Annotated in this window: 43 protein-coding genes and 1 tRNA gene; 30 read left to right on the plus strand and 14 right to left on the minus strand. The window is 60.4% G+C overall.

All coding sequences use genetic code 11. The annotated features are described in order from the left end of the window. Positions 1 to 228: 228 nt before the first annotated feature. From ACH6CV_RS14070 to ACH6CV_RS14210, 29 genes are all read left to right on the plus strand, one after another. Complete coding sequence (locus tag ACH6CV_RS14070) at positions 229 to 1,794, plus strand: terminase large subunit (protein WP_456358880.1); 1,566 nt, start codon at positions 229 to 231, stop codon at positions 1,792 to 1,794. Between the two features lie 112 nt (positions 1,795 to 1,906). Continuing rightward, positions 1,907 to 2,689, plus strand: coding sequence for a hypothetical protein (locus ACH6CV_RS14075; protein WP_456358840.1), 783 nt, complete (start codon positions 1,907 to 1,909; stop codon positions 2,687 to 2,689). A 103-nt stretch (positions 2,690 to 2,792) separates the two neighbouring features. Then, the gene (locus tag ACH6CV_RS14080) at positions 2,793 to 4,085 is read left to right on the plus strand and encodes a phage portal protein (protein ID WP_456358841.1); all 1,293 of its coding nucleotides are present in this window, start codon (positions 2,793 to 2,795) and stop codon (positions 4,083 to 4,085) included. Then, a complete protein-coding gene (locus ACH6CV_RS14085; RefSeq protein WP_456358842.1) occupies positions 4,082 to 4,792 on the plus strand; it encodes a head maturation protease, ClpP-related in 711 nt (236 codons plus the stop codon). Before ACH6CV_RS14080 ends, ACH6CV_RS14085 begins: the two co-directional genes overlap by 4 nt. 14 nt (positions 4,793 to 4,806) lie before the next feature. Next, positions 4,807 to 6,006, plus strand: a complete 1,200-nt coding sequence (locus tag ACH6CV_RS14090; protein ID WP_456358843.1) for a phage major capsid protein — start codon at positions 4,807 to 4,809, stop codon at positions 6,004 to 6,006. A 1-nt stretch (position 6,007) separates the two neighbouring features. After that, the gene (locus tag ACH6CV_RS14095) at positions 6,008 to 6,286 is read left to right on the plus strand and encodes a head-tail connector protein (RefSeq protein ID WP_456358844.1); all 279 of its coding nucleotides are present in this window, start codon (positions 6,008 to 6,010) and stop codon (positions 6,284 to 6,286) included. A 12-nt stretch (positions 6,287 to 6,298) separates the two neighbouring features. After that, positions 6,299 to 6,640: a phage head closure protein gene (locus ACH6CV_RS14100; protein WP_456358845.1), complete on the plus strand. Its 342-nt coding sequence runs from the start codon at positions 6,299 to 6,301 to the stop codon at positions 6,638 to 6,640. Next, positions 6,637 to 7,044: an HK97-gp10 family putative phage morphogenesis protein gene (locus tag ACH6CV_RS14105; RefSeq protein WP_456358846.1), complete on the plus strand. Its 408-nt coding sequence runs from the start codon at positions 6,637 to 6,639 to the stop codon at positions 7,042 to 7,044. Before ACH6CV_RS14100 ends, ACH6CV_RS14105 begins: the two co-directional genes overlap by 4 nt. Before the next feature lie 18 nt (positions 7,045 to 7,062). Further along, positions 7,063 to 7,446, plus strand: a complete 384-nt coding sequence (locus tag ACH6CV_RS14110; RefSeq protein ID WP_456358847.1) for a hypothetical protein — start codon at positions 7,063 to 7,065, stop codon at positions 7,444 to 7,446. 3 nt (positions 7,447 to 7,449) lie between these two features. Further along, positions 7,450 to 8,019: a major tail protein gene (locus ACH6CV_RS14115; protein ID WP_456358848.1), complete on the plus strand. Its 570-nt coding sequence runs from the start codon at positions 7,450 to 7,452 to the stop codon at positions 8,017 to 8,019. Between the two features lie 18 nt (positions 8,020 to 8,037). Further along, positions 8,038 to 8,382, plus strand: coding sequence for a hypothetical protein (locus tag ACH6CV_RS14120; RefSeq protein WP_456358849.1), 345 nt, complete (start codon positions 8,038 to 8,040; stop codon positions 8,380 to 8,382). A gap of 59 nt (positions 8,383 to 8,441) precedes the next feature. Then, positions 8,442 to 8,609, plus strand: a complete 168-nt coding sequence (locus ACH6CV_RS14125; protein ID WP_456358850.1) for a hypothetical protein — start codon at positions 8,442 to 8,444, stop codon at positions 8,607 to 8,609. A gap of 16 nt (positions 8,610 to 8,625) precedes the next feature. After that, positions 8,626 to 12,255, plus strand: coding sequence for a phage tail tape measure protein (locus tag ACH6CV_RS14130; RefSeq protein WP_456358851.1), 3,630 nt, complete (start codon positions 8,626 to 8,628; stop codon positions 12,253 to 12,255). 59 nt (positions 12,256 to 12,314) lie between these two features. After that, positions 12,315 to 12,590 (plus strand): type II toxin-antitoxin system Phd/YefM family antitoxin, encoded by a 276-nt coding sequence (locus ACH6CV_RS14135; RefSeq protein ID WP_456358852.1) that lies wholly within the window; start codon positions 12,315 to 12,317, stop codon positions 12,588 to 12,590. After that, positions 12,587 to 12,898: a type II toxin-antitoxin system RelE/ParE family toxin gene (locus ACH6CV_RS14140; protein WP_456358853.1), complete on the plus strand. Its 312-nt coding sequence runs from the start codon at positions 12,587 to 12,589 to the stop codon at positions 12,896 to 12,898. The genes ACH6CV_RS14135 and ACH6CV_RS14140 overlap by 4 nt, the downstream gene beginning before the upstream one ends. 78 nt (positions 12,899 to 12,976) lie before the next feature. Then, the gene (locus ACH6CV_RS14145) at positions 12,977 to 13,861 is read left to right on the plus strand and encodes a phage tail family protein (RefSeq protein WP_456358854.1); all 885 of its coding nucleotides are present in this window, start codon (positions 12,977 to 12,979) and stop codon (positions 13,859 to 13,861) included. 2 nt (positions 13,862 to 13,863) lie between these two features. After that, a complete protein-coding gene (locus ACH6CV_RS14150; RefSeq protein ID WP_456358855.1) occupies positions 13,864 to 14,958 on the plus strand; it encodes a siphovirus ReqiPepy6 Gp37-like family protein in 1,095 nt (364 codons plus the stop codon). A 2-nt stretch (positions 14,959 to 14,960) separates the two neighbouring features. Next, positions 14,961 to 16,370 (plus strand): hypothetical protein, encoded by a 1,410-nt coding sequence (locus tag ACH6CV_RS14155; RefSeq protein ID WP_456358856.1) that lies wholly within the window; start codon positions 14,961 to 14,963, stop codon positions 16,368 to 16,370. A 13-nt stretch (positions 16,371 to 16,383) separates the two neighbouring features. Further along, positions 16,384 to 17,028 carry a hypothetical protein gene (locus ACH6CV_RS14160; protein WP_456358857.1) on the plus strand — a complete coding sequence of 215 codons (645 nt, stop codon included), beginning with the start codon at positions 16,384 to 16,386 and terminating at the stop codon, positions 17,026 to 17,028. Between the two features lie 16 nt (positions 17,029 to 17,044). Continuing rightward, positions 17,045 to 17,974: a hypothetical protein gene (locus ACH6CV_RS14165; protein WP_456358858.1), complete on the plus strand. Its 930-nt coding sequence runs from the start codon at positions 17,045 to 17,047 to the stop codon at positions 17,972 to 17,974. A gap of 3 nt (positions 17,975 to 17,977) precedes the next feature. Next, positions 17,978 to 18,565 carry a hypothetical protein gene (locus ACH6CV_RS14170; protein ID WP_456358859.1) on the plus strand — a complete coding sequence of 196 codons (588 nt, stop codon included), beginning with the start codon at positions 17,978 to 17,980 and terminating at the stop codon, positions 18,563 to 18,565. Between the two features lie 80 nt (positions 18,566 to 18,645). Beyond that, complete coding sequence (locus ACH6CV_RS14175; RefSeq protein WP_456358860.1) at positions 18,646 to 19,116, plus strand: phage holin family protein; 471 nt, start codon at positions 18,646 to 18,648, stop codon at positions 19,114 to 19,116. 319 nt (positions 19,117 to 19,435) lie between these two features. Continuing rightward, positions 19,436 to 20,683 carry a GIY-YIG nuclease family protein gene (locus ACH6CV_RS14180; RefSeq protein ID WP_456358861.1) on the plus strand — a complete coding sequence of 416 codons (1,248 nt, stop codon included), beginning with the start codon at positions 19,436 to 19,438 and terminating at the stop codon, positions 20,681 to 20,683. A gap of 327 nt (positions 20,684 to 21,010) precedes the next feature. Next, complete coding sequence (locus ACH6CV_RS14185) at positions 21,011 to 22,036, plus strand: peptidoglycan-binding protein (RefSeq protein WP_456358862.1); 1,026 nt, start codon at positions 21,011 to 21,013, stop codon at positions 22,034 to 22,036. Positions 22,037 to 22,173: 137 nt separating this feature from the next. After that, entirely contained in the window at positions 22,174 to 22,548 is a 375-nt protein-coding gene (locus ACH6CV_RS14190) for a hypothetical protein (protein WP_456358863.1), read from the plus strand. 15 nt (positions 22,549 to 22,563) lie between these two features. Then, positions 22,564 to 24,132 (plus strand): recombinase family protein, encoded by a 1,569-nt coding sequence (locus ACH6CV_RS14195; RefSeq protein WP_456358881.1) that lies wholly within the window; start codon positions 22,564 to 22,566, stop codon positions 24,130 to 24,132. A 390-nt stretch (positions 24,133 to 24,522) separates the two neighbouring features. Further along, complete coding sequence (locus ACH6CV_RS14200; protein WP_456358864.1) at positions 24,523 to 25,047, plus strand: AAA family ATPase; 525 nt, start codon at positions 24,523 to 24,525, stop codon at positions 25,045 to 25,047. A 21-nt stretch (positions 25,048 to 25,068) separates the two neighbouring features. Further along, the gene (locus ACH6CV_RS14205; RefSeq protein WP_456358865.1) at positions 25,069 to 25,239 is read left to right on the plus strand and encodes a hypothetical protein; all 171 of its coding nucleotides are present in this window, start codon (positions 25,069 to 25,071) and stop codon (positions 25,237 to 25,239) included. A gap of 95 nt (positions 25,240 to 25,334) precedes the next feature. Continuing rightward, a complete protein-coding gene (locus tag ACH6CV_RS14210; RefSeq protein WP_456358866.1) occupies positions 25,335 to 26,210 on the plus strand; it encodes a MerR family transcriptional regulator in 876 nt (291 codons plus the stop codon). 294 nt (positions 26,211 to 26,504) lie between these two features. Here ACH6CV_RS14210 and ACH6CV_RS14215 read toward each other — a convergent pair. The 12 genes from ACH6CV_RS14215 to ACH6CV_RS14270 form a co-directional block, all read right to left on the minus strand. After that, positions 26,505 to 26,580, minus strand: a tRNA-Val gene (locus tag ACH6CV_RS14215). Between the two features lie 456 nt (positions 26,581 to 27,036). Continuing rightward, positions 27,037 to 27,864 carry a bifunctional 4-hydroxy-2-oxoglutarate aldolase/2-dehydro-3-deoxy-phosphogluconate aldolase gene (locus ACH6CV_RS14220; protein WP_456358867.1) on the minus strand — a complete coding sequence of 276 codons (828 nt, stop codon included), beginning with the start codon at positions 27,862 to 27,864 and terminating at the stop codon, positions 27,037 to 27,039. Positions 27,865 to 27,890: 26 nt separating this feature from the next. Next, on the minus strand, positions 27,891 to 28,475 hold the full coding sequence (locus ACH6CV_RS14225; protein WP_456358868.1) for a glucose-6-phosphate isomerase family protein: 585 nt from the start codon (positions 28,473 to 28,475) through the stop codon (positions 27,891 to 27,893). Positions 28,476 to 28,504: 29 nt separating this feature from the next. Next, entirely contained in the window at positions 28,505 to 29,437 is a 933-nt protein-coding gene (locus ACH6CV_RS14230) for a shikimate dehydrogenase family protein (RefSeq protein WP_456358869.1), read from the minus strand. A gap of 5 nt (positions 29,438 to 29,442) precedes the next feature. Further along, complete coding sequence (locus tag ACH6CV_RS14235; RefSeq protein ID WP_456358870.1) at positions 29,443 to 30,474, minus strand: zinc-dependent alcohol dehydrogenase; 1,032 nt, start codon at positions 30,472 to 30,474, stop codon at positions 29,443 to 29,445. Between the two features lie 25 nt (positions 30,475 to 30,499). Then, a complete protein-coding gene (locus ACH6CV_RS14240) occupies positions 30,500 to 31,549 on the minus strand; it encodes an NAD(P)-dependent alcohol dehydrogenase (RefSeq protein ID WP_456358871.1) in 1,050 nt (349 codons plus the stop codon). 17 nt (positions 31,550 to 31,566) lie between these two features. Further along, positions 31,567 to 32,547: an ABC transporter permease gene (locus tag ACH6CV_RS14245; protein WP_456358872.1), complete on the minus strand. Its 981-nt coding sequence runs from the start codon at positions 32,545 to 32,547 to the stop codon at positions 31,567 to 31,569. A 12-nt stretch (positions 32,548 to 32,559) separates the two neighbouring features. After that, on the minus strand, positions 32,560 to 34,050 hold the full coding sequence (locus tag ACH6CV_RS14250; RefSeq protein ID WP_456358873.1) for a sugar ABC transporter ATP-binding protein: 1,491 nt from the start codon (positions 34,048 to 34,050) through the stop codon (positions 32,560 to 32,562). A gap of 106 nt (positions 34,051 to 34,156) precedes the next feature. Further along, the gene (locus ACH6CV_RS14255) at positions 34,157 to 35,242 is read right to left on the minus strand and encodes a sugar ABC transporter substrate-binding protein (RefSeq protein ID WP_456358874.1); all 1,086 of its coding nucleotides are present in this window, start codon (positions 35,240 to 35,242) and stop codon (positions 34,157 to 34,159) included. Between the two features lie 56 nt (positions 35,243 to 35,298). Further along, on the minus strand, positions 35,299 to 35,970 hold the full coding sequence (deoC, locus tag ACH6CV_RS14260) for a deoxyribose-phosphate aldolase (RefSeq protein ID WP_456358875.1): 672 nt from the start codon (positions 35,968 to 35,970) through the stop codon (positions 35,299 to 35,301). 23 nt (positions 35,971 to 35,993) lie between these two features. Further along, complete coding sequence (locus ACH6CV_RS14265) at positions 35,994 to 36,761, minus strand: GolD/DthD family dehydrogenase (RefSeq protein ID WP_456358876.1); 768 nt, start codon at positions 36,759 to 36,761, stop codon at positions 35,994 to 35,996. Next, positions 36,758 to 38,278 (minus strand): xylulokinase, encoded by a 1,521-nt coding sequence (locus tag ACH6CV_RS14270; protein WP_456358877.1) that lies wholly within the window; start codon positions 38,276 to 38,278, stop codon positions 36,758 to 36,760. The genes ACH6CV_RS14265 and ACH6CV_RS14270 overlap by 4 nt, the downstream gene beginning before the upstream one ends. A gap of 287 nt (positions 38,279 to 38,565) precedes the next feature. Between ACH6CV_RS14270 and ACH6CV_RS14275 the strand changes: the two genes are divergently transcribed. Then, on the plus strand, positions 38,566 to 39,291 hold the full coding sequence (locus ACH6CV_RS14275) for a GntR family transcriptional regulator (protein ID WP_456358878.1): 726 nt from the start codon (positions 38,566 to 38,568) through the stop codon (positions 39,289 to 39,291). A gap of 141 nt (positions 39,292 to 39,432) precedes the next feature. Here the strand turns inward: ACH6CV_RS14275 and ACH6CV_RS14280 are convergent, their stop codons facing one another. Both ACH6CV_RS14280 and ACH6CV_RS14285 read right to left on the minus strand, forming a co-directional pair. Further along, positions 39,433 to 39,594: a hypothetical protein gene (locus ACH6CV_RS14280; RefSeq protein ID WP_456358879.1), complete on the minus strand. Its 162-nt coding sequence runs from the start codon at positions 39,592 to 39,594 to the stop codon at positions 39,433 to 39,435. 21 nt (positions 39,595 to 39,615) lie between these two features. Then, the gene (locus tag ACH6CV_RS14285) at positions 39,616 to 41,136 is read right to left on the minus strand and encodes a xylulokinase (RefSeq protein ID WP_456358882.1); all 1,521 of its coding nucleotides are present in this window, start codon (positions 41,134 to 41,136) and stop codon (positions 39,616 to 39,618) included. Positions 41,137 to 41,147 lie beyond the last annotated feature (11 nt).

Raw genomic sequence — 41,147 nt, forward strand, 5'->3', positions numbered from 1 at the left:
TGACCTGCGGGTGATCACCCGGGAGCCGGGCGAGCCCTCCGAGGTGCGCTACACCATCCGGTGGGACGGCGAAACCCCGCACCCGGAACTGAAACCTTAAGATCAAACCGACCGGAACGCTCCCTTTCGGGGGCTGTTCCTCGTAGATCAGCAAGCAGGCCTTTGAAGCTTTTTATTTTGGAGGTGACGACCACGCGGAAGCTCAAAAAGTACACGCCCACGCCGTTCATGGCCAAGGATTCGGTGTACGACAAGGCCGCCGCGGACTACGCCGTCGCCTTCATCCAGGCGCTGCGCCACACCAAGGGCTCCTGGGCGGGCAAGCCCTTTGAGCTCATCGACTGGCAGGAGCGGATCATCCGCGATCTGTTCGGGGTCTTGAAGCCCAACGGCTACCGGCAGTTCAACACCGCGTATGTGGAGATCCCCAAGAAGATGGGCAAGAGCGAGCTCGCCGCGGCGGTGGCGCTGTTTCTCACCTGCGCGGATCACGAGGAACGGGCAGAGGTGTACGGCTGCGCCGCCGACCGTCAGCAGGCGTCCATCGTGTTCGAGGTTGCTGCGGACATGGTGCGCATGTGCCCGGCGCTGTCCAAGCGTGTGAAACTGCTCGCCTCCACCAAGCGGCTCATCTACCTGCCCACCAACAGTTTCTACCAGGTGCTCTCCGCCGAGGCCTACTCCAAGCATGGCTTCAATATCCACGGCGTGGTGTTTGATGAGCTGCATACCCAGCCCAACCGGAAGCTCTTCGATGTTATGACCAAGGGGTCCGGCGACGCGCGGATGCAGCCGCTGTACTTCCTCATCACCACGGCAGGCACGGACACCCAGTCCATCTGCTACGAAACCCACCAGAAGGCGCTGGATATCCTGGAAGGCCACAAGCACGACCCCACCTTCTATCCGGTCATCTACGGCGCGGCCGAGGAAGACGACTGGACCGACCCCAAGGTGTGGAAGAAGGCAAACCCGTCCCTCGGGATTACGGTGGGCCTCGACAAGGTGAAGGCCGCGTGTGAGAGCGCCAAGCAGAACCCCGCCGAGGAGAACAGCTTCCGGCAGCTGCGGCTCAACCAATGGGTGAAGCAGTCTGTGCGCTGGATGCCCATGATGAAGTGGGACGCCTGCGCGTTCCCGGTGGACGCAAAGCGACTGGAAGGGCGAACGTGCTACGGCGGGCTGGATTTGTCCTCGACCACCGACATCACCGCGTTCGTGCTGGTGTTCTCGCCGGACAGCGAGGACGATAAATACGAGATTCTGCCGTACTTCTGGATCCCGGAGGATAACATTGACCTGCGGGTGCGAAGGGATCATGTGAACTACGACCTGTGGGAGAAACAGGGGCATCTCATGACTACCGAGGGCAACGTGGTGCACTACGGCTTTATCGAGCGGTTCATCGACGAGCTGGGCACCAAGTACAACATCCGGGAGATTGCCTTCGACCGCTGGGGCGCGGTGCAGATGACGCAGAACCTGGAGGGGCTGGGCTTCACGGTGGTGCCCTTCGGCCAGGGGTTCAGGGATATGTCCCCGCCGACGAAGGAACTCATGAAACTGACGCTGGAAGGCCGGATTGCCCACGGCGGGCACCCGGTGCTGCGCTGGATGATGGACAACATCTTTATCCGCACCGACCCGGCGGGGAACATCAAGCCGGACAAGGAGAAGAGCACCGAGAAGATCGACGGCGCGGTGGCAACCATCATGGCGCTGGACCGGGCGCTTCGGCACGGCGGGGAGCCGGGCGGGAGCGTTTATGATACGCGAGGGTTACTTCAGATTTGATTGCAGATTCTCCATGTATATGTTATACTTATCATAATGAGAACAGCGAATTTATGGCAATGATTATCTGAAGATGCGTTATCAAATTTCTCAAAAGCATTGGAGCGTCGGTATGGATTTGAAAGACTTTTACTTCAAAAATATACAAGAGGATGAATATCATCATCGTTTTTATGCTTCAATTGAAAACGTCAATAAAGTATACAATGTGTTTAGTGGATATAAGGACGTTGAGGACTATGAATTTGAGGTGTATGATGCGGAGGAAGCGATAACGAAATTTCGGGAATTGTGCCAGCCAGAGTTAAGCTCTTTTAGCAAAGATAATAAATGTTGGTTTTATCTTGTGTCGTACTATTTGTATAAAATAGGATATGAGATAAAAGAATTTCCAAGATTGTTGGCAAGACCGCCCATTGATCCTATTGATTTTACTTATGGAGAAATCAGAAACAGGATTATTGCGCAAGGAGACGATGATAACGGAACTGTTCGATATGCTGTTAGAAGAAATTTTGTTGCAAGTTTAACCTTTGAACAAAGATCGTGCCATATTGGTATAGATGATTCAATTAACGGAAAATTTATAGAGATATCAAATCGTCAAGCATCTTTCAGTAATATGCCTACGGATGAAAAGCTCGCGGAGATAGCAAATTTAATAGAAAATTTGTTGAAGAAAAATGGGAAGTTTCTTACGCTTGATTATTCTGAAATTTGTTTTGACTACATATCTAACGATATAGTGACAAGCTATAGAAAGAAGATGCATTGTTTTAGACATGCTACTGAGGATGCCATAGTAGAAAGGAGTATCTATTCGGAAGAACAAAAAAACTTTTTTGTTGATTATGGACTGACTATTGTTAAAGTGATATATGCTTTGTTAAAATAGAAATCTGAGCAGACTCGTTGTGCGAGATAAACGTATTTCAATTTATCTTGCAAAGAGCAACCGATCGGCTGCTCTTTTTTCATGCCTGAGTGGAGGTGGCCAATTGAAAAATCCCTTGACAGGCCTGTTCCGGGCGCGGGACAAGCCCGGGCGGCGCGCGGCCCGCAACAGCTTAAGCGGCAGTTCCTACGCCTTCTTTTTCGGCGGCACCACTTCCGGCAAGGCGGTCAACGAAAGAAGTGCCATGCAGATGACCGCGGTGTACGCGTGTGTAAGAATCCTGGCGGAAGCCATCGCGTCGCTGCCGCTGCACGTGTACCGGTACAACGACACGGGTGACCCGAGCCGGGCCGGCAGCAAAGAGAAGGCGGTTCTGCACCCGCTATACCTATTACTCCATGACGAGCCCAACCCGGAAATGTCGTCCTTCTCCTTCCGGGAGACGCTCATGACCCACCTTTTATTGTGGGGCAACGCCTACGCCCAGGTGATCCGAAACGGCCGGGGCGAGGTGCTGGCGCTCTACCCCCTCATGCCGGACCGCATGACCGTGGACCGGGATGTCGCCGGGCGCATCTACTACGAGTACACACGCTCCGATGCGGACGCGCACACCTTCGGCGGTAAGAGCACCGTACTCCTGCACCCGCCGGACATCCTGCACATTCCGGGCTTGGGATTTGACGGGTTGGTCGGATACTCGCCCATCGCCATGGCCAAGAACGCCATCGGCATGGGCCTTGCCTGCGACGAGTACGGCGCGTCCTTCTACCAGAACGGCGCGCAGCCGGGCGGTGTTCTGGAGCACCCGGGCGTCGTGAAGGACCCCAAGCGCGTGCGCGACAGCTGGAACGCCATCTACCAGGGCAGCGGAAACGCCCACCGGGTCGCAGTTTTAGAGGAGGGGATGTCCTACAAACCCATCTCGGTATCCCCGGAGGAGGCGCAGTTTCTGGAAACGCGCAAGTTCCAGATCGACGAGATCGCGCGCATTTTCCGGGTGCCGCCCCACATGGTCGGCGATTTGGAAAAGTCCTCATTCAGCAACATCGAGCAGCAATCCCTGGAATTCGTCAAATACACCCTCTCGCCGTGGATCGCGCGGTGGGAGCAGGCCATGCAGCGGGCGCTCTTTTCGCCGGACGAAAAGAAGCGCTTTTTTGTGCGGTTCAACGTGGAGGGACTGCTCCGGGGCGACTACACCAGCCGGATGACCGGCTACTCCATCGCGCGGCAGAACGGCTGGATGAGCGCCAACGACATAAGGGAACTGGAGAACCTGGACCGCATCCCCGCGGAGGAGGGCGGGGATCTGTACCTCGTGAACGGAAACATGATCCGGCTGGACGGCATCCGCTCCGCGCCGGCCGGGCAGGAAACGGAGGAGGGCTTGTGAAGAAATTCTGGAACTGGATCAAAAATGAGGAGGACGCGCGCACGCTGTACCTGGAGGGCGTGATCGCGGAGGAGAGCTGGCTGGACGACGACATCACCCCGGCCGCGTTCAAGGCGGAGCTCACGGCGGGCACCGGGCCGGTGACCATTTGGCTGAACAGCCCGGGCGGCGACGTGTTCGCCGCGGCGCGGATCTACAACCTGCTCATGGACTATCCGGGGGACGTGACGGTCAAGATCGACGGCATCGCCGCCAGCGCCGCGTCGGTGATTGCCATGGCGGGCACGAAGGTGCTCATCTCTCCCGTGGGGATGATCATGGTCCATAACCCGATGACGCTGGCCATTGGGGACAGCGCGGAGATGGAGAAGGCCATCGCGATGCTTTCAGAAGTCAAAGAGAGCATCTTGAACGCCTATGAGATCAAGACCGGGCTTTCCCGGGCGAAGCTCTCCCACCTTATGGACGGGGAGACCTGGATCAACGCCCGAAAGGCTGTGGATCTGGGCTTCGCGGACGGCATCCTGTTCGAACGGCAAGAGGAAAACATCGAAGAAGGGCACACGCTGGTTGAAGATGGCTACGCCTTCTCCCGCCGCGCGGTGACCAACTGCCTGCTCACCAAGCTCCGGATGAGAAACCCCAAACCCACACAACCCGGCATCCGAGCGTCAGACCTCGAAAAGAGGCTGGCGCTTTTAAAATGATTGGAGGACATCCCATGGATCAGATTCTTTCCCTGCGCGAGAAGCGCGCCAAGGCCTGGGACGCGGCGAAAGCCTTCCTGGACGCCAAGCGAGGTTCAGACGGGCTCATCTCCGCCGAGGACGCCGCCACCTACGACCGGATGGAAGCTGAGGTGGTCAACCTCGGCAAGGAGATCGAACGGCTGGAGCGCCAGGCTTCCATCGACCGGGAACTGAGCGCGCCCGCTTCCGCGCCCATCACCGGCAAGCCCGGTTCGAGTGCTTCCGAAAAGACCGGCCGCGCCACCGACGAGTACGCCCGCGCCTTCTGGAAATCCATGCGCCAGAAGGGCGTGAACTTCGACGTCCAGAACGCGCTGCAGGTGGGCACGGACACTGAGGGCGGCTACCTCGTCCCGGATGAGTTCGAGCGCACGCTCGTGGACGCGCTGCAGGAGCAGAACATCTTCCGCCAGCTGGCGCACGTGATCACCACCAGCACCGGCGACCGCAAGATTCCCGTGGTCGCGACCCACGGCTCCGCGGCCTGGATTGACGAGGAGGGCGCGTACGTGGAGAGCGACGACACCTTCGGCCAGGTGTCCATCGGCGCGTACAAGCTGGGCACCATGATCCGCGTGTCGGAGGAACTGCTGAACGACTCCGTGTTCGATCTGCCTTCCTACATCGCCACCGAGTTCGCCCGCAGGATCGGCTCCGCGGAAGAGGAAGCCTTCTTCACCGGGAACGGCACCGGGCGGCCGACTGGCCTTCTCAATGCCACCGGCGGCGCGCAGGTGGGCGTCACGGCGGCAAGCGCCACCGCGGTCACGCTGGACGAGATCATGGATCTGTTCTACGCGCTCCGCTCCCCGTACCGCAAGCGCGCGGTGTTCCTCACCAACGACGCGACGGTGAAGGCCCTGCGCAAGCTCAAGGACACCACCGGCCAGTACCTCTGGGCGCCATCGGTCACCGCCGGTACCCCGGACACCATCCTGAACCGCCCCATCTACACCTCGGCCTACATGCCCGTCATGGCGGCGGGCGCGAAGTCCGTAGTGTTTGGGGACTTCTCCTACTACTGGGTGGCGGACCGCACCACCCGCAGCTTCAAGCGCCTGAACGAGCTCTACGCCGCCACCGGGCAGGTGGGGTTTCTGGCCGCCGAGCGCGTGGACGGAAAGCTGGTGCTGGCCGAGGCCGTGCAGGTGCTCCAGCAGAAGAGCGCCTGATATGGTGACCCTGGACGAGCTGAAGGCGCATCTGCGCATTGAGACGGACGAGGAGGACGGCTACCTTCAGAGCCTGCTCAGGATGGCGGAAACCGCGGCGGCGGACTTCTGCGGCCAGCCGCTCTCCGAGGCTCCGGAGCCCGCGCGGCTGGCGGTGCTGCTGTTCGCGGGCTATCACTACACCCACCGGGAGAGCGACGACACCGCCGCCTACGCCGCCATGAAGGCAGCGTTCCAGGCGCTGCTCTGGCCGTACCGGAACCCGGAGGCGCTGTTTTAGGGAGGGAGTCAAATGGCCAATCCCGCCATCCTGCCCGCCGGGGAACTCCGGCACAGGATTGCCTTTTTGGGGCGCACGGTGACGGTGAAAAGCGGCGTGACGACCGAAACCTTTGGCGAACTGTTTCAGGCCTGGGCGAAGGTGGAGACGGTGAGCGCCCGGGAGTACTTCGCCGCCGCGGCGGACAACCGGGCGGACACCGTGCGCTTCACCATCCGCTACCGGACGGACGTGACCGCGGAGATGACGATCCGGTACGAAGGCAGAACCTACAACATCGAGAGCGTGACCGACCCGGGCGGCCGGCACGTGAAGCTGGAGATCGCCGCCCGGAGCGAGGTAGCGGAAGCATGAAAACCGTGCTTAGTCTGGACTCCTTCGGGGAGGTGGGCGCAAAGGCGAAGGCGCTGGGTGACGCGGCCAACGTGGCGGCGGCAAACGCGCTTCTCAAGGGCGCGCAGGCCATCGTGCCGGCCGCGCAGGCGAAGGCCCCGCGCAGCCTCGTCCACCGGACGGGCAGGAAGCGCTCGCCGCTGCACCTGGCGGACCGGATCGTTGCGGTCAAAATGGACGGAACCGGCGTGGCCGGCGTCACGGTGGACGGCGGGTCGAACGGCACGTCCTTCTATTGGAAGTACCTGGAGTACGGCACGGTGAAGCTCGCCGCGCGCCCCTTCTTCCGGCCGGCCGCGCTGGAGAAGGCGGACGAGGTCTCCAAAATCGTGCAGGAATCCCTCAAGGACGAACTCGGGCTGTGATGGATTTGAGGTGATCAGATGGATTGCTCTCAGCTTGTGGACGGGCTGCTTCAGAACGAAGCGCTCGTCTCTCTGTTTCCTACGGATACGACCGGGCACCCGGCCATCTACCAGATGCTCTCCCCGCAGGCGGAGCTGTTCCCCCGCGTCGCGGTCTTTGAAACCACGCGGGCGTACACCGCCTGGGCGGACGACGCGCCCATCCGGGAGCGCAGCGAGTACCGGCTCGACCTCTATGCCCGGGAGAACGTGCTCCGGGAAATGAGCGCCGCGCTCCATGCCACCCTGCGCGCGCTGGGCTTTCGCCGGCTTTCCCAGGTGCAGGACGATTACCTGCCGGACGAGGGGATCTACGTCAAGTCCGTCAGCTACGAATATTACGACGACATCATGGAGGAATGACGCATGCAGGCGATCGGCCTTCGGAACATCCACTACGCGCTGCTCACCGAGGATTCGGACAGCGCGCTCACTTACGGAACGCCTCAACCCCTGGCGGGGGCCATCAGCGCGACCATCAGCCCCACGTCCAACCAGGAAAACCTCTACGCCGACGATGGCGTATTCGACACCCAGACCGCGCTGGGGGACATCTCTCTGGAGATGGAGCTGGCGACGCTGCCGCTCAAGACCCAGGCGGTGCTTCTGGGGCACACCTACGCGTCCGGCGTCATGGTGCAGAAGGACACGGACGTGCCGCCGTATGTGGCCATTGGGTTCATGGCCCGCACCACCAAGGGGAACTACCGGTTCGCGTGGCTGCTCAAGGGCAAGTTCGCGCTCAAAGAGGATGACTACGCCACCATGGAGGACGCGCCCAAGTGGAACAATCCCAAGCTTTCGGGCACTTTTGTCAAGCGCGTCTACGACGGCGAGTGGCAGCGGGTGGCCGACAGCGGAGACGAGGACTTCACCGGCGCGGAAACCTGGTTTGACAAGGTGCCCGGCGACCAGACGGCGGCGTCACAATCCTGATGACGGAGGAAGCAATACATGGCACTTCGAGACATCCGCGAGATCGCGGTCCCCATCACGTTGGACAAGCCCCGGACGCTGCGGTTTGACCTGAACGCCTTCGCGGAACTGGAGGAGAAGTTCGGCTCCATGGACGCGGCGTTTAAGGCCATGAAAAAGGGCAGCCTCAAGGCGGCGCGGGCGCTTCTGTGGGCGGGACTTCTGTACGAGGACGAGACGCTCACCGAAAAGGGCGTGGGCGCCATGGTGGGCCTTCAAAACATCGGCGGGATCATGGAGACCATCGCCGACGCCATGAACCGGGCCATGCCGGACAGCGATCCGTCTGAGACATCGGAAAGCGGCAAGGAAAACCCTACTTAGACGCGCTGTGGGAATCGTTCCAGCCCGCGTCGGGCGGCGAGAGATCCGGCATCGACTGGGTGGGGCTCTACTACATCGGCACGGTGGTGCTGGGCATGACCCGGGAGGAGTTCTGGCACACCACGCTCCGGAAGCTCAGCGCGCTGTACGCGCATCACGTGCGGCTGCGCGCGCCCCGGCGAGGACGGCGTTCCCGCGCGCAGACGCCCTTTGACGATCTGATTTAAGGGGAGGTGGCGGAGCATGGCGGTCAAGGACATCGGGGACCTGATTGTCAAGCTGTCGCTGGACAGCGCGCAGTTCGAGTCCGGCATGGAAAAGCTCGAGAAGCAGATGACGAAGCTTCAATCCCAGTACCGAAGCTCCGCCACCGGCGTCACGGACTTTGACAAGGTGGTCACCAAGCTCGAGGGCAGCGCGAAGACCCTCACCGACAAGCTCGCCGCCCAGCGGGAGAAAGTTTCCGAGCTCGAGGCCGCGTACCAGAAATCCGTCGAAACCAAGGGCGCGGACGCCGAGGAGACTCAGAAGCTCAAGGACAAGCTGGAGACCGCGCGGGCGGAGCTTACCAACACCGAAACGGCGCTCAAAAACGTCAATGAGCAGATCGCGACCAACCAGAACGGCTGGTACCAGCTCTCCGTCAACCTGGAGGGTGTGGGCGAACGGCTGGAGAAGGTCGGCGAAAAGATCTCGGACGTGGGCGAAGGCTTTTCCAAGAATATCACCGCGCCCATCGCGGCGGTGGGCACCGCGGCTGTGGCGTCGTTCTATGACCTGGATGAGGGACTCGACACCATCGCCAAGAAGACCGGCGCCACCGGGGACGCGCTCTCCGGCATGGAGGACGTGGCGGTCGATCTCTTCACCAACATGGCCGTCACCATGGACGACGCGGGAACCACCGTCGGGGAGGTCAACACCCGCTTCGGCGCCACGGGCGACGAACTCAAGAGCCTGTCGGCGCTGTTTTTGCGCTTCGCCGCCATCAACGACACCGACGTCAACGACGCGGTGGATTCCACGTCGCGCCTGCTCGCCCAGTTCGGGCTGGACGCGTCCGACGCGGCGGACTTTCTGGGCATGCTCTCCGCCAAGGGACAGGAGACAGGCCTTTCCATGGACGACCTCATGTCCACGCTGGAGGAGAACAGCGCGACGCTCAAGGAACTGGGTCTGAACGCGGAAGAGTCCATTAACCTCATCGGCCAGATGGAACTCGCGGGCGTGGATACCGGCACAGCCATGGCGGGCCTCAAGAAGGCGGTCACCAACCTCACCGACAGCGGCATGCCGCTGGAAGACGCGCTGAACAGCGTCATCTCGAGCATCCAAAACACGTCCACCGAGACGGAAGCGCTCGCCATCGCCCAGGAGGTATTCGGCACAAAAGGCGCGGCGGAGATGACCACCGCCATTCGGGAGGGCCGCTTCTCGGTGGACGATCTCGCGGACTCCATGGAGAATTACGGGGACGTGGTGGCGACCACCTACGACACCATTCTGGATTCCTCGGACGACGCCACGGTCGCGATGAACAAGATCAAGAACGCCGGGCGCGTGCTGGGCGAGAAGATCCTGGATACCCTGGTCCCGGTGCTGGAGACTGTCGCGGACAAGATCGAGGCGGTGGGCAATTGGTTTTCTTCTCTCAGCCCCAAGATGCAGGAGACCGTCGTCAAGATCGCGGCGATCGTCGCGGCCATCGGCCCGGTGCTCATCGTGGTCGGGAAAGTCGTGACCACCGTCGGCAAGGTGACCAAGGCGCTCTCGCCGGTGGCAAAGCTCATCAGCGGCGTGGGCGGGTCAACGAAGGTGCTCGGAACGGTCCTCGGCGCGCTGACCAGCCCCATTGGGCTCGTAATCGCAGCTGTCGCGGCGTTGGCGGCCGGATTCGTCATCCTCTACAACAAGAACGAGGATTTTCGGAACAAGGTCAACGAAATCTGGGCGTCCATCGTCGAGGCCCTCGAGCCGGTGAAGGAGATGTTCCTTGCCACGTTCGAGAACATCAAGGCGGCCATGGAGCCGGTGAAAGAAGCGCTGACCAGCCTCTGGAATACGGTGGTCGAGGTGTTCCAGAACATCTGGACCATCATCGAACCGGTGGTGACGGCCATTGGGGTGCTCATCGGCGCGGTGATTGCCAACGCCATCGCCGTCGGGAACGGGCTGCTGAACGCCCTCGGGCCGTTCGTTGAGGCGATTGTCTTGGCGGTCAACGTGGTGATGAACATCGTCGGCGCGATTATTTCCCTGCTCACCGGGGATTTCGACGGCGCGCTTACACATCTGAAGGCGGCGCTCACGTCCGTGGGCGAATTCTGGCAAAACATCTGGGAGGCGATCCAGGCGTTCTTCGCCGGCACGTGGGAAGCAATCCGGACCATTGCGGAATCCTTCGGCGTCGACATCGCGGGCAGGATTGCCGCCATCTGGAATGGGGTCAAGGACTTCTTCTCCGGGCTGTGGGATTCCATCTCCGCCACCGCGTCCACCGCTTGGACGGCCTTCTCGGACACCGTGAGCGGAATCTGGACGGCGATCAGCGGCGCGGCGACCACCGCCTGGAACACCATCGCAGATTTCCTCTCCGGGCTGTGGACGACGATAACCACCGCGGCGGGCGAAGGCTGGGCGCTGTTTTCCGACGCCGTGACGGGCGTGTGGACGGCGATCAGCGATACAGCGACCGCAACATGGAATGCTGTCGCAGACTTTTTCTCTGGGCTGTGGGATTCCATTTCGACAACCGCTTCCACGACATGGACGGCCTTCTCCGACACCGTGACCGGTATCTGGTCGGGCATCCACACTGCCGCCAGCGCCACCTGGAATGCCATCACCACGACCATCTCGGACGCGGTGGATTCCGCGAAGGCGTGGGCCGAGGACCAGTGGGACAAGGCCGAGACCGCGCTTTCGGATACCTGGGACGCCATCTCCTCCACCGCGTCCGACGTGTGGAATGACATCACCGCGGCGATCCGCACGGCAGTCGATACCGTCAAGACCGCGGTGGAGAGCAAGTGGACCGCCGTCAAGACGGCGCTATCGGACACCTGGGACGGAATCCAGACCGCCGCCTCCGACAAGTGGGACGCCATCACCTCGGCGATCACCGGCACCGTAGAGTCCGCGAAAACAACCATCTCGGAGAAGTGGACCGCCATTTCCACGGGCGCCAAGGACATCTGGGACACACTCAAGACCGACGCGGGCACGGCGTGGCTGGGAATCACGAACGCCGTCAAGGCCGCGGTTTCCCTGGGCAAAACCGGCATCACCGATGCCTGGGAGACGGTGAAAACCAGTGTGCAGGACGTGTGGGACAAGGTGGTGGACGTCATCAAGTCGCCCATCACCACGGCCTACAACTGGGTCGTGGACAAGGTTTCGGACTTCAAGGGCCTGTTCGACTTCGAGTGGAAGCTCCCCAGTTTCGATCTCCCGGAGATCAAGGTCACCTGGAAGGACATCGGCTGGGGCGTCTCCATCCCGAAACTCTCCGTCGTGTGGAACGCGCTGGGCGGCATTTTCGACGAGCCAACCATCTTCGGCACGCGCGCGGGGCTCCAGGGCGTGGGCGAAGCGGGACCCGAGGCGATCCTTCCCCTCGACACCCTCTGGGCGGAAATGTCCGACCGGCTGAAGGCCGGCATGCGAGAGATCCTGACCGAGTCCCAGGCCGAACGCGAGCAGCAGGCGGCGCAGATCATGAGTGCGTTTGTGTCTGCGCTCAAGGCCGCGGGCGGAAGTCAGCAGAGCGGGGTTTCTGTTACCCAGAACATCTACGCAGAGGAAACCTCCTACGTCGGCCAGCAGCGGGAGGCCGCCAGACAGTTCAAACAGATCGCGAGGGCGCTCACCTGACGGTTGACGAAATAGGCATATCGGGATATAATATGACTATGACGTCGGGAGGTGATCGCATGGAACGGATACGGCCGTCGGCTGATCTGCGCAACCACTACGCGGAGATCTCCAGGCTCTGCCGGGAAAGCCGGCAGCCTGTGTACATTACGGTAAACGGGCACGGGGACACGGTGCTCATAGGCCTTGCGGAATATGAGCAGATGCGCGCCGAACTGGAGCTTCTGCGCACACTGGCGGACGCGGAGGAAGACGTGCGGGCCAACCGCGTCGCGCCCGTGGAAGATACGTTCCGCGAGCTTCGCGCGGCACTGCGGGGGAATCCGGACGGATGAAGTACGAGATTTACCGGACCGACAAGGCCAACGACCAGCTTCACGCCATCATCCAATACATCGCGGCGGACTCGGGCAGCGCTGAGGTTGCGCTCCGGTATCTCGAGAAGTTGGAGAAGGCGATCCGCAGCCTGGAGACATCCCCGCATATGGGCGGGATTCCCCGATATGCCATTCTTAAGCGGCAGGGTTACCGCGTGCTGATCGTGGAAAGGAACCTGATCTTCTACAAGGTGGACGACGAGGCGAGGCGGGTCGTCCTTTACGCGGTGGTGGACGCGCGGCAGGAGTACGTGAACCTGATTTAGCGGCATTGCGCAGGCGCTCTTCCCAAGAGGAGGGGCGCCTTTTGTTTGCCCATTTTTGCGGGAAGGGGGGCGCACAGAATGAACGGAGGGAAGATCGAAATTCTGACCTACGAAAACGAAAACGGCGAATCGCTGGTGTTCTTCCACGCGGCGGCGTTCTGCCCACAGGAAGTCACGGGGCTCACCGACGTGCGCTCCACGATCTACTCCATCCACTCCATGGGCCAGGACGGCGACACCTATGTGGCCAGCCGGATCGAGAGCCGGGAGATCGACATCTCCGGCGCCATCCGGGAACGCGATCCCGAAAAGGCACGGGAATATCGGCGCAAGCTCGCCCGGGTGCTCAATCCAAAGCTCAAAGGCGTCCTTTCCTATCAATATGGGTCCTTTTCAAGGATCATCGGCTGCTACGCGTCCAGTTCCCCCGTGGTGACCAAAAAGCCGCAGGAGATTTACCCCAAGTTCGCAGTGACGCTCTCGTGTCTGGACCCCTTCTGGCGGGAGGCGTCCGAGCGGCGCACGGATGTGGCCGCGTGGGTGGGCGGGCTGGAATTCCCGGTGGCCCTCGCCGCGACGGGTACGATGATCGGATACCGCCAGCGGAGCGTCATCGTCAATGTTTTAAACGACGGCGATGTGGAGAGCGGCATTCGCGCGGAGATCACCGCCGTCAGCACGGTCGTCAATCCCAAGATCCTGAACGTCACCACAGGCGAGTTCCTCCGGTTCCAGCTGACGCTATCCGCTGAAGATACCCTCACCGTCTCCACGGGCTACGGCGGGAAGGCAGCGACATACACCCACGAAGGCACAACGGAGGACGCGCTCAAGTACCTGGACATCGACAGCACATTCCTGACGCTGGATCCGGGGGACAATCTCATCAAGTACGAGGCGGACGAAGGCGTGGACAATCTGCAGGTCGTGGTTTACCACAGCAACCGGTATCTGGGGGTGTAGGGTTGGAACTGTATATTTACGACACGTCCATGACGCTTCTGGGGATTCTGGAGGAGATCACTTCCCTCGTCTGGACGCGGCGGTACTGGGCGTGCGGGGAGTTTTCCTTGCTCGTACCCATGACGGAGAAGCACGCGAATCTTCTCAAGCTCGGGCGGATCCTCGTCCGCCGGGACGCCGACGAGGCCGGTCAGATCCTCTACCGGCACATCGATAAGGACGCGGACGGGCTGGAGAGCGTCGAGGTGCAGGGCAAGTTCCTGACCCACTGGATCGGGAACCGGCTCATCATTCCCATCCTCTCCGCGGAGATGGGCACGCACGAACTGCTCGCCAAGATTGTGAACGACAATCTCGTCAGCCCAACGGACACAAGAAGGGCGGTCCCGAATCTCGTGATCGGCGACCTCTCCGGCGTGACCACGGACACCTACGCCTACACCTCGGAGGAATTCGCCAACGCGCTGGACGTGTGCACCGCCCGGGCGCAGCTGGCGAAGATCGGGTTCAAGATCACGACCGACCCCAAAACCAGGCTCCACACATTCACCGTATACAAAGGTCTGGATCGGACATCAAGCCAGACAGAGAACGCCCTGTGCGTGTTCTCCCCGGACTTTGACAACATCCTGGAACAGGAGTTTTCCGAAAGCGCGGAAAACGTCGCCACCGCGGTGTATCTGCAGAGCAGCGCCACCATCAGCACCGGCGCGCGGGAGTCCGTGGAGGTTTCGGACGATACAAAGACTGGGCTTGACCGGATCGAGTATTTCTATGAAGCGTCGGATGTCTCCGATGATGGCGGCGACGAAACCGTCGATTACGCGGCTCTCCTGCGGGCGCAGGGCGCGTCCGTCCTGGCGGACAAGACAGAAAGTATCTCTTTCTCTAGCAAGATCAACACGGCGGCGAACCTCGCGTACAAAGAGGATTTCGACGTGGGCGACCGCGTCACCTGCCTGAACCGAAGATGGGGCGTCACCATCGACGCGCGGATTACGGAGATCGAGGAGGCCTACGAGAGCGGCAAGACCGAGATCACCGCAACGTTCGGTTCCTCGCTCCCCACCCTGAACGACAAACTCAAATGGAGGTAAGTATGGCGGAGGCTTCCCGATTTTTCAACGCGGTGGACGGCGACCGTGTGTATTCCGCCGCCGACTGGGCGGAGTACTTCGCGTCCTTCATCGGAAACGGCGTGTTTGGTTCCCCGAGCACCAACCTGCAAGTCTCTCCCGGCGACGGCATGAACGTGTCCGTGGCGGCGGGGCTCGCCTGGATCAACGGCTACTTCTACACGAACGACGCGGCGCTCACGCTGCCTCTCTCCACGGCGGATGGGACGCTCCCGCGGATTGACCGGGTGGTGATTCGGTGGAGTCTCGCCAATCGCGCGATCTGGGCGGCGGTGAAAACCGGCACCGCGGCGTCCTCGCCCGTTGCTCCCGCACTTCAGCGGGATACGAGCGTGTACGAGCTGGGCATCGCGGATGTGTACGTGGCCGCTGGCGCGACCTCCGTCTCTTCCGCCAACATCACCGACCGCAGAAGCGACAGTTCCCTGTGCGGCACGGTGTCCAGCATTGTGTCGGAGGCGCACACCCACGATCTGGCGGGAAGTTCTCTCACCGGCACGCTCCCCGTTTCCAAAGGCGGCACCGGCGGTGCGGACGCGGCGGCGGCGCGAACCAATCTCGGCATCACGCCCGCCAACATCGGTGCGTCCGGGACGGATCACACCCACGGGTTAGCGGCGGGTTCGCTCACCGGGACGCTGCCGGTATCCAAGGGCGGCACCGGCGCTACGGACGCGAGCGCCGCCCGCACCAATCTGGGCGTGACCCTTTCCAATCTCGGCGCGGCGGCTTCGGATCACTCCCACGCGCTGACGGACGCGGCGGTTACCGGGATCCTGCCCATCGCCAAAGGCGGCACGGGCCAGACCACCGTGGCCGCCGCGCGGGACGCGCTGGGCCTGGGCAATACCACCGGAGCCGTGCCCATTTCAAGCGGCGGCACCGGCGCGACGAGTGCGTCCGCCGCGCTGACGGCGTTGGGCGCGGCCGCGTCGGGGCACGCCCACGCGCTGACGGATGCGGCCATTACCGGTACGCTCCCCATCTCCAAGGGCGGCACGGGCCAGGCCTCCGCCGCCGCGGCCCGGAACGCGCTAGGCCTTGGGAACACCACCGATGCGCTACCCGTGGCAAACGGCGGCACCGGCGCGACCACCGTCGCCGCGGCCCGGAATGCGCTGGGGCTTGGCAATACCTCCGGCGCGCTGCCCATTGCCAACGGCGGCACCGGGCAAACGAGCGCCGCGGCGGCAAGAAACGCGTTGGGCCTTGGCAACACCACCGGCGCGCTGCCTGTGGCCAACGGGGGAACCGGCGCGGCTTCCGCCGCGGACGCCGTGGCGAATCTCGGCTACGCCGCGAACCTCGTGATCTATTCCTCCACCGAGCCCACCGTCGTGAACGGCAAACTCTGGCTCAAGCCCATCTCGTGACGGAGGTGGATGTATGGCGACGGCGACATATTCGGCCACCCTGTTCTCCCGGAAATACAACGCTTCCGGCAACTACCTAAGCGACCGCGCCGGCCAGGGCGCGTACGCTTCCACCGGCAACCTGGTGGGCATCTGCAACTTCAAGACCCTCGACATGACAAACAAGGTGATCACCGGCATCACCTTCATCACCACCTGTATCTCCGAGGCCGGCGCGGGCAACTGGGCCACCAAGACGCTGAAGTTCCGGGAATCCACTGTGGCAAACCCCACCACCGGCACGGGCGGCACGGGATCCTCTTTTGTGGGCGGGACGCTCGGCAATCTCTCCGGCACCAACTTCTACAGTGCCAGCAACATCTCCCGCCCGGTGGACGCGGCCTCCACGCTGTTTGCGCGGCTGAAGGCGTACCTCGAGGGCGGCGGGCACACGCTGGTGCTCTACGCCGGGGACAGCACGCCGTCCAGCGGCTATTCGGACAACTACCTGTACCTGGACGCGCTGAAGATCGTGGTGACTTACGAGGAGGGGCTGGTCTATTACGCCACGGACGGCGCGTTCCAGAAGTGCCAGATCTACTGGGCGTCAAACGGCGTGTGGGTACAGTGCGTCCCGTATTACGGCGCGGACGGGACATGGCATCAATGCGGCGGATAAAGGAGCGTGAGAAACCATGAGCGAACCTCTTGAGAAGGAAGTCCAGCTCCACGAGCGAAACGCCCAGGGGCAGGACGTCCTCATCTACCCGCTCCCGCCCGGCGGGTACCCGCTGGCCGTTTCCAAGGGCGGAACAGGAGCGGACTCCGCCGCGGAGGCGTGCGAAAGCCTCGGCGCGGTCAAAAAGTCCGGCGACACCATGACGGGAAACCTGTCCATTACCGGCTATCTGTACCCGTCCGTGTACCTCATGCCCACCTACAACGGCGTCGCCTGCCGGGGCGTGATCGAGGGCAGCTACGTCGGCGCGGCGTCCTTCAGCGTGTTCGAGGACGCCAGCGGTTCGAACCGCAGGATGATCGAGGTGCGTTCCGCGTCGTACGCGCCCAGCATGGACAACGCGGCGCTTTTGCGCACGGCAGTGAACGGAACCTACTACGCCCACCGCATCTTCCATACCGGCATGGAAACGCCCGTTCCCGTCGGAAACGGCGGAACCGGAGCGTCCGACGCGGCGGGTGCCCGGGGCAATCTTGGCATCACGCCCGGGAACATCGGCGCGGCAGCGTCAAGCCATACCCACGCGCTGACGGGTTCGGACATCACAGGCACCTTGCCTGTGTCCAAAGGCGGCACCGGCGCTGCCGACGCGGCGACGGCCCGGACCAACCTGGGCGCCGCGGCGTCGGGTCACGCCCACGCGCTGACGGGCTCGGACATCACGGGCACGCTGCCCCTCTCCAAGGGCGGCACCGGGCAGACGAGCGCCGCGGCTGTACGCAACGCACTGGGGCTTGGCAACACCACCGGGGCGCTGCCCGTCGCCAACGGCGGCACCGGCGCGAGCTCCGCGAAGGCGGCGCTTCAGAACCTTGGCATCTTCTACGTCGACACGCTCCCCGCCGATGGGACGGACGGGCAGATTTGCCTGGTGCCGGTGGGCTGAATTATGTCTGCGACCGTCACTTTCTACGCCAGCGAATGCGTCTGGGGTTCCTCGTCATTCAACTCCACCACGGACCTCAAGGTGGGCAAGACCGGCTCTTCGTCTTCCGACGGCACGAAGTACAAGGGCCGGCTGACCTTTGACGCGATTCCCTCCAACTGGATCATCCGGAGCGTGACGCTCAAGCTCAATCGCATCGACAGTTACAACGCCCACACGCTGCTGTTCGGCGGCTCAACCTCGGGCGGGTTCAGCGCGTCGCTGGCGTTTTCTTTCACTCAATCCATCTCGAAGGGCACCGGCTCAAAGTCCATTGATCTCACCGACTACGCGTCCGTCATTCAAGGGTTCGGCGGCACGTGGTATCTGCACATCCGCCACGGCTCCGGAACCAACTCCTACACAGAGTTCAACGGCGACGAGGACGCAAGCAGCAAGAAGCCGCAGATCGTGATCGTATATGATCTGGCGACGGTATGGTATCGGAATGGGGATTCCTGGGTCGAATGCGAAGTCTGGTACCGGAACGGGGACGCCTGGGTCAAGGTGATCCCGTACTACAACAGCGGGGGAACCTGGATCCAAGTATAGCGCGGAACGCGCGGAAAAACAAGGACGGCCGCTCCATCTCGGGGCGGCCTTTTCATAGCAACAGACGGGAGGAAACAAACATGCGGGATTTTTCCATTGACCTCATCTGGGCGAAGATTCAGATGGCGGCAGCCGCGGTGGGCGGCTGGCTGGGGTACTTTCTGGGCGGGTCGGACGGGCTGCTGATCGCCCTCATCGTGTTCGTGACGCTGGATTACGTGACCGGCGTGATGTGCGCGATCATCGACAAGAAGCTTTCCAGCGAAGTGGGCTTCAAGGGCCTGTTTCGCAAAATGCTGATCTTCGCGCTGGTGGGCGTGGGGCACATCGTGGACACCCATGTGGTGGGCGTCGGCAGCGCGCTGCGTGCGGCGGTGATCTGCTTCTACCTCTCCAACGAGGGGCTTTCGGTGCTGGAGAACGCGGCGCACATCGGCCTCCCCGTTCCGGACAAGCTCAAGGAGATCCTGGCGCAATTGCACGATCGGCAGGACGATACATCGGATGCAGATGACTCCGGGGACGCGGATTCCTCAGGCGACGGCAAGTAATGACCGCCTGTCCAGAAACGACAGGCTGATTCCTTCCTGGGAGGGCAAACAGTCGCGGAGGATCTCTATGCAATATATAATAAAGCGAAGGAGTGGACGTCATCTTACCCAATAAGACGTCATACCCGCGTGTTTCAGGACCTGGTCTGGAGCGCGAAAAAGTCGTGCAGGCGTGCGCGGGTGTAAGAAGTATTCATTCAAATTTTAGATGAAAATAAAAATGTGGATGGGCGTGTTAACAAAAAGGCGATAGAAAAAGTAGCTCAAATTTTGTTAAATAGTTACCGTACATCATGTATTAGTTTAATGGGTGAAAAGCATGTCTACGTACGGCAAAAACCTGAATTATTTCCTCATGGATGGATCCTCGTCAGGCCGGGTCAAAGTTTCTCTGGTTAACTGGTCCGGCGTCGCGTACCGGATTCCCCGGACGATGCTCGACGCATGCAAGGATCGGGATGATTTGGCATACAGCGGCGTCTACTTCCTGTTTGGTGTGATCGGTGATGCGGAGGAAGATGCGGTCTATATCGGCCAAGCTGGAGCAAGAAAGAATGGCGAGGGAATCCTCTATCGCCTGCAGGAGCACCGTCGGAATCAGGACAAGGACTATTGGCGTGAAGCGGTTGTTTTTACTACATCCAACAACACCCTTGGGCAAACCGAAATCAGCTATTTGGAGCATCGTTTCTATGGATTGGCGAAGTCTGCGGATCGATATAAGGTTATGAATGGGAATGACCCAATGTGCGGCCACTTGACCGAAGAAAAGGTCAGCGAAATGGAAGAGTACATTGATGTTGCCAAGGAAGTCATGGGAATTCTCGGGCATCGCGTTTTTGAACCATATGTCGAGAATTCTACGAATGCACTGTCTGTGGCGCAAAGCGCGCCAACCGTACCGGCAGCGACGCTGTTTTGTACTCGGAATGGGGCACAGGCGAGGGGAAAGGTAACATCTGAAGGGTTCGTTGTTCTGGCAGGCAGCAAACTTTCAGACCATCCGACGAATAGCTGTCCCGATAGCGCCAAGGCAGCGCGCGCCAGGTATGCCGATGATATTATCAGCAACACGCTCCAGCGCGATGTGTACTTCAAATCGCCTTCGGGGGCATCTAACTTTGTCCTTCTCGCATCCAGCAATGGGAATGTGGAGTGGCGCGAGGCGGGCGGAAAGACCCTGCGGGACTTGGAGTATAGCGACAGTGTGGAGAACGGGAGCCAACCGCCGGTCATCGAAGCAGAGCCAGAAGACAACCAGGTCGAAGTATTGTTTTTTTGTACAAGAAGGGGCGCAAAGGCCAAGGGAAGAGCCACAAAACATCGGTTCACCGTTTTAGCGGGTAGTTTATTAGCCGCCCAACCGACAGACAGTTGCCCTGACAGCGCGAGGTCTGCGCGCAATCGGTATAGTGACGCGATTCGCAATCTGGTTCTGCAGCGGGACATCGTCTTTTCATCCTTTTCCAGCGCATCCTGTTTTGTGCTGCTGGCATCCAGCAATGGAAGGGCGGATTGGAGGACTGCAGACGGCAAGACATATTCCCAAGTTTTCAATGAGAATTGAGAACGAATTCTTGACTATGGTGGTTGAAGACTCGAACATGTCGATAAGTAATATGGCTTGTACGATGCGGACTATGCGGGATTGTCCTATGTTCTGGTTCGAGCAGGTGCCTCTATCGAGGATAGATTATACCATACGACTGATTGATAGCCTTGACACCATAGAGTAATTGGATATCATACAAAGAAGCTGTCAGCCTTCCCGGCTCAGTTCCGGGATGGTTTTTCTAAAGCTTCCTCGGGGAACAACCCGTAATTCCAATACTGACCGTGCGCGCCGGGGGGCGCTATTGTTTTGCTCATTTTTGAGCGAAAGGGGGATTCTCTCATGGCGATTGTCAAAGTTCCCGTCTCCAAGTTCGTGGAGTACATTCAGTGGTGTCTGGAGCACAAGTGCGGCTACATCATGGGCGCCTACGGACAGGACCCGAAGAAGTGGGCCGCGGACAGCTGGTGGTTTACCCAATACAAGGGTGACCAGCGCAGAAAAGCGCTCTACTGGCGGGAAAACGCTCCGCTTGTCATGGACTGCAACGGACTGGCCGAGGGCTGTTACCTGAAGGAGACCGGCGTCAACATCAACGCACGAGCGCGGAACAACTATTCCTCGTGGTGCAGCCCCAAGGGCACCGGCAAAATCCCCGCGGCGCGGCGTGTGGCAGGCGCGGCGGTGTTCATCCACAACGGCTCGTATGTGAGCCACGTGGGGTTCCTCTGGAAGCCGGTGGACGCAGAAAAGCCCGAGGGCGATTGGTGGATCATTGAAGCGCGCGGCGTGATGTACGGCGTCGTGGCCACGAAACTCAGCGCGCGGGGCTGGAACCGCTGGGGGCTGATGACGAAGTACTTCGACTATGCGGAGGAAGCACAGACTGCCGATGCGGAATTGGAGTTCGGCCAGCGGGAGCTCTCCTATGGCGACACCGGTGCTGATGTAAAGGCACTCCAGGAGGCGCTGATCGCCCTCGGGTATTCCTGCGGGAAGTGGGGCGCGGACGGCGAGTTTGGAAAGGCGACCCGGAGCGCCGTTCTCGCGTTCCAGACCGCGAACAATCTGGACACAGATGGCATTGTCGGCGAAAAGACCGCGGCGGCGATCAACGTCCTGCTCCCCGAGAGCGGCGAGGAAGCAGAGACCACCGAAGAAGCCTCTGTCAAGGCGCAGGTCAAGGTCACGGGCGGCTCGGTCTACCTGCGCACGCTGCCATCCACGGAAGGGGCCATCCGCGGTGTTGCGCACAAGGGCGACCTTCTCGAAAGCGCCGGTGACGCCGTGAATGGCTGGTTCCCGGTGCTTCTGGACGGCGAGGTTTGCTACATCTCCGGGAAGTACGCGGAAATTCCAAGGGAATGATGGCGACATAAGAACCATCGGGCTTTGCCTTTTGCGGGCAAGGCCCTCTTTTTTGTTTTTGGTGGTTGCCATACAGGGCCTTTTTGTCCTGTGGGTACTGAAGAAGTCTACTGCTTCTTCAGAATGGAGTGCGCAGTATGACCCCGCAGCAGAAAGAAGCCGTTGCCCAGATGCGCAAGCAAAACCTGGGCTATGCCCATATTGCCAGAAAGTTGGATGTTTCCATCAACGCGGTCAAAGCGTTTTGCCGCAGAAACGGACTTGTCGGCCAGCACCATGACGCAGCCCCCCTGCCCGGAGAGTTATCCGAAACATCTCCGGAAACGGACTTGACACACGGCGCGAACAGAGGGATGTATAGCATGCCCGCGGATGCCCAAGACGGGAAAAGCAACGGGCGTCCGGGAAACCGGCCCGTCTGCCAGGTGACCGTTTCCTATTCGGCCGTGCCCGATGAAACGGCAGTGGATGACGTGCTGGGCATGTTGATCAATGCAAACTACGCGAGGTGACACGAGTTGAAACGGGTGATCTGCCTTTACCGCGTCTCCACCGTCGGCCAGGTGGACCATGACGACATCCCCATGCAGAAACTGGCCTGCCGGGAATACGCGGCAACGCACCCCGATTGGGAAATTGTCGATGAAATCTCCGAAAAGGGCGTCTCCGGCTACAAGGTCAGCACCAATGCCCGGGACGCCATTGTAGAGATCAAAAAGCGCGCCGTTCTGCATCAGTTTGATGTGCTGCTCGTCTTTATGTTTGACCGGTTGGGCCGGCGCGAGGACGAGACGCCGTTTGTGGTGCAGTGGTTCAGCCAGCAGGGCATCGAGGTGTGGAGCACCCGGGAGGGGGAGCAGCGGTTCGACACCCACGTGGATAAGCTGCTCAACTACATCCGCTTCTGGCAGGCTTCCGGCGAGAGCGAGAAAACCGCCATACGTGTAAAGACCAAGCATACACAGATGATTCAGGAGGGTCTGTACCGCGGCGGGCTGATTCCGTATGGTTACAAACTGGAGTACTGCGGACGAACCAACAAGCGGGGCCAAGCCGTGCGGGATCTGGTCATTGACGAGAACGAAGCGGTGATCGTCAAGCGCATCTTCCATCTGCTGACGGAGGAGGGCTACGGCACCAACCGCGTCGCCCAGTACCTGAATGACCGGGGGATCAAGACCAAGCGCGGCACCACGCTGTGGCGGGGCACGTCCATCCGCGCCCTGATCGACAACCCCATTTACAGGGGCGTCATGCACATGACCGGCGTGCAGTCCCAACCGTTTGCGCATTTAAGAATGATCGACGACGACTTGTTTGAGCGCTGCCAGCAGACGGTCAAGGGGCGCTCCACAAAGAATTTCGGCGCGGAAACCGAGACGCCGCTTCGGACCGACACGCGCAGTCTCCTGAGCGGGATCCTCTACTGCGGGCACTGCGGCAGCCGACTGTGCTACAACTACCAGCGCGACGTGCGCAAGCGGGCGGACGGCACCACCGCCGTGTACGAGTATGAGGTATACCGCTGCTATCGGAAGCTCTCATCGCGCTACACCTGCGACGGGCAGAGCGCCTACAAGGCCGCGGCGCTGAACGAGGCGGTGGAGCGGCAGGTCCGGCAGTTCCTTTCCCGCATTCGCTCCGAGCCGAAGGAGAACCTGCTCGCCCTGGCCGGCGCCCGGAACGAGGAGGCCAACCGGGTGGCGTTCCGTCAGGCGGAAAAGGAATTCGAGAACACACAAAAGCAGGTGACCGCCTTGGAAGAGGAAGCCGTCAAGGCGCTGACCGGCGAAAGCCAGTTGGATCTCGCCATCATCAACCAAATGCTGATCAAGCATCGGGCCAAGCTCGAAGCCGCCAAACGCGCCATGGACGACGCCAAGGCCCGGATGGAAACGGAGAAACAGAACAACAAGGAAACGATCGCCCAGGTTGATGAGCTGCGCTCCTGGGCCGCGTGCTTTGACGTCGCAAACATCGAAACCAAGCACATGATCGTGGCGCGGCTGATTGATCGGGTGGAGGTGAGCCGGGGCTACAAAGTCCACATCCGGTTCAAAATTTCCGTTGAGCAGTTCCTCGGGCAGAGCGCGTGAGGCAAGAGATCGTTCCCCATGGGGCGCTCGGTAGGGTCGAAGCAGGCCCGAGTTCAGTCTCTAGCAAATAGATGGATACTTCCATAGATTTTGGTGCTTCGTCAGGAACTGTCTGAAAAATCCCCCCATTATTCTGCCAATTAGCCTGGATCACGATTGACGAGGCGTCGCGGGAAGGATAGAATAAAAAGCAAGGTTTGCCCACTTTGACAGCGCGATTCGCGAGCGATTCAATGCGGGCGCGGATGAACTGATGAGCGTGCCGGTGAGCGAGTAAAGCCAGATACGGGAAAGGTGAGGGGTGCGCCCCGCGAGGGCCGCAGGTGGTAATTCCTGGCCGGGCGAAGCAGCCCTTCAACCAATGCGGGATGTGCATGGGCGTATGTGCAGATGAAGAATCTCTATATCGTTGGCGGTACGATGGGCGTTGGAAAAACGACGGTTTGTCAGATCATGAAAAGCAGGCTGTGCCATTCCGTTTTCCTCGACGGAGACTGGTGCTGGGACATGCATCCGTTTCAAGTAACGGAGGAGACGAAGCGGATGGTGGTGGAGAACATATGCTTTCTCCTGAACAACTTTCTCAGGTGCTCGGCCTATGAGAACATCATTTTTTGCTGGGTCTTGCATGAACAGGCGATTTGGGACGACATTCTGGCAAGGCTGTCACTGGGCGGCGTAAAGCTCCATGCTGTTTCCTTAACGTGCACGGAGGAGGCGCTGACGGCACGGCTGCAAAAGGATGTGGAGGCCGGGATCCGCACGGAAGACGTCATTGAACGGAGCGTCCGGCGGCTGCCGATGTATGGACGGCTGAACGCGCGCAAGGTAGATGTATCGGCGCTCTCCCCGGAACAGGTTGCGGAACGCATTTTGGACAGCCGGGGGTGCGCAGAGCTGCGGGGTTCCAATTAAACGGGTAGAGGAGGATTCCAAATGGCGTATCGGGCAATTGTGATCGAGTATTCGCCCAAGGCGGAGGACATGGCCGCCAGGATCGAAAAAACGGCCAATGAAATGGAGAAGGAAGGATACGAGCTGGTCACCTTCTCCGTTACGGGATCCGCCAAGGCGGTCGCCGTATTCGAAAAGGTGTCCAAGGCATAACGCCTGTTCCGGATTCCTTTTATCATAAAAACTTTCCGCAGCCCCCTTGACTGTCCCCTTGGGGGTGGGCTTATGCTACCGATGAGGTGATAAGAATGTTGATTGCGGAAGTTTGCAAGGCGACGGGGCTGACCAAAAAGGCTGTCGAATACTATACGGAGCAGGGGCTTATCGCGCCCGCCCTCCTTTCAAACGGATACCGGGATTTTTCTGAGAGCGATGCGGAAAAACTCCGGAAGATCCGCGTGCTGCGCCTATTGGATATGAATCTCCCCGAGATTCAGGAGGCGCTTTCGGATTCTTCTGGAGAAGTGTTTCATAAGATGGCGCTCAAGCGCAGCATGGAGATCCGGAGGGATGCCGCCAAGAGCAGGCTGCTTCAGCGGCTCGCCTCAGGTGAAGACGTGGAAGCCGTCGCCGGGGAAGCCCAGGCGCTGGAGGCGCAGGAAGTCGTTGCCGAGCGGCTGCTCAATCGGTTCCCCGGGTATTACGGCCGATTCCTTTGCTTGCACTTCGCCCGGTTTTTAACCGATCCGGTGAGCACACAGGCGCAACGCGCCGCCTTTGACCGGGTTGTGCGCTTCTTGGACGGGATGCCTGCCCTTACGTTTCCCGAGGATGTACAGGCGCTGCTTGCGGAGAGCACGGCCAAGATGGACAATCAACTGGCTGAATCGCAGCTGACACAGATGGGAGAGGCCTTCCGCGACATGGACGCCTTCTATGCCAAGAACAAGGAGGCGCTGGATGCATACGCGCAGTTTCGCGCTTCCGATGCGTATCGGAACTCCCCGGTGTACCGCTTGCGGCAGATAATGAAAGACTTTTTCTCGGGCAGCGGCTACTACGATGAATTCCTCCCCGCGATGGAGGCGCTGAGCCCCGCTTATGCCGCGTACCGCAGGCAGTTGGAGATGGCCAATGAGAAATTCCTGGCCGAGCATCTCGAATACAAAGACCTGGAGGGATGAGCAGGATCTCATGGCGCGGCGCGTCTCGGACGGGGTCGCTGACCACGCTGGGACTGCCCGCGCAACCGTCGCGAAATGACAACTATGAAGGGAAAAAGCGACCATAATGGAATAGGCCAACATGAAAACCCGGCATTGCGCCGGATTTTTCTATGTGAACGGTTTGCTTGCGAAAAGCAAAATTTCGTAAATATTAACACAAAAACGCCCGCAGGCACACCGTTCACATCGACGGCCAAAGAAGCAAATTTTATGAAATGTGTATAAGAAAACCGCCCTTATCGGGCGGAATTTTGGTGGTCTGTACTGGACTCGAACCAGTGACCCCATCGATGTGAACGATGTGCTCTACCAACTGAGCCAACAGACCAAACTTTTGATAAATCCTACCAGCTGGTTCTACCAACTGAGCCAACAGACCAAGGCGGGTTCGCAAACACCGGCGACGCAATCTATATTACCATGGGAGGAGAGACTTGTCAACCCTCAAATCGCATTAAATCAGCGCGATAGTTTGCGTTTGTCAATGGTGTGGCCCAAAGAGGGATGCGTGGCGCTGAAGGAGGCTAGGTCAGCCGAGCGTAGGCATGGCCTGGTTGCTCCATGCCAAATGGGTTCGCGGCTTCTCGTTGAGTTCATGAAACGCCTGCGGATTTCTGACCGCGCAATATAAACTGTGCAAACTTAGGGCGGCAAAATTGCACGCCTCTGTCGAGGGCGCGCCCATCGATGTGGTGAACTGAGCGACGAGGGGATAAAGTAGGCACGGACGCGGGGGAGACGGTCCCGACGTCCGGCCTTGGCGTCGATTTGCGATGGTCGGGCGTTACTTCTGCTCCAGGCGAAGCGAGAAGTGGGCGATGTCGTCTTGCAGGAAGTGGGCGACGGGCTTGCCGTTTTCGGCCGTCTCGGAGGCGCCGCCGAAGCGGTAACCGCGTCTCTCCAGGTGCCAGCGGGCGCGGCGCATGTCGTTGACGCCGATCGACAGGGGCCCGCGCTCGCCGCGCGGGGGGAGACCCAGCACCTCCATGCCCAGCATCTTTGAGATCGCGCTGCGCGTGAGATGCTCGATCCGCGCCCAGTCGCCCGCCACAACCGCGTCGTCCGGCACCATCCAGCTGCCGCCGACGGCGCGCACCTTGGGGAATGCCAGGTAGTCGAGGAAGTTCTTTTCGTTGACGCCGCCGGTGGGCACAAAGCGCACCTGCGTGTAGGGCGCGGCCAGCGCCTTGATCATGCCCAGGCCGCCCAGCGCCTCGGCCGGGAAGAACTTGATCGTCTCGATGCCCATCGACAGCGCCATCTCGATGTCGGAGGGGTTGGCGCAGCCGGGCAGCACCGCGATGCCGCGCCGCCCGCAGTGCTGAACGACCGCCGGGTTGAAGCCGGGCGATACGATGTAGCCCGCGCCCGCGTCGATCGCCCGATCGACCTGCTCGGTCGTCAGCACCGTGCCCGCGCCCAGCAGGATGTCCGGACGCTGCGCATGCACATTGCGGATCGCCTGCTCGGCGGCGGCGGTGCGGAAGGTGATTTCCGCCACTGGCAGCCCCCCGCGGTCGAGCGCCTCGCACAGCGGCACCGCGTCCTCGGCCTTTTCCACCTTGATGACCGGCACCAGCCCGGCCAGCGACAGCTTGTCCAGCATGTCCATCGGTTCGTCCTCCCTGCCAAATGTGCTCATTTCCACCGGGGATTGTCCTCAAGCACGGGCACGCCGTCCCGCTCTACCAGGATCTTTCGGAAGCCCTTTTGCTCGATCGTGCCGTAGTCGTGGCCGGCGTTGGCGGGAAACGCGAAGAAGGTGACCAATCGCTCGCGCCCGGTGTTGATCGAGCGGTGCGCCCAGCGGGGCGGGATGTACAGCCCCGCGCCCGGGCGCAGCCACTGGATATCCACGTCGCCCTCGGGCGTCTCCATCAGCATCGCGCCCTCGCCGCTCAGGCAGTAGTACACCTCGGCGGTCTCAATCACGGTGTGGAAGTGCCCCTTGGTCATGAAGTATTCGTCGCCCACCTTGCCCGGCATCACGATGCTGGTGCCGTAGCGCAGCTCGCCCGGTTGCTCGGGGATTTGCTCAAGCTCAAAGAACTCGTACAGCTGCGCATCGCCCGCGTCCACGATGGCCTGCGCGGCCGCGCGGTCAGCGAACTGTTCCAACAGGTTCGACACGTACCGCTTGGTCGGCTGCGCTTTACCGCTTGCGCATTGGCCGGTTTTGAGGTCAAAATCAATCACGAAAGGAAAAGCGTTCGCCCTGTTCATATCCAGTAAACCCCCTCTGAAGATTGGCATTATCCCTTGGCGAGCGTGCCGCACAGCTGTAGCCGCTCGCCGCTGATGTCGATGTCGAAGACCTCCGCGATTACCTGCGTCCAGCCGTGGATGAAGTAGATCCAGCCGTCCTCGATGACCAGGCTGCGCTCGGCCTTCTGCGCCTCGGCCTGACGCATGAACTCGAGCGTGCCGCGGTAGTTGAATTCCCACGCGATGCCGCCGGTTGGGAAGCGGCAGCCGTCGGTCAGCGGCGAGCCGGGCCGATCCTTGCCGAGGCCGGTGGCGTTGACCACCAGCGAGCCCGCGGGCAGCGATCCGACGATCCGATCGTTGAGCTCGGGCGACGGGCACAGGTGGAAGCTCAGCGGCACGCGCGAATCTTTCAGCACATTGACCGCCTCCGAAAGCCGGGGCGCGCTGCGGTTGGTCAGGTGGAGGCGCGCCGGGATGTTCTCCCCGTGCTTATGCTCGGATACGTACGCGCTGATCGACAGCGCGCTGCCGCCCGCGCCCAACACGCATACCTCGGCCTGCGGGTGGTCGAGCCAGTAGTTCTTCGGCAAAAACGCGTCGAGCGCCAGCCCCGCGGTGATCGGGTCCTTGGCATGGCCGCAGAGCCGGCCGTCGCGCTTTGAGATCGACGACAGCTCGCCGAACATCTCGGCATAGGGATCGAGGTAGTCGAACATGTCCCGGCAGGCGGCGTACAGGTCGATCTTGTGCGTCGTGACCAGCGCGCCCAGGCTCAGCGGATCGCCCTTAATGAAGGAGACCACCGCGCGATAGTCCTCGGCCGGGGCGTGGATCGCGATATCGATGCCCACGATGCGGGCGTCGAGCCCAAGCGCCTCGGCCCACTTGGGAAACACCCTCATGATCGAGGACTGGCCGGTGGTGACGCCGATAAAGTACATCGTGGGGTGCTCGGCCTTGGGGGGCAGTTTGCCCATGATAATCACTCCTCTGCAAGTTGGATGAGTACCTTCTGAACGCCGTCTTTTCCCGCATCGATGTACTCATAGGCTTCTTGGATCTGCTCAAGGCCAAACGTCCGGGAGATGAGCGGTGCTGTTTTTATGCGGCCATCCGCGAGGAACCGTAGGCTATCTTCATAATCATCCTGCACGTACATCAGCGTGCCGATCAGCGAATACTCCCGATCCTGTACATTCGCGATATTGATTGCGGGCAGCCCCGCATAGACACCGACGATGACAATGGGCGTCCCCTTGCCCACAATATCCAACACCTGGTTGAGCGCTCGCGGGCTGGCGCTGCATTCATAAACGGCGTCGGGGCCGTCCTCGCCGAATGCATCCCGTATCGCCTGCTCAAGCGAGGCATTCCCTACGTGGATGGGGTAGTCGATGCCCACCTCCTCGGCCAGCGTAAGCTTATGGTCGGATATGTCGGTGATCATGACCGAATCAGCGCCCATCGCCTTCGCAGCTTGAGCCAGCAGATTGCCGATGGTCCCCGCGCCGATTACGAGGATGTTCTTCCCCTCGACCTGTGCAAGACCGCGCTTTATCGCGTGCACACCCACGGCCAGCGGCTCGACGAGCGCGCCCTCGTCAAACGAGAGCTGCTCCGGCATCTTCGTGAAGAGATGCGCGTCCGCCGCGAAATACTCCGAATAAGCCCCCGTGCACTGACACCCGATGACCTTGAGCGTTTCGCAAACGTTGTAACGCCCCTCCCTGCACGGGCGGCAACGACCGCACACCTGCTGCGGTCTCAGCACGACCCGGTCGCCCACCCTGAGGTTTTTTACCGATTTCCCAAGCGCCACGACCTCTCCGCTCGCCTCATGCCCCATGACGATGGGTGCGTGCACAAACGGATGCTTGCCGTGAAAGGCGTGGATGTCCGATCCACAGACGCCGATGGTACGCACGGCGATCAGCGCTTGATCGTCGCCCGGCACGGGGACGGGCACATCGATCATTTGGAATCCCTGAGTGCGCACAAGCAATGCCTGTCTCATATTCTGCCCCTCCGTTCGCCTGCGTTTAGTCGAACACGACGACGATCTTCTCCGCGTCCTTTCGGTCATGCACCGCCTTGTGATAGGCTGCGTTTGCGTCCTTAAACGGGAATCTGTGCGTCATGACCGGAAGGATCGTCGAGCGGCGGTATTTGAGCAGCGTCATGGCTTCCTCGAACAGGTTGGTATAGCGGATCACCGGCACATAGGTAATCCCGTGCATGACGGAACTGGCCATAGGCATCGGCGTTCCGTCGTTGACCAACAGCCCGATCAGGCAGACGGTTCCGCCGTCGCGCACCAGGCGCTGGGCCTGGTCATAAGTCTCGTCGGTACCGGCGCATTCAAACGCGTACATCGCGCCGAGGCCCCCGGTCATTGCCCGAACGCGCGCCTCGGCATCCTCGCATTCCCGCACGTTGAAGACATGCGTCGCGCCCATCTGACGTGCCATATCCAGCTTCATCGGCGTGCGGCCCAGGCAGATGATCATCCCGGCTCCGATGGTCTTGAGCGCGTGAATGGTCATGAGCGCAATCGGGCCGTCCCCGATCACGACCGCATTGTCGCTAAATCCAATGCCCGTGTTGCGGACCGCCTGTAACCCGACGACAAACGGCTCGATCAGCGCACCTTCCTCAAATCTCATGCTGTCCGGCATTTCATAGACCAACTCCTGAGGCCAGGCGACATACTCGGCCATGCAGCCGTTTCCGGGCGGCGTGCCCATAAAAGACATATGGCGGCAGAAGTTGTAGCGACCCGCGCGGCACGCGTTGCAGCGCCAGCAGGGAATGCCCGGCTCGATCACGACGCGCTCGCCGACCCTGTGGCCTTGGACATCCGACCCCAGCTCGGCGATCACGCCCGAGCACTCGTGCCCCAGAATCAGCGGCTCCGTGAGCACGAACGGCCCAATCCGCCCGTCCTTGTAAAAATGCACGTCGGAGCCGCAGATGCCCGCGGCCTGAATCTTGACCAGCACCTCGCCCGCCTTGGGCTGCGGAATCGGCACCTCGCGCAACTCCATGCTCTCGCCGCCCTGCGCAAACCAAGCCTTCATCGTTCCGTTCACGGCGAAACCCCCTTCAATTACCCCTCGTATTCGTTCTTCCTGATCTTGTTCTGCCGGATGTTGTCGATGATTAGCGCCGTCAGGATGATGAGTCCTTTGACCACGTCGCGCAGATACGAGTTGACGTTTTGCAGCGTCATCCAGTTGCCGATGACCTCGATCATCAGCGCACCGGCCACGGTGCCAATGATCGACGCGCTGCCGCCGGCCAGGCTTGTGCCGCCGATGACAATCGCGGCAATGGCGTCCATCTCCATGCCCTGCCCGGTCGTCGCGGACGCCGACAGCAACTTCGAAGCGAGAATCAGCGAAGACATGGCGCAGGTGACACCCGTCATGACGTAGCCGGCAATCGTCGTCTTGACTACGCTGATGCCCGCATACCACGCGCCCTTGGCATTGCTGCCTACGGCCAATATCTTGCGACCGAGGGCAAATCGCTTGAGGATCATAAGCCCGGCCACAATGAACACCAAGAAGATCAAGATCGGAACCGGTATGCCGAACAGCGTACCGAGGCCCACATAATCAAAGTTTTCCCCCGCGATCGAAATCGTCCTGCCGTTGGTCAGGTAGAGCGATATTCCAAAAGTGATGAGTTGCAGCGAGAGCGTCACCATGATCGGCGGCAGCTTGAGCAGCGTGACGCCGATGCCGTTGAACAGCCCGAAAAATACCCCTAGTACAAACATCATAACGACCATCAGCCACGCCGGCAGACCGTTGTTCATGCCCATCGCGGCCAGCACGCCCATCAGCGTCACCTGCCCGCCGACCGACAGGTCGATGCCGCCCGTGCCGATGACGAAGGTCATGCCCACGGCGACGATGCCGGTGGAGGCCGTCCGGCGCAACACATTGATGATATTCCTCGTCGAGGCGAACATCGGCGTAACCGCTGCGATGACGGCGCACATCATCAGAAGAACCAAGATGATGGCAAACTCCGACTCCAGAATTCTCTTTCCGCGACTCTTTCCGACCATTCGCTTCTGCATAGTCCCGTCTCCTTACAGCAATTTAGAAATATCGCCGACCCCTTCATCCCGCGTGTCTATGACGCCCGAGATGCGCTTTTCCTTCAAGATCACCAGCGTATCGGACATGCTGTAAACCTCCTCAAGCTCGGAAGAAGTGATGATCACACCCACTCCCGCTTCGACGAGGTCATTCATCATGTTGTAAAAGGCCACCTTGGCTCCGACGTCTATGCCGCGCGTGGGCTCGTCGAAGATGATCACGCGTGAACCGGCAGCAATCCACTTCGCCAGAACCACCTTCTGTTGGTTGCCCCCGCTCAGATTACCCACGGTCTGGCGTTCGCCCGCACACTTGATCTCGAGATCGCAGATCATACGCTCGACGAGCCTGCGCTCCGCCCTGTCGTCCACGATACCGAGTTTCGACTGTCGGTCGATTACGGGAATCAATATGTTGTTGAAGATGGACATGTTGGTGACCAATCCCTCGCTGCCGCGATTCTCCGGAACCAAGCCAATATTCGCCGCGATGGCACCCCGCGGATCGCGGAAGTTCACCTCGCGCCCCTCATAAAATATCCGCCCGCTGATCTTGTGCCCGCCGGTTCCAAAGACGCCGAACAGCAGCTTCGCGACCTCCGACTTCCCGGCCCCGAGCAGCCCCGCAAAGCCAAGAATCTCCCCCTTGTAGAGGGTAAACGAAACATCCTCCAGCAGCCCGTCCACCGTCACATGCTCCGCGCGCAAAATCTCGTCACCGCGCGGGAACCGCTTCTTGGGGAACTTTACCGAAAGTTTCCGACCAGCGATCATCTCCGCCAGCGTATCAACCGTCAGCGCACCCGAATCATACTGCCCGATCTTTTCCCCATTTTTAAAGACGATCACTTCGTCGGTTACGCTCAGCATCTCGCCGAGCTTATGCGTCACGTAGACGACGATATATCCTAGCTCCTTCAGCTTGCGGACCGCTCGGTTGACGATTTCGCTATCCTTGTCGGTGAGCGCGGAGGTGGGTTCATCCAAGATGATCAGCTTGCAGTCGCGCGAGAGCGCGCGGACAATCGCGACCAGCTGCTGCTGCGCGACCTTTAGGTTGCCGAGCCGCACGCGCGGATCGATGTCCAAATCCAGCGAATCCAGCAGTGCTCGCGCCCGCTTGTGCAATTCGTTCCATTTGATGTAGCCGACCTTGCTGTCGGTCAGATGCGATATGAAGATGTTTTCCGTGACGCTGAGGTCGGGCAGCATGTTCAATTCCTGATAAACCATGCTGATGCCCAGACGTTGCGCGTCGAGTGGGGAGGCAATCGCCGTCTCCTTACCGTCAATCAGAATCGCGCCGCCGTCGGCGACGTAGGCGCCGTTGATGATCTTCATGGTCGTAGATTTGCCCGCCCCGTTCTCGCCCGCTAATCCGTAGATGGTGCCCGCATGCAAAGTGAAGCTGATGTCGCAGACAGCCTTAATGCCGCCAAAAACCTTACTGACATGTTTGAGTTCCAAGCTCTCCTTAATCACAGGCGTCTCTCCTTTGCCCTGCGCCTCGCACCGGGATACTCCGGGGCCTGGCGGCCCATTTGGTGTCGGCCGCCAGGCCCGCTTCCGTTTTGTCGGCGGATTGTAATTAGATGTTCATGTAGTGGTTCCAGGCTTCGACCGTGCCCGACCACCAGTCCGTGATGTTCTCGTAGTCGAAGTAGCCCCAAAGCGTACTGTCGCCGATGTCTTCCTTGGTGACCACGCGGGTCTCCATCGGGATCTTCACCTTGTTAAGCGCGTCAGCCTTGCCAGCCAGCACGTAATCCAGCACGCCCTTGACGGTGACGGTCGCCAGCGCCAGCGGGTTCTGCTCGATTTCCACATCGATCCAGCCGTCCTCCAGCGCCTTGATGCCGATGCTGTCGCTGTCAATGCCCGACCAATAGATGTGCTTCTCGCCACCGCGCGGGCCGTATCCGGCCTGCTTGAGCGCAGAGATGACGCCGCTGTCCATCGAGTCGCAATGGGTGATGATGCCGAAGATGTCGTCGGAGGCGGTGAGCACGTCGGACAACTGCTTCTCTGCCTCGTCAGCCGACCAATTGCTGGGGCATTGGATCAGCTCGAGGCCGTATTCCGCCGCCACCTTGTCGATGCCTTCCTGGCGGAGGTAGGCGTCGCTCTGGGTCATGGTGCCCTGGATGCAGGCGATCTTCGCGTTCTTCACGCCTTCCTCCTTGGCCTTCTCGGCGAGCCACAGTGCGGAAGAGTAGCCAGTAGCCACGTTGTCGCTCGAGGTGCAGGTGAACACCGCGCCGTTGCCGATTTCGATGTTGAAGCCGACGCAGGTCACGCCCTCCGCCACGGCCTTCTGGACCGTGGAGGCGATGCCCTCGGTGTTGGAGGTGTGGATCAGGATGATCTTGCATCCCATGGTCACGTAGTCATTGATCTGCTCGACCTGCTTGGCGAGGTCGCCCGCGCTGTTGGACATGAGCACCTCCGCGCCCGCGCCCTCGAGCAGCTTGGTCGTGTACGCAACGGCGGCACAGATCCAGGTCGATGAGAGGTCGCCGACGGTGATGCCGACCTTTATGCCTTGGGCCTTGTCGCCAAGCAGTGCCTTGATATCGGCGTCGAGGGAGCTTTCTGCGGACGCGACGCCGACAAACGCTGCCAGCGCCAACATTAAGGAGAGCAACAGGGATACGAGTCTCTTCGTTCTTGCCATGGGGAAACCACCTTTCGCATATTTTTTTTCCTCTATAAGAGGAAGTGGACCCATTTTCACCCCAGCGATTTGACGATTTGGATCGCCGATTGCGTGTTGATGCCCATGCGCTCCACGCCCATGTCAACGAGCGTTAGAAATTCTTCGCGCGTGCGGATGCCGCCCGCCGCCTTAACCTTTATGTTCGTGCCGCAATACTGCTTGATCTTGCGGATGCGCTCGATGTTGGCGTCGCCCGGCAACCAACCGGTGCCCGTCTTGACGAAAGTCGCGTCGCTATCCATGGCGAGCTTGCAGGCCGCGAGCATCTCATCGTCGGTGAGCGCGTTGATCTCGATGATCACCTTCTTAATGGCCTTGTCCCCAATTGCCTGGATGACGGTTCGGATATCGTCCAGCGCATAATCCATTTCCCCGGATTTGAGCTTTCCGACGTTCATCATGATGTCGATCTCTTCCGCCCCGTCCCTCACCAAGCGCAGGGCTTCGAGTACCTTGGTCTCGGTCGCATGACCGCCGGACGGAAAGCCCACCGGCGCGCCCACATAAACCCCTCCGATTTCCTTGACCATCGGGGCGATCGTCGAAACCCATGCCGGCAGCACGTGCACATTGATGAACCGATACTCGCGGGCGATTTCGACCAACTTCAGAATGTCGTTAAGCCCGTGACAGGTGCGGACCGCGCTGATGTCGATGAGCCGAGCCGCTTCAAAGGCTGTAATCAAGTTCCCTTACCTCTTTCCGCGCATTAGTGAATGGTATATCCGCCGTCGATGACGATGTTCGCGCCGGTGATCATGTTTGCGGCCTCGCTGGCTAGGAACACCGCGCAACACGCGACCTCCTCGGGCTTGCAGAACCGTCCGGCGGGCGTGTTCGCAATCGCTTTTTCGTGGACCTCGCCCACGTCCCAATAACCCATGATAAGCGGGGTTTCGGTCGCGGTGGGTGAGATGGCGTTGACCTGTATGCCATGCTTGCCCCACTCATAAGCCAGCGACTGGGTCATGGAAATGACGCCCGCCTTGCTGGCGCTGTAGGCGACGTGCTTGTCTATCGCGACGCTGCCCGCTTGAGACGCGAGGCTCAAGATCTTGCCGCCGTTTTGGGCGGCGATCATCTCCCGCCCAACGCGCTGGGACATGAAGAAGGTGCCCGTTAAATTGATCGCAATGACCCTTTCCCATATCTCAGGGCGCATCTGCTCCGCCCACTCGATGTCCCCCACGCCCGCGCTGTTGACCAACACGTCGATTCGCCCTTCGTTTTTCATGATCGCGCGCACGGCGGCATCAACCGATTGCACGTCGGCGATGTTTGCTGCGTAAGCTGAGGCGTTGTCGATTGTGAGCGCGGCCTTAAGCACCTTATCTAGGTTTAGGTCCACCATGCACACCCGCGCGCCCTTTTTCGAAAACAGTTTGGCCGTCTCCAGCCCGATTCCGGAAGCCGCGCCGGTGATCACGGCTACCTTCTGGTCCAGCCGGAAATCCGTCGAAAACGCTTTGGCAATCATCCCTCAATCTCCTTCCCCGTCGAGACAAAGTCCCCCAAGTCCGAAAGCAACTCCGAGGCGCGATTGAACGCCCGATAGACCGGTTCATACTTGGCGTGGCATGCCGCGTCGGGGGTGAAGCGGTCCACGATCCGATGCAGCGAAAGCACCTTTTCGTAATCCGGCCAATGCCCAACCGCGCGCGCGCAGATGGCGGCGGCACCCACCGAGGCGGCGTCCTGCTCGATGTTGGTCTTGATGATGTCCATGCCGAACACATCCGCGAAGATCTGCATCCACAGCCGCATCTGGCTGCCCCCACCGCAGAACAGAATTTGATCGGTCAGCCGGGCTTTCTGCTTCAAATACTCCAGCGAACAGCGCAGGTTGAGCGCCACTCCTTCGAGCACTGCGCGGAGCATGTCGGCGCGGGTGCTTCCCAGGTTCAGGCCGACGAAGCCGCCGCGAATGTTCACACTCTTGTCCTGCGATGTGCCGCCCGCGAGGCTGGGGTTGAACAGGATGCCGTTCGCGCCAACCGCCGAGTTTGCGGCAAGCTCCTCGATCTTTACATAGGCGTCCTCGCCCCATTCGGAGCAGAGGTTTTCCTTCGCCCAACGCAGGGAACTGCCGCCGGCGAAGATGGAGAACGCGGAGGTGAACATGCCCTCTTGAATATGCGCGAACACGTAAGGGCGCTTGACAGCGTCCAAGATGGGATCGCGGGAATTGACGGGAATCCAACTGGAGGAGCCGAGCGAAGCGTAGACCTGACCGCTTTGGGGCCCCACGGCTCCCAACGCCATGCAGGCGTTGTCAACGCCGCCGCAGGCCACCGCCGTTCCCGGCGCGAGGCCGATCTCTCGTGCCGCTTCCTCGGTAACGTAGCCAACGATGCTGTGTGAGGGCACGATCTCTGGGAAAAAGGAAGAAGGTATCCCGGCGGCCTCGAAGAAATCCTCGCACATCTTACCCTGTTTGAGATCGTACGCCCCGGTTCCGGATGCATAGGAATGGTCGATGGCGATTTTTCCGGTGAGCCTTAGGTTGATATAGTCCTTCGAGCCTACGACCTGGCGGATTTGACCAAACATCCGGGGCATGTGCTGCTTGTACCACATAAGCTTGAACAGGCAATAGCAGGGCGCGGGAAATCCATTGCCGGTGGTCATATACCACAGGTCGCCGTCGACCTGTTCGAAAAAACGCTTCGCTTGCTCCGCCGCGCGCGTATCCGACCAGATGGGCACGTACTCGACGAGCGACCGACCTTGTTCATCGAGCGGCACGGCCACGCAACTATGCCCGGATAGCGCGACGCAGCGTATCTCCTGCGGCGAAACCTTCGCTTCTGCCAGCAACTGCCTCGTGCTCTTGATAACGCCTCGCCACCAATCCTCGGGGCGCTGCTCGTGGAAATTGTGCTCAGGATAATACGTCTCGTAGTCGATGACCGATTTGGCAAGGGTATTCAGGCCCTCGTCGTACAGCGAAGCCTTTACGCCGCCGGTACCCAGATCATACGCGAGAAATTTCATACGTCCCCTCCGAGGCATATCAAGTCGGAACATCACGAATGCACAATCATAATAACATAGCTATGTTTATACGTCAAGCCACAATGTTCTCACATTATATTCCCGAATATCTAGCAAAACTCCATATAAAACACTCGCGCAGTTCAGGCGCAGTAGTCTCGTCCATTCGATTTCCACACAATTCAGCATTATGTTTCGCACACAAGGGAATCGCTTGACAGAGGATCGACGGAAAGATTATAATGTCATAAGGTTGAAACTACAACAGTACGGTAAGGTGGATCGGTATGGATAAGACTCCGGCATATGCCCGCGTCTACAATCAGTTGAGGCGGCAGATTATCGAAGGCGAATATGGGATCGGCGAATTGCTGCCGACCGAACCCGAGCTGGAAAAGATGTTCTCCGTCAGCCGAACAACGGTTCGGCGTGCCGTTGATATCCTGTCGCGCGAGGGTTTTCTTAGAACCAAACAAGGGCGCGGGACGGAGGTGCTCAATTACAACACGCAGCAAAACCTCAACACGGTGACCTCCCTTACGGAAACGCTGGAGCGCAAGGGGTATCGCGTGTACGCCAAGAGCATGCACATCGATTATGTCGAGGCATTCCCGAAGATCGCCGCTGCATTGCGCATCGAGCCGGGCCAGAAGGTCGTGCGCATTCAGCGCATCCAAATGGCCGACGAAAGCCCGATCGCGATCATGTATAACTATATCCGCTGCGAACTGGTCCCCAATATCGAAAAATTTTCCGGCAAGTTCTCAAGCCTATACGCGTTTCTAGAGGAGCATTACGGCATCGTGCTGGATTCCGCCGTCGATCACATCACCGCGCGCACAGCCACTTTTGAGGAAGCGGAAATGCTGGGCGTGCCCGTAGGAACCGCCCTGGTCTATATGATGCGCACCTGCTTCCGCCAGGATAACGTCGTCTGTGCCGACCGAGTAAAGATCATCGCCGGGCGATACGAATTTGAAATTCATATGAGGGGCAGGTTTGAAAGATCATGATCAATGCCATTGCACCGAACCCTGCAGGCACCCACGGCGTGGATCGAATCTGCGGATAGCTTCGCCGGGATGGCCATACGGCCAGCTACAAGCGGGTGAAGCGCATCATGGGAGAGGAAGGCTTGAACTCGTCCATCTTCGTTACCGGCACAGCCTGACCGACAGCTGCGAGGCGCGCGGGGACGGATACCCCTCTCCTACGCAATTGGCCATCAAGTCGCCGGTTTCGGGATGCACCTCCATCCCGTCGGGCGTGCACACCAGTTGCTCGGGCAGCAGCATGAAGAGCTTGGGTTCCTGCATGGACGTATGCCTCGCTTTCTCTTAGTGGTTCGCCATCTTGGCGTACACGGGCAGCAGCGACTGGTAGCACAGCTCGAACAGCTCCTTGACCGGGCCGTAGGCACGGGCCGCCGCCGGGTCGCTCTCGTGCACCGACGTGACCTCGATGAAGCGCTCAATCGCGTCGAAATCCTTGAACAGCCCGACGCCCACGCCGCCGGTCACCGCCGCGCCCATCGAGGTGGCCTCCTCGAGCAGCCGGGGCACCTTGATGCGCGCGCCGTACACGTCGGCCATCATCTGCCGCCACACCGCGCCCTTCGCGCCGCCGCCGATCACCAGGATTTCCTCGATCGGGATGTGCTTGCGCAGGATATCGAGGATAATTGACAGGTTCATCGTCACCCCTTCGAGCACGCTGCGCAAAAGGTCCTTGCGCTCGTTTTCCATCTTGATGCCGAGAAAGCAGGCCCGCGCGTCCACGTTCCAACGCGGCGCGCGCTCGCCCAGCAGGTAGGGCAGGAAGATAATGCCGTTCGAGCCGATCGGGCTCTTGGCCACCGCCCGGTTAATCAGCTCGTAGGGGCTGATGCCCCGCGCCTCGGCCTCGAGCGTCTCCCGTTGGCAGACTTGGCTCTTGAGCCAGTTATACGCGCCGCCCGCCGACTGCATCGTGCCGTTGGGCGCGTACTTGCCGGGCACGATGTGCGCCCAGGTCACCGTGCGCATCTGATCGTCGAACACCGGTTGGTCGCTGGTGGACGCGATCCACGCCGAGCTGCCCACGTAGCTGAATGTCTTCCCCGGCTTCACCGAGCCCGCGCCCACGTTGGCGCACAACCCGTCGCCGCCGCCCATGACCACCGGCGTGCCCGCCTTGAGAGCGGTGGCTTCGGCCGCCGCGCGCGTCACGCCGCCCGCCACGAAGGTGCTGGGTACAATCTCGGGCAGCTTGTCAGGGTCGATCCCGGACAGCTCGACCAGGCGCTCCGACCAATTGAATGCCTTCAGGTCCAGGCAGGCCATGCTGGTGGCGTCCGACGGCTCGGTGTAGAACGCGCCGGTCAGCCGCTGCACGATGAAGTCCTTGGCATTGAGCGTCTTATAGGTTTGCCTGTAGATGTCCGGCTCGTTGTCGCGCACCCACATCAGCTTTTGCAGCCCGTAGCTGGCGCTGTTGCGGTGGCCGGCGATGCGGTAGTAGTCGCGCGGGGCGATCTTCTCGGCAAGCGCCGCCTGCTGCGCCTGCGCGCGCTGGTCGGCCCAGATGATCGACTTGCGCAGCGCCTTGCCCTGCCTGTCCACGCACAGGCAGCCCATCATCTGCCCGCTGAAGCTGACGGCCGCGATGTCGCCGGGCGCGACGCCTGTCTTTGCAATGAGATTCTTGCTGGTCTCGCACACCGCGCGCCACCAGTCCTCAGGGTCCTGTTCCGCCCAGGTCTGGTTGAAGTAGTCGGTCGCGTAATTGTACACCGTGCTGCCGATCAGCGCGCCGTCCTCGCCGAACAGCGTGGCCTTGTTGCCCGACGTGCCCAGGTCGTGCGCCAGGATATACTTCATGTCCCCACCCC

Origin of the sequence: Anaerozeibacter quisquiliarum (assembly GCF_051162045.1) — a bacterium.
In the GTDB taxonomy this organism is placed as follows: Bacteria; Bacillota; Clostridia; order Christensenellales; family Aristaeellaceae; genus Anaerozeibacter; species Anaerozeibacter quisquiliarum.

What these genes read in the sequence shown, in the direction of transcription:
- ACH6CV_RS14115 (WP_456358848.1), top strand. Translation starts at nt 7,450, where the DNA reads ATGCAGGCGATCGGCCTTCGGAACATCCACTACGCGCTGCTCACCGAG.
- ACH6CV_RS14225 (WP_456358868.1), bottom strand. Translation starts at nt 28,475, where the DNA reads ATGAACAGGGCGAACGCTTTTCCTTTCGTGATTGATTTTGACCTCAAA.
- ACH6CV_RS14100 (WP_456358845.1), top strand. Translation starts at nt 6,299, where the DNA reads ATGGCCAATCCCGCCATCCTGCCCGCCGGGGAACTCCGGCACAGGATT.
- ACH6CV_RS14110 (WP_456358847.1), top strand. Translation starts at nt 7,063, where the DNA reads ATGGATTGCTCTCAGCTTGTGGACGGGCTGCTTCAGAACGAAGCGCTC.
- ACH6CV_RS14095 (WP_456358844.1), top strand. Translation starts at nt 6,008, where the DNA reads ATGGTGACCCTGGACGAGCTGAAGGCGCATCTGCGCATTGAGACGGAC.
- ACH6CV_RS14130 (WP_456358851.1), top strand. Translation starts at nt 8,626, where the DNA reads ATGGCGGTCAAGGACATCGGGGACCTGATTGTCAAGCTGTCGCTGGAC.
- ACH6CV_RS14140 (WP_456358853.1), top strand. Translation starts at nt 12,587, where the DNA reads ATGAAGTACGAGATTTACCGGACCGACAAGGCCAACGACCAGCTTCAC.
- ACH6CV_RS14245 (WP_456358872.1), bottom strand. Translation starts at nt 32,547, where the DNA reads ATGCAGAAGCGAATGGTCGGAAAGAGTCGCGGAAAGAGAATTCTGGAG.
- ACH6CV_RS14160 (WP_456358857.1), top strand. Translation starts at nt 16,384, where the DNA reads ATGGCGACGGCGACATATTCGGCCACCCTGTTCTCCCGGAAATACAAC.
- ACH6CV_RS14270 (WP_456358877.1), bottom strand. Translation starts at nt 38,278, where the DNA reads ATGAAATTTCTCGCGTATGATCTGGGTACCGGCGGCGTAAAGGCTTCG.
- ACH6CV_RS14120 (WP_456358849.1), top strand. Translation starts at nt 8,038, where the DNA reads ATGGCACTTCGAGACATCCGCGAGATCGCGGTCCCCATCACGTTGGAC.
- ACH6CV_RS14165 (WP_456358858.1), top strand. Translation starts at nt 17,045, where the DNA reads ATGAGCGAACCTCTTGAGAAGGAAGTCCAGCTCCACGAGCGAAACGCC.
- ACH6CV_RS14090 (WP_456358843.1), top strand. Translation starts at nt 4,807, where the DNA reads ATGGATCAGATTCTTTCCCTGCGCGAGAAGCGCGCCAAGGCCTGGGAC.
- ACH6CV_RS14285 (WP_456358882.1), bottom strand. Translation starts at nt 41,136, where the DNA reads ATGAAGTATATCCTGGCGCACGACCTGGGCACGTCGGGCAACAAGGCC.
- ACH6CV_RS14200 (WP_456358864.1), top strand. Translation starts at nt 24,523, where the DNA reads ATGAAGAATCTCTATATCGTTGGCGGTACGATGGGCGTTGGAAAAACG.
- ACH6CV_RS14275 (WP_456358878.1), top strand. Translation starts at nt 38,566, where the DNA reads ATGGATAAGACTCCGGCATATGCCCGCGTCTACAATCAGTTGAGGCGG.
- ACH6CV_RS14190 (WP_456358863.1), top strand. Translation starts at nt 22,174, where the DNA reads ATGACCCCGCAGCAGAAAGAAGCCGTTGCCCAGATGCGCAAGCAAAAC.
- ACH6CV_RS14170 (WP_456358859.1), top strand. Translation starts at nt 17,978, where the DNA reads ATGTCTGCGACCGTCACTTTCTACGCCAGCGAATGCGTCTGGGGTTCC.
- ACH6CV_RS14280 (WP_456358879.1), bottom strand. Translation starts at nt 39,594, where the DNA reads ATGCAGGAACCCAAGCTCTTCATGCTGCTGCCCGAGCAACTGGTGTGC.
- ACH6CV_RS14220 (WP_456358867.1), bottom strand. Translation starts at nt 27,864, where the DNA reads ATGGACATGCTGGACAAGCTGTCGCTGGCCGGGCTGGTGCCGGTCATC.
- ACH6CV_RS14230 (WP_456358869.1), bottom strand. Translation starts at nt 29,437, where the DNA reads ATGGGCAAACTGCCCCCCAAGGCCGAGCACCCCACGATGTACTTTATC.
- ACH6CV_RS14210 (WP_456358866.1), top strand. Translation starts at nt 25,335, where the DNA reads ATGTTGATTGCGGAAGTTTGCAAGGCGACGGGGCTGACCAAAAAGGCT.
- ACH6CV_RS14135 (WP_456358852.1), top strand. Translation starts at nt 12,315, where the DNA reads ATGGAACGGATACGGCCGTCGGCTGATCTGCGCAACCACTACGCGGAG.
- ACH6CV_RS14180 (WP_456358861.1), top strand. Translation starts at nt 19,436, where the DNA reads ATGTCTACGTACGGCAAAAACCTGAATTATTTCCTCATGGATGGATCC.
- ACH6CV_RS14235 (WP_456358870.1), bottom strand. Translation starts at nt 30,474, where the DNA reads ATGAGACAGGCATTGCTTGTGCGCACTCAGGGATTCCAAATGATCGAT.
- ACH6CV_RS14075 (WP_456358840.1), top strand. Translation starts at nt 1,907, where the DNA reads ATGGATTTGAAAGACTTTTACTTCAAAAATATACAAGAGGATGAATAT.
- ACH6CV_RS14145 (WP_456358854.1), top strand. Translation starts at nt 12,977, where the DNA reads ATGAACGGAGGGAAGATCGAAATTCTGACCTACGAAAACGAAAACGGC.
- ACH6CV_RS14205 (WP_456358865.1), top strand. Translation starts at nt 25,069, where the DNA reads ATGGCGTATCGGGCAATTGTGATCGAGTATTCGCCCAAGGCGGAGGAC.
- ACH6CV_RS14155 (WP_456358856.1), top strand. Translation starts at nt 14,961, where the DNA reads ATGGCGGAGGCTTCCCGATTTTTCAACGCGGTGGACGGCGACCGTGTG.
- ACH6CV_RS14185 (WP_456358862.1), top strand. Translation starts at nt 21,011, where the DNA reads ATGGCGATTGTCAAAGTTCCCGTCTCCAAGTTCGTGGAGTACATTCAG.
- ACH6CV_RS14265 (WP_456358876.1), bottom strand. Translation starts at nt 36,761, where the DNA reads ATGATTGCCAAAGCGTTTTCGACGGATTTCCGGCTGGACCAGAAGGTA.
- ACH6CV_RS14255 (WP_456358874.1), bottom strand. Translation starts at nt 35,242, where the DNA reads ATGGCAAGAACGAAGAGACTCGTATCCCTGTTGCTCTCCTTAATGTTG.
- ACH6CV_RS14175 (WP_456358860.1), top strand. Translation starts at nt 18,646, where the DNA reads ATGCGGGATTTTTCCATTGACCTCATCTGGGCGAAGATTCAGATGGCG.
- ACH6CV_RS14105 (WP_456358846.1), top strand. Translation starts at nt 6,637, where the DNA reads ATGAAAACCGTGCTTAGTCTGGACTCCTTCGGGGAGGTGGGCGCAAAG.
- ACH6CV_RS14070 (WP_456358880.1), top strand. Translation starts at nt 229, where the DNA reads ATGGCCAAGGATTCGGTGTACGACAAGGCCGCCGCGGACTACGCCGTC.